The 55,307-nt window shown below is 65.0% G+C and carries 56 protein-coding genes (2 of these 56 running past the window's edge); 24 read left to right on the top strand and 32 right to left on the bottom strand.

The genetic code is table 11. The features are described 5' to 3' along the window. Together JI664_RS15400 and JI664_RS15395 are read right to left on the bottom strand one after the other, a co-directional pair. Positions 1-564: the start of an NAD(P)/FAD-dependent oxidoreductase gene (locus tag JI664_RS15400; RefSeq protein WP_207014651.1), read on the bottom strand. 738 nt of this gene lie to the left of the window's left edge; 564 of the gene's 1,302 nt are visible here — the first part of the coding sequence; the start codon lies at positions 562-564; its stop codon lies beyond the left edge, outside the window. 15 nt (positions 565-579) lie between these two features. After that, complete coding sequence (locus JI664_RS15395; protein WP_207014650.1) at positions 580-1,977, bottom strand: aspartate aminotransferase family protein; 1,398 nt, start codon at positions 1,975-1,977, stop codon at positions 580-582. 198 nt (positions 1,978-2,175) lie between these two features. Between JI664_RS15395 and JI664_RS15390 the strand changes: the two genes are divergently transcribed. Then, the gene (locus JI664_RS15390) at positions 2,176-2,880 is read left to right on the top strand and encodes a Crp/Fnr family transcriptional regulator (RefSeq protein ID WP_207014649.1); all 705 of its coding nucleotides are present in this window, start codon (positions 2,176-2,178) and stop codon (positions 2,878-2,880) included. 2 nt (positions 2,881-2,882) lie between these two features. Here JI664_RS15390 and JI664_RS15385 read toward each other — a convergent pair whose 3' ends face one another. Continuing rightward, positions 2,883-3,500, bottom strand: coding sequence for a LysE family translocator (locus JI664_RS15385; protein WP_207014648.1), 618 nt, complete (start codon positions 3,498-3,500; stop codon positions 2,883-2,885). Between the two features lie 183 nt (positions 3,501-3,683). Here JI664_RS15385 and JI664_RS15380 point away from each other — a divergent pair, with 183 nt between their 5' ends. Then, complete coding sequence (locus JI664_RS15380; protein WP_207014647.1) at positions 3,684-3,908, top strand: DUF4278 domain-containing protein; 225 nt, start codon at positions 3,684-3,686, stop codon at positions 3,906-3,908. Positions 3,909-3,935: 27 nt separating this feature from the next. Here the strand turns inward: JI664_RS15380 and JI664_RS15375 are convergent, their stop codons facing one another. Beyond that, a complete protein-coding gene (locus JI664_RS15375) occupies positions 3,936-4,613 on the bottom strand; it encodes a GntR family transcriptional regulator (protein ID WP_207014646.1) in 678 nt (225 codons plus the stop codon). A 114-nt stretch (positions 4,614-4,727) separates the two neighbouring features. Here JI664_RS15375 and JI664_RS15370 point away from each other — a divergent pair, with 114 nt between their 5' ends. After that, positions 4,728-5,741, top strand: a complete 1,014-nt coding sequence (locus JI664_RS15370; RefSeq protein WP_207014645.1) for a P1 family peptidase — start codon at positions 4,728-4,730, stop codon at positions 5,739-5,741. 3 nt (positions 5,742-5,744) lie between these two features. Here the strand turns inward: JI664_RS15370 and JI664_RS15365 are convergent, their stop codons facing one another. The 6 genes from JI664_RS15365 to JI664_RS15340 form a co-directional block, all read right to left on the bottom strand. Next, on the bottom strand, positions 5,745-5,951 hold the full coding sequence (locus tag JI664_RS15365) for a Trm112 family protein (RefSeq protein WP_207014644.1): 207 nt from the start codon (positions 5,949-5,951) through the stop codon (positions 5,745-5,747). Further along, positions 5,951-6,607, bottom strand: a complete 657-nt coding sequence (locus JI664_RS15360; RefSeq protein WP_207014643.1) for an LON peptidase substrate-binding domain-containing protein — start codon at positions 6,605-6,607, stop codon at positions 5,951-5,953. Before JI664_RS15360 ends, JI664_RS15365 begins: the two co-directional genes overlap by 1 nt. A gap of 48 nt (positions 6,608-6,655) precedes the next feature. Further along, positions 6,656-7,561 (bottom strand): thioredoxin, encoded by a 906-nt coding sequence (gene trxA, locus JI664_RS15355; RefSeq protein WP_207014642.1) that lies wholly within the window; start codon positions 7,559-7,561, stop codon positions 6,656-6,658. A gap of 143 nt (positions 7,562-7,704) precedes the next feature. Further along, on the bottom strand, positions 7,705-8,424 hold the full coding sequence (locus tag JI664_RS15350) for a class II aldolase/adducin family protein (RefSeq protein ID WP_207014641.1): 720 nt from the start codon (positions 8,422-8,424) through the stop codon (positions 7,705-7,707). After that, positions 8,421-9,551, bottom strand: a complete 1,131-nt coding sequence (locus JI664_RS15345) for a TauD/TfdA family dioxygenase (protein WP_286174120.1) — start codon at positions 9,549-9,551, stop codon at positions 8,421-8,423. The genes JI664_RS15350 and JI664_RS15345 overlap by 4 nt, the downstream gene beginning before the upstream one ends. Before the next feature lie 141 nt (positions 9,552-9,692). Continuing rightward, positions 9,693-10,079: a hypothetical protein gene (locus tag JI664_RS15340; RefSeq protein ID WP_207014639.1), complete on the bottom strand. Its 387-nt coding sequence runs from the start codon at positions 10,077-10,079 to the stop codon at positions 9,693-9,695. Positions 10,080-10,212: 133 nt separating this feature from the next. Between JI664_RS15340 and JI664_RS15335 the strand changes: the two genes are divergently transcribed. Continuing rightward, positions 10,213-11,109, top strand: a complete 897-nt coding sequence (locus JI664_RS15335; RefSeq protein ID WP_207014638.1) for a LysR substrate-binding domain-containing protein — start codon at positions 10,213-10,215, stop codon at positions 11,107-11,109. On the opposite strand, the gene JI664_RS15330 is transcribed toward JI664_RS15335, so the two are convergent. Next, entirely contained in the window at positions 11,106-11,669 is a 564-nt protein-coding gene (locus JI664_RS15330; protein ID WP_207014637.1) for a TetR/AcrR family transcriptional regulator, read from the bottom strand. The genes JI664_RS15335 and JI664_RS15330 overlap by 4 nt on opposite strands. Before the next feature lie 67 nt (positions 11,670-11,736). Here JI664_RS15330 and JI664_RS15325 point away from each other — a divergent pair, with 67 nt between their 5' ends. After that, positions 11,737-12,426 carry a DUF4336 domain-containing protein gene (locus JI664_RS15325; protein WP_207014636.1) on the top strand — a complete coding sequence of 230 codons (690 nt, stop codon included), beginning with the start codon at positions 11,737-11,739 and terminating at the stop codon, positions 12,424-12,426. Between the two features lie 6 nt (positions 12,427-12,432). On the opposite strand, the gene JI664_RS15320 is transcribed toward JI664_RS15325, so the two are convergent. Together JI664_RS15320 and JI664_RS15315 are read right to left on the bottom strand one after the other, a co-directional pair. Continuing rightward, positions 12,433-13,677 (bottom strand): Hsp70 family protein, encoded by a 1,245-nt coding sequence (locus tag JI664_RS15320; protein ID WP_207014741.1) that lies wholly within the window; start codon positions 13,675-13,677, stop codon positions 12,433-12,435. Between the two features lie 57 nt (positions 13,678-13,734). After that, complete coding sequence (locus JI664_RS15315; RefSeq protein ID WP_207014635.1) at positions 13,735-14,154, bottom strand: Fur family transcriptional regulator; 420 nt, start codon at positions 14,152-14,154, stop codon at positions 13,735-13,737. A gap of 198 nt (positions 14,155-14,352) precedes the next feature. Between JI664_RS15315 and JI664_RS15310 the strand changes: the two genes are divergently transcribed. From JI664_RS15310 to JI664_RS15295, 4 genes are read left to right on the top strand one after another with little or no spacing between them, the layout of a single operon-like run. Beyond that, the gene (locus JI664_RS15310) at positions 14,353-15,249 is read left to right on the top strand and encodes a metal ABC transporter substrate-binding protein (protein ID WP_207014634.1); all 897 of its coding nucleotides are present in this window, start codon (positions 14,353-14,355) and stop codon (positions 15,247-15,249) included. A 6-nt stretch (positions 15,250-15,255) separates the two neighbouring features. Then, positions 15,256-16,134, top strand: a complete 879-nt coding sequence (locus JI664_RS15305; RefSeq protein ID WP_207014633.1) for a manganese/iron ABC transporter ATP-binding protein — start codon at positions 15,256-15,258, stop codon at positions 16,132-16,134. After that, the gene (locus tag JI664_RS15300) at positions 16,134-16,997 is read left to right on the top strand and encodes a metal ABC transporter permease (RefSeq protein WP_207014632.1); all 864 of its coding nucleotides are present in this window, start codon (positions 16,134-16,136) and stop codon (positions 16,995-16,997) included. The genes JI664_RS15305 and JI664_RS15300 overlap by 1 nt, the downstream gene beginning before the upstream one ends. Beyond that, positions 16,994-17,827, top strand: coding sequence for a metal ABC transporter permease (locus JI664_RS15295; RefSeq protein ID WP_207014631.1), 834 nt, complete (start codon positions 16,994-16,996; stop codon positions 17,825-17,827). The genes JI664_RS15300 and JI664_RS15295 overlap by 4 nt, the downstream gene beginning before the upstream one ends. On the opposite strand, the gene JI664_RS15290 is transcribed toward JI664_RS15295, so the two are convergent. The 4 genes from JI664_RS15290 to JI664_RS15275 all read right to left on the bottom strand — a co-directional run bounded on the left by JI664_RS15290 (position 17,818) and on the right by JI664_RS15275 (position 23,296). Next, positions 17,818-18,789 carry an ABC transporter ATP-binding protein gene (locus tag JI664_RS15290; protein ID WP_207014630.1) on the bottom strand — a complete coding sequence of 324 codons (972 nt, stop codon included), beginning with the start codon at positions 18,787-18,789 and terminating at the stop codon, positions 17,818-17,820. The two genes, JI664_RS15295 and JI664_RS15290, sit on opposite strands and share 10 nt — an antisense overlap. Then, positions 18,786-20,651, bottom strand: coding sequence for a dipeptide/oligopeptide/nickel ABC transporter permease/ATP-binding protein (locus JI664_RS15285; protein ID WP_207014629.1), 1,866 nt, complete (start codon positions 20,649-20,651; stop codon positions 18,786-18,788). Before JI664_RS15285 ends, JI664_RS15290 begins: the two co-directional genes overlap by 4 nt. Next, entirely contained in the window at positions 20,648-21,595 is a 948-nt protein-coding gene (locus tag JI664_RS15280; RefSeq protein ID WP_207014740.1) for an ABC transporter permease, read from the bottom strand. The genes JI664_RS15285 and JI664_RS15280 overlap by 4 nt, the downstream gene beginning before the upstream one ends. Before the next feature lie 123 nt (positions 21,596-21,718). Further along, positions 21,719-23,296 (bottom strand): ABC transporter substrate-binding protein, encoded by a 1,578-nt coding sequence (locus tag JI664_RS15275; RefSeq protein ID WP_207014628.1) that lies wholly within the window; start codon positions 23,294-23,296, stop codon positions 21,719-21,721. Between the two features lie 102 nt (positions 23,297-23,398). On the opposite strand from JI664_RS15275, the gene JI664_RS15270 reads away from it, so the two are divergent. Then, positions 23,399-24,103, top strand: coding sequence for a DUF1028 domain-containing protein (locus JI664_RS15270; protein WP_207014627.1), 705 nt, complete (start codon positions 23,399-23,401; stop codon positions 24,101-24,103). Here JI664_RS15270 and JI664_RS15265 read toward each other — a convergent pair. After that, positions 24,090-24,878 carry a FadR/GntR family transcriptional regulator gene (locus JI664_RS15265; RefSeq protein WP_207014626.1) on the bottom strand — a complete coding sequence of 263 codons (789 nt, stop codon included), beginning with the start codon at positions 24,876-24,878 and terminating at the stop codon, positions 24,090-24,092. The two genes, JI664_RS15270 and JI664_RS15265, sit on opposite strands and share 14 nt — an antisense overlap. Positions 24,879-25,201: 323 nt before the next feature. Here JI664_RS15265 and JI664_RS15260 point away from each other — a divergent pair, with 323 nt between their 5' ends. The 3 genes from JI664_RS15260 to JI664_RS15250 all read left to right on the top strand — a co-directional run bounded on the left by JI664_RS15260 (position 25,202) and on the right by JI664_RS15250 (position 30,017). After that, positions 25,202-25,735, top strand: coding sequence for a PAS domain-containing protein (locus tag JI664_RS15260; RefSeq protein WP_207014625.1), 534 nt, complete (start codon positions 25,202-25,204; stop codon positions 25,733-25,735). Beyond that, positions 25,732-26,472, top strand: coding sequence for a Crp/Fnr family transcriptional regulator (locus tag JI664_RS15255; protein ID WP_207014624.1), 741 nt, complete (start codon positions 25,732-25,734; stop codon positions 26,470-26,472). The genes JI664_RS15260 and JI664_RS15255 overlap by 4 nt, the downstream gene beginning before the upstream one ends. Before the next feature lie 98 nt (positions 26,473-26,570). Continuing rightward, positions 26,571-30,017 (top strand): CheR family methyltransferase, encoded by a 3,447-nt coding sequence (locus tag JI664_RS15250; protein WP_286174119.1) that lies wholly within the window; start codon positions 26,571-26,573, stop codon positions 30,015-30,017. Between the two features lie 40 nt (positions 30,018-30,057). On the opposite strand, the gene JI664_RS15245 is transcribed toward JI664_RS15250, so the two are convergent. From JI664_RS15245 to JI664_RS15215, 7 genes are all read right to left on the bottom strand, one after another. Beyond that, on the bottom strand, positions 30,058-31,437 hold the full coding sequence (locus tag JI664_RS15245) for an NAD-dependent succinate-semialdehyde dehydrogenase (RefSeq protein WP_207014622.1): 1,380 nt from the start codon (positions 31,435-31,437) through the stop codon (positions 30,058-30,060). An 85-nt stretch (positions 31,438-31,522) separates the two neighbouring features. Then, positions 31,523-32,821 carry a branched-chain amino acid ABC transporter permease gene (locus JI664_RS15240; RefSeq protein WP_207014621.1) on the bottom strand — a complete coding sequence of 433 codons (1,299 nt, stop codon included), beginning with the start codon at positions 32,819-32,821 and terminating at the stop codon, positions 31,523-31,525. Further along, complete coding sequence (locus JI664_RS15235) at positions 32,818-33,828, bottom strand: branched-chain amino acid ABC transporter permease (RefSeq protein WP_207014620.1); 1,011 nt, start codon at positions 33,826-33,828, stop codon at positions 32,818-32,820. The genes JI664_RS15240 and JI664_RS15235 overlap by 4 nt, the downstream gene beginning before the upstream one ends. A 64-nt stretch (positions 33,829-33,892) precedes the next feature. Then, on the bottom strand, positions 33,893-34,261 hold the full coding sequence (locus tag JI664_RS15230; RefSeq protein WP_207014619.1) for a hypothetical protein: 369 nt from the start codon (positions 34,259-34,261) through the stop codon (positions 33,893-33,895). 3 nt (positions 34,262-34,264) lie between these two features. Continuing rightward, positions 34,265-34,999 carry an ABC transporter ATP-binding protein gene (locus JI664_RS15225; RefSeq protein WP_207014618.1) on the bottom strand — a complete coding sequence of 245 codons (735 nt, stop codon included), beginning with the start codon at positions 34,997-34,999 and terminating at the stop codon, positions 34,265-34,267. Beyond that, entirely contained in the window at positions 34,992-35,783 is a 792-nt protein-coding gene (locus tag JI664_RS15220) for an ABC transporter ATP-binding protein (RefSeq protein WP_207014617.1), read from the bottom strand. The genes JI664_RS15225 and JI664_RS15220 overlap by 8 nt, the downstream gene beginning before the upstream one ends. Positions 35,784-35,849: 66 nt before the next feature. Beyond that, positions 35,850-37,031: an ABC transporter substrate-binding protein gene (locus JI664_RS15215; RefSeq protein ID WP_207014616.1), complete on the bottom strand. Its 1,182-nt coding sequence runs from the start codon at positions 37,029-37,031 to the stop codon at positions 35,850-35,852. 375 nt (positions 37,032-37,406) lie between these two features. Between JI664_RS15215 and JI664_RS15210 the strand changes: the two genes are divergently transcribed. The 6 genes from JI664_RS15210 (at position 37,407) to JI664_RS15185 (ending at position 43,967) form a co-directional block, all read left to right on the top strand. After that, positions 37,407-38,132 carry a metallophosphoesterase family protein gene (locus JI664_RS15210; protein ID WP_207014615.1) on the top strand — a complete coding sequence of 242 codons (726 nt, stop codon included), beginning with the start codon at positions 37,407-37,409 and terminating at the stop codon, positions 38,130-38,132. A gap of 57 nt (positions 38,133-38,189) precedes the next feature. Continuing rightward, a complete protein-coding gene (locus tag JI664_RS15205) occupies positions 38,190-38,987 on the top strand; it encodes a flagellar motor protein MotB (RefSeq protein ID WP_207014614.1) in 798 nt (265 codons plus the stop codon). Between the two features lie 112 nt (positions 38,988-39,099). Next, positions 39,100-40,410 (top strand): flagellar hook protein FlgE, encoded by a 1,311-nt coding sequence (locus JI664_RS15200; RefSeq protein WP_207014613.1) that lies wholly within the window; start codon positions 39,100-39,102, stop codon positions 40,408-40,410. 18 nt (positions 40,411-40,428) lie between these two features. Further along, on the top strand, positions 40,429-41,856 hold the full coding sequence (gene flgK, locus JI664_RS15195; protein WP_207014612.1) for a flagellar hook-associated protein FlgK: 1,428 nt from the start codon (positions 40,429-40,431) through the stop codon (positions 41,854-41,856). 3 nt (positions 41,857-41,859) lie between these two features. After that, complete coding sequence (locus JI664_RS15190) at positions 41,860-42,867, top strand: flagellin (protein ID WP_207014611.1); 1,008 nt, start codon at positions 41,860-41,862, stop codon at positions 42,865-42,867. A 38-nt stretch (positions 42,868-42,905) separates the two neighbouring features. Further along, the gene (locus tag JI664_RS15185) at positions 42,906-43,967 is read left to right on the top strand and encodes a flagellar basal body P-ring protein FlgI (protein ID WP_286174128.1); all 1,062 of its coding nucleotides are present in this window, start codon (positions 42,906-42,908) and stop codon (positions 43,965-43,967) included. A 236-nt stretch (positions 43,968-44,203) separates the two neighbouring features. On the opposite strand, the gene JI664_RS15180 is transcribed toward JI664_RS15185, so the two are convergent. Genes JI664_RS15180 through JI664_RS15165 form a run of 4 tightly spaced genes read right to left on the bottom strand, consistent with a single transcriptional unit; the run spans position 44,204 to position 48,105 of the window. Beyond that, a complete protein-coding gene (locus tag JI664_RS15180) occupies positions 44,204-45,238 on the bottom strand; it encodes an extracellular solute-binding protein (RefSeq protein WP_207014609.1) in 1,035 nt (344 codons plus the stop codon). A gap of 36 nt (positions 45,239-45,274) precedes the next feature. After that, a complete protein-coding gene (locus tag JI664_RS15175; protein ID WP_207014608.1) occupies positions 45,275-46,078 on the bottom strand; it encodes an ABC transporter permease in 804 nt (267 codons plus the stop codon). Further along, positions 46,071-46,994: an ABC transporter permease gene (locus JI664_RS15170; protein WP_207014607.1), complete on the bottom strand. Its 924-nt coding sequence runs from the start codon at positions 46,992-46,994 to the stop codon at positions 46,071-46,073. The genes JI664_RS15175 and JI664_RS15170 overlap by 8 nt, the downstream gene beginning before the upstream one ends. Next, positions 46,984-48,105, bottom strand: a complete 1,122-nt coding sequence (locus JI664_RS15165; RefSeq protein ID WP_286174118.1) for an ABC transporter ATP-binding protein — start codon at positions 48,103-48,105, stop codon at positions 46,984-46,986. Before JI664_RS15165 ends, JI664_RS15170 begins: the two co-directional genes overlap by 11 nt. Positions 48,106-48,153: 48 nt before the next feature. Here JI664_RS15165 and JI664_RS15160 point away from each other — a divergent pair, with 48 nt between their 5' ends. From JI664_RS15160 to JI664_RS15145, 4 genes are all read left to right on the top strand, one after another. Then, complete coding sequence (locus tag JI664_RS15160; RefSeq protein WP_207014606.1) at positions 48,154-48,840, top strand: TetR/AcrR family transcriptional regulator; 687 nt, start codon at positions 48,154-48,156, stop codon at positions 48,838-48,840. After that, a complete protein-coding gene (locus JI664_RS15155; protein ID WP_207014605.1) occupies positions 48,830-50,479 on the top strand; it encodes an amidohydrolase in 1,650 nt (549 codons plus the stop codon). The genes JI664_RS15160 and JI664_RS15155 overlap by 11 nt, the downstream gene beginning before the upstream one ends. Further along, positions 50,469-50,948, top strand: coding sequence for a DUF3237 family protein (locus tag JI664_RS15150; RefSeq protein WP_207014604.1), 480 nt, complete (start codon positions 50,469-50,471; stop codon positions 50,946-50,948). Before JI664_RS15155 ends, JI664_RS15150 begins: the two co-directional genes overlap by 11 nt. Positions 50,949-51,144: 196 nt before the next feature. Then, entirely contained in the window at positions 51,145-52,011 is an 867-nt protein-coding gene (locus JI664_RS15145) for an IclR family transcriptional regulator (RefSeq protein ID WP_207014603.1), read from the top strand. Here the strand turns inward: JI664_RS15145 and ribB are convergent. Genes ribB through gtdA form a run of 3 tightly spaced genes read right to left on the bottom strand, consistent with a single transcriptional unit; the run spans position 52,004 to position 54,971 of the window. Continuing rightward, the gene (gene ribB, locus JI664_RS15140; RefSeq protein WP_286174117.1) at positions 52,004-53,071 is read right to left on the bottom strand and encodes a 3,4-dihydroxy-2-butanone-4-phosphate synthase; all 1,068 of its coding nucleotides are present in this window, start codon (positions 53,069-53,071) and stop codon (positions 52,004-52,006) included. The genes JI664_RS15145 and ribB overlap by 8 nt on opposite strands. Beyond that, positions 53,068-53,919: a fumarylacetoacetate hydrolase family protein gene (locus JI664_RS15135; protein WP_207014601.1), complete on the bottom strand. Its 852-nt coding sequence runs from the start codon at positions 53,917-53,919 to the stop codon at positions 53,068-53,070. The genes ribB and JI664_RS15135 overlap by 4 nt, the downstream gene beginning before the upstream one ends. A 14-nt stretch (positions 53,920-53,933) precedes the next feature. Further along, the gene (gene gtdA, locus JI664_RS15130) at positions 53,934-54,971 is read right to left on the bottom strand and encodes a gentisate 1,2-dioxygenase (protein WP_207014600.1); all 1,038 of its coding nucleotides are present in this window, start codon (positions 54,969-54,971) and stop codon (positions 53,934-53,936) included. A gap of 215 nt (positions 54,972-55,186) precedes the next feature. Between gtdA and JI664_RS15125 the strand changes: the two genes are divergently transcribed. Continuing rightward, positions 55,187-55,307, top strand: the start of a protein-coding gene (locus tag JI664_RS15125) for a GntR family transcriptional regulator (RefSeq protein WP_207014599.1). It continues 542 nt past the right edge of the window; only the first 121 of its 663 coding nucleotides appear in the window; its start codon is at positions 55,187-55,189; its stop codon lies off the right edge, out of view.

Below are 55,307 nucleotides of genomic sequence, written 5' to 3'. Positions count from 1 at the left end.
GCCGCCCATATCGATATCCCCGCCGTGATAGCGCGGCGAGCCGACCATCTCGCGCATCTCGCGACGGTCCAGCGTGCGGATCTGGTCATAGCCGTATTCGCGCGCGATCTTCTCGGCGTAGCGGTGGAATTCGGCGACGTAACGCTCTTTGTGGGCCGCGTGGATGATGCCCGGCGCATAGCCTGCATCGGGGGCATGTGCCTCGGCCAGCGAACGCGTCAGTTCCACCGATTCCAGCGACAGGTCCCAAAGCGCGCGCGCCGCCGGCTTGCCGACCATGCCTTCCAGCGCTTCCTGATCCAGACGCTGGCCGGTGCCGACCTGACCACCATTGCGCCCCGAGGCCCCGAACCCCAGACGCTGCGCTTCCAGAAGAATCACGTCATAGCCGCGTTCGGCAAGATGCAGCGCAGCCGACAGCCCGGTGAAGCCGCCGCCAATGACGCAGACATCGCAGCTCAGCTCGCCCTCGGCCGCCGGGAAGGGCAGCAGCGGGTCGGTGCTGGCGGCATACCAGCTTGCCGGGTATTCCCCCAGCGTGTCATTGGCGGTCAGCAGGTCCATGGTGCTGTCTCCTGATCAGGAGGCCTTTTTCAGCAGCCCCTCGGCCTTGAGTTGGGCATAGGCTTCATCCAGCGCCACTGTAGCCCGATCGATCAGGATGTCGATCTCGTCCGTGGTCATCACCAGCGGCGGCGAGATGATCATGCGGTCATAGACGTGCCGCATGATGACATTGTTGGCGAAGCAACGCTCGCGGGTGATGTAGCCGGCGGTGCCCGCATCGGCGGCGAACCGGGCGCGGCTGCCCTTTTCCGGCGTCAGCGCCAGCGACCCCATCATGCCGATCAGCTTCGTCTCGCCCACCAGCGGGTGATCGCCCAGCGCGTGCCAGCGTTCGGCCAGATGCGGATGGGCCACGTCGCGCACATGCTCGACCACGCCCTCTTCTTCCATGATGCGCAGGTTTTCCAGCGCGATAGCCGCGGCGACCGGGTGGCCGGAATAGGTGTAGCCGTGGTTGAACTCGTCCGAGCCGATCACCGCCGCGACCTCGTCGCAGACGACCGAGCCGCCGATCGGCGCATAGCCCGAGGACAGACCCTTGGCGATGGTCATGATATGCGGCTTGATGTTGAGCGTTTCGCAGCCGAACCAGTTGCCAGTGCGGCCAAAGCCGGTGATGACCTCGTCCGCGATCAGCAGGATGCCGTATTTGTCGACGATGCGCTGGATTTCGGGCCAGTAACTGTCGGGCGCGATGATCACGCCGCCGGCGCCCTGAACCGGCTCGGCGATAAAGGCCCCGACCTTGTCCGCACCGATTTCGAGGATCTTTTCCTCAAGCTCGCGCGCGCGCATCAGGCCGAATTCTTCGGGCGTCATGTCGCCGCCCTCGGCGTACCAGTGCGGCTGGCCGATATGCACGATGCCGGGGATCGGCAGATTGCCCTGTTCGTGCATCGACACCATGCCCCCGAGGCTGGCGCTACCCATGCCCGAGCCATGATAGCCGTTCATGCGCGAGATGATCACGCTGCGTTCGGGCTGCCCCTTGAGCGCCCAGTAATGGCGGACCAGACGGATATTGGTTTCGTTCGCTTCCGAGCCCGACGAGGCGAAGAACACGTGGTTCAGATCGCCCGGCGCCAGTTCGGCGATGCGCGCGGCCAGCGCGATAGCGGGCACATGCGAGGTCTGGAAGAAGGTGTTGTAATAGGGCAATTCGCGGATCTGGCGCGCGGCGGTATCGGCAATCGAGTCGCGGCCATAGCCCACATTGACGCACCAAAGCCCGGCCATGCCGTCGATGATCTCATGCCCCTCGCTGTCGGTCAGGAACACACCCTTGGCGCGGGTGATGATCCGCGCGCCTTTCTTCTCCAATTGGGAATCGGTGGTGAAAGGGTGCATGTGGTGCGCGGCATCAAGAGCCTGCAACTCGGCCGTGGGCATGTGGTTGGTGATCGTGCGCATGGCGGAAACTCCTTTTGCCCCGCGATGGCGGGGGATTCGCTGCACGATACGCATCCGCGCGAACCGCTGCAACAGAATTTGATCAAATTATTTCGGGCTGCCCGCTTTCAGCGCGGCACGCGCGCAAGGGGCCCGCAACGCTTGCGCTACAAAGCGAAGCGGTGTGCAATCCACGTATCGCCCGACACTGGGAATCCCATGCGCGAAGACATCATCGACGCGATCCGCAACTGCTATCTGTTTGCCGGGGCGGATGCGCACAGCATCCGGACGCTGGCCGATGGCAGCCACGTCAAACGCATCCCCGCCGGCGCGCCCCTGTTCTTCAAGGGCGACGACGAAGACGGGCTGCATGTCGTGCTGTCGGGGCTGGTGCGGATCTGGCTGGCAGACCCCGAGGGGCGCGAACTGACCCTGACCCTGCGCGAGCCGGGCGAACCGTTCGGCGAGATCGCCCTGCTCGACGGCCTGCCCCGCAGCGCGAATGCCTCGGCACTGGAAGACAGCGAATGCCTTGTCACGCCGCGCCGGGCACTCGATGCGGTGCTAAAGCACGATATCGGACTGGCCCGGCACCTGATCCAGCTTCTGTGCGAATTGCTTAGGCGCGATACCGATACGCTGGGCGGCTTTGCCTTTGTCAGCCTCGACCGTCGGCTCGCGCGGAAACTGCACGATCTGGCGCTCTCGCATGCCACGCTGAACGGGGATGGCGCGGTCTTCTTGCGGAAATTCTCGCAAACCGATCTGGCGCAGATGCTGGGGGTCACGCGCGAGGCGGTGAACAAACGGCTGGCGGCGATGGCGCAGGACCGCGTCGTGACGCAGGAAAACGGCCTGTTCGTGATCCCCGATCTGGCCGCCCTCGCCGCGCGTGCAGCGGGCGCGGTGGACGGTCGTTAGCGTTACAGCACGCCCAACGCCATGGCCGACAGACCCACCACCAGAAGTGCCGCGCCCGAGGCATAGCCCAGAAGCCGTGCCAGACCGAACCGGACAAGCGCGTTCGACACCACCAGATAGGGCATCAGCCCCGCCGCCGCCGAGGCCACGACCGCCGAGCCGTAAAACAGCACAAGGTCGCTCAGCACCACGGTCTCGGCGCCGGCAGCAACGAAGCCGGGAAAGAGGGACAGAAAGAAGACCAGCGCCATCGGATTCGCCGCGCCGATCCAGACGCCATTGGCGACAATGCGAATGGCTGAGCAGGGTCCATCAGCCGCATGCCGTGCCTCTGCCGGAACTGCGCGCAGAACCTTCAGCCCCGACACAATCAGAACCGAGCCGCTCGCCAGTTGCAGCGCCAGCATCAGCGCCGGATCGACGCCCCGCGCGCCGAGCGCCATGAACAACGCAAGGATCGACCAGCTCAGTTCGGCCAACAGGATACCGAGAACCGCCAGCAACCCGCCCGCGCTTCCGGCCCGCGCCGTCGACGCGCCGACCAGCGCCACGTTCTGACCGGGCGCGACCGAGGCCACGAAATTCGCCATCGCCAGAGTGATCCAGGTTTCCGGTGTCATATGAGCCTCCCGCTTTCGTTGCGGGAGGTCTCTCATGGTCTGGAAAGGAACGCTGTGAACGCGGTCACAGGCCAAAGCCCGGACCCTGTGATCGTGTTCACAGCGCGGAACGGCGATTGGCGGCAGGGTGGTCTCGTCGCTGCAAACCCGCAGCTACTCACATCAACGCAAAGGACCAGACCCATGACCACGCTCATCTATCGCGGCATCGAACATGACGGCCAGAAGCCCCAAACCCCGACGTCCCCGACGCCGATGATCTATCGCGGCATCCGCTTCCTGTCGCAGCGCCAGACGCTGAAAGCGGCCGCGCCCCAGACCATGATGTGCTATCGTGGTGTGTCCCATTCGGCGGGTGCCGCCCTGTCGCAGGCCGCGATGCCCGTTCTGGGTGCCCTGCCCGCGTGATGCCGCCCAGACGCGGCCTGCGCCGCGTCAGTCGGACAGTGCCTGCAGATCGCTGCGCACGCGGTCGATCCCCTGCCGAATATCGGCGTCGATCGCCGCGGCCAGCGCCCCGGCATCGCCCGCGCGCATCGCGGCGATGGCGTCCTTGTGGCGATCCGGGCCGATCTCGTTCTCCGAGGTCATCACCACCCGCAGCGAGGGCGCGAAGCGCAGCCACAGCGACCGGGTGAGCGAAGTCAGGATCGGCGCCTCGGCCGCGTCATAGAGCATGAAATGAAAGCGGTAATTCCCCGCCAGATAGCCCCGGACATCATCGGTGGCGATGGCCGCGTCGATCTCGGCATCGACGGCTTCGAGCCCGTCGATCTGATCGCGGCTCAGCCTGGCGAGCGCCAGCTCGGCCAGTCGCGGTTCCAGCGCCAGCCGGGCAAAGGCCAGCTCATCGGCCTGCGACGGCGTCAGCCGGGGCACCGATACGCGACGGTTTTCGTGCAGCACCAGCGCGCCCTCGGCGGTCAGGCGACGGATCGCCTCGCGCACCGGGGTCATACCCGCCCCAAGCTGCGCGGTGATGCCCTGAAGCGTCACCTTCTGCCCCGGCACCAGCTCGCCAAAGATCGCCATGTCGCGCAGACGGCGGTAGGTGGCCTCGTGTTCGGGCAGCTTTCCGGGCAATCCCGGGGCGACGGTGTCGTTCGAGGTCATGAGATCCGCGATAATCTGATCAAAATCGGACGCTATCGCAGATAACCGAACCTGCCTAGACGTTTACGCTGCGGCAATGCGCGCATAGCGTGGCTGCACAAACAGGAGGCCCGGATGACCGCCCAACGCCCACAGGACAGCAGTGCCTATCGCCCCGGCGCGCGCAATCTGATCACTGACGTTCCCGGCCTGAGCGTCGGCAATGCCCGCGACGACGCGATCAAGACCGGGGTCACGGTGCTGTTGGGCGACGCGCCGATGGTGGCGGGGGTGCATGTCATGGGCGGCGCCCCGGGCACGCGCGAGACCGATCTTCTGGCCCCCGACAAGATGGTGCAGGCGGTGGATGCGCTGGTGTTGTCGGGTGGCTCGGCCTTCGGGCTGGCCGCAGCGCAGGGGGTGATGGATGCGCTGGCCGCGCAGGGGCGCGGCTTTGCCGTCGGTCCCGCGCGCGTGCCGATCGTGCCCGGTGCGATCCTGTTTGACCTGATCAATGGCGGCGACAAGGGCTGGGCCGAAAACCCCTATCCCCGGCTCGGGCGCGGGGCGCTGGCCGCCTGCGGCGCGGATTTCGCGCTGGGATCCGAGGGCGCTGGCACCGGCGCGCTGGTCGCGGGGCTGAAAGGCGGGCTGGGGTCGGCCTCGCAGGTACTGCCCTCGGGCATCACGGTGGGGGCGCTGGTTGCGGTCAATGCCTTGGGCAGCGTCACGGTCGGAGACGGCGCGCGCTTCTGGGCGGCGCCTTTCGAGATCGGCGCCGAATTCGGTGGGCTGGGCATCGAATCCGCGCCTGCGGCCATGGTCCCGCCGCCGATCAAGCGGCTGGGCGAGGCCACGACCATCGCCATCGTCGCCACCGACGCCGTGCTGACCAAGCCACAGGCGACGCGGCTGGCCACATCCGCGCATGACGGGCTGGCGCGCGCGATCGTGCCGGCGCATACGCCGCATGACGGGGATCTGGTATTCGCGGTATCCACCGGGCAGCGCGAGCTGCCCGAAGGCGCGGCGCTGGAGCTAGGCCATGCTACGGCGCTCACGCTGAGCCGGGCCATCGCCCGCGCGATCCACGCGGCGCGCCCGATGCCGGGCGATGTCCTGCCCACATGGCGCGAACGGTTCGACTGAAAGTCAGTCCAGCTCGCGCGCCTCAGAGGCCAGCATGATGGGAATACCGTTGCGGATCGGAAAGGCCAGATGCGCGGTGGTCGAGATCAGTTCCTGCGCGTTGGCATCGTATCTAAGCTGGCCCTGCGTCACCGGACAAACCAGCGATTCAAGCATGTGCCGTTCGGCCCGGGGGCCCTTGTCCTGCGCCGCGCCGCCAAGTTCGCCCATCACTGCATCCTGTCGTTGCTTTCGGCGCCGCGCCCGCCGCGCATCGCGAATTCCATCAAGGTCACCAGCGTCTCGCGCCGGGTGGTCAGCGACGGCGCTTCCAGCAGCGCCTGCCGCTCTTCGGGCGGGAAAGGGCAGAGCATCGCCAGCGCGTTGATCAACAGCTCGTCCTCGGCCTCTTTCAGGCTGTCCCATTCGGTGGACAGCGACATCGCCTCGAAATAGCGGTTGAGCAGCGCCATGAAGCCATCGCGATCAAGCGCCGGATCGCGCTCGGCATGGCCCAGATCGGACGCGAAATCCGACCAGTCCACCCGCGCCTGCCGATAGGGCATCGCGGTATCGGTCTGCTCGGCCAGGATACGGAAGCGGCTGACCCCGGTCAGGGTGATCATGTAACGCCCGTCTTCGGTTTCCGACATCGCCGTCAGCCGCCCGGCGCAACCGATGACATGCAACCGCTCACCACCGCCCGAGGGCGTGGGTCGCGGCTGGATCATGCCGATCAGCCGGTGCTGCGTGGCCATGCAATCCTCGATCATCTGCAGATAGCGCGGCTCGAAGATATGCAGGGGCAGCTTGGCGCGCGGCAAAAGCAGCGCGCCCGGCAAAGGGAACAGAGCGAGCGTGTCGGGGAGGTCGGTCGCGGTCAGCATTCCCCTGACATAGTGCGCGCCGGGCATCCGGCAAAGGGTCCGGCGCGGTTATGCGAAGATCATCGACGACAGGCGGCGACGGCCCTTCGCGGCCAGCGGATCGTTCGGCTTCAGCGCTTCGAAAATCGTGAAGAGCTGGCTCTTTGCCGCGCCATCGTTCCACTCGCGGTCACGGCGGAAAAGTTCGAGCAATTCGTCGATCGCCTCGGCCACGTCGCCCTTGGCATGCAGCGCCTGCGCCAGATCGAAGCGCGCCTGATGGTTGTCGGGCGCGTCGGCCAGAACGGCGCGAAGCTCGTCCACCGGGCCCGCATTCTCGGCCTGCCGCGCCAGCGCCAGCTGCGCGCGCGCCGCTTCGACTTCTTGCGCCGTGGCGATGGCGGCGGGGGCGTTGTTGATCAGCGCCTCGGCCTGATCGAGCGAGCCGGCAGCGATCTGCGCCCGCGCCAGACCGCCCAGCGCGCGGGGATTCTCGGGCTCTTCGGCCAGAACGGCGGCGAAGACTTCGCTGGCATCGGCAAGCGCGCCTTCGGACAGCATCGTCTCGGCCTCGTCCAGCGCCGCGCCAAGGCCATCATCCTCGCCGCCCATCGCGGCAAGCTTGTCGACGAAGGTTTTCAGCTCGGACGGCGGCAGCGCGCCCTGGAACGCATCGACCGGCTGGCCTTGGAAGAAGGCATAGACCGTGGGGATCGACTGAATGCGCAGCTGGGCGGCGATGTTCTGGTTCTCGTCGACATTGACCTTGACCATCTTCACCTTGCCCTTGGCGGCGGTGACGGCGGCTTCCAGCGCCGGGCCAAGCTGCTTGCAGGGGCCGCACCACGGCGCCCAGAAATCGACGATGACCGGAACCTCCTGGCTGGCCTCGACCACGTCGGCCAGGAAGGTGGCTTCGCTTGTGTCCTTGATCCAGTCGCCCGCTTGCGGCGCGGCATCCAAATTGCCCAGCATGGCATCCTCTCAGCGTTGTGTTGCCCCCTATATGCGGTCGCGGGCCGCGTGATCCAAGAGGCAAATGTTGCTGCGCTCAAATGGCAAGGACCGCCGCCCTTGCGGGCAGCGGTCTGTTCATCGCGCGCCCCGAAGCGGCGGCGTCAGAGCGGGACCTGAGATTTCAGCCAGTCGAAATGACGCTCGGCCATGCCCGCATAGGCCCGCCACCCGTCTGCCGTGTGTTGTGCGACCGCGTCCGACAGAACCGCCAGCGGCTGCCCGGTCGAGCGGGTCAGGATCATCGTCTGCGCGGCCTTTTCGAAGAAATACAGATCCTCGAACGCGGCGGCAACGGTGGGGGCGATGAAGGTCACGCCGTGATTGCCCATCAGCAGAACATCCTTGTCCCCCAGCGAGGCCGCGATGCGCGCGCCTTCCTCTTCGGCATCGGCGATGCCGCCGAAATCGAGGTCATAGGCCATGCGCCCGAAGAAACGGCAGGTATTGTTGTCGAGGGGCAGCATCGTCGGATCGGCAAGACAAGCCAGCGCCGTGGCATAGGGCGAATGGACATGCAGGATCACGCGCGCGCGCGGCAGGGCCCGGTGGATCGCCCCGTGAATGCACCACGCCGAAGCATCGGGCGCGTCGGGTCGGTCCAGCACGCCGGTATCGTCGGAATGCAGGTCCAGCAGGTCGTCGGGGCCGATCGTGGCGAAATGCTGCCAGCGCGGGTTTAGGAGGAACCGCTTGCCGTCCTCGGACAGGGCCGCACTGAAATGGTTGCCGACGCTTTCGCTCCAGCCCAGCCTGTGGGTGATGCGAAACGCAGCCGCGAGGTCTTCGCGCAGAGTGGCTTCGGAATCGATCAGATCTCTCATGCCTTGAACCGCCCCTCGCTGACCAGCGCGCGGTAGGTCGAGCGCATCTCGGCCCGGTCGGCATAGGTGCCGCGCAGGAACCGCTCGCCCGAGGTCGCCACATATCCCGCGCGACCATGCACGATGCGGTGATTGTCGAACACCATGCACTCGCCCGCCTTCATCATGAAGCGCATCACGTATTTCTCTTCCTGCAGCATTTTGCCGAAACGGCAGAAGGCGGGATAATACTCGTCCAGAAGATGCTGATCGAGGTCCAGCAGGTCCAGCATATGCTGGCTGATCGTCAGGCCCGACACCTCGCCGTAGCGGTCCAGCTCGATTACCGTCTGGCGAGAACGCATGTCGTAGCTGTCATGCTCGCAGAAGAACGGCACGTCGACGGTCGACAGCAGCTCGAACCCGCGCGGATCGCGCTTGCGGAAATCGTTCGCCACGGCAACGCCATCGGCATACAGGCTCTCGCCCCCTTGAACCGAGTTGCGGCGGCAGTGCAGAAACTGGATGCCGGGCGCGAATTCCTCGGCCGGGGTGTCGGTGTGCAGTTCCAGCGGGCCAGCGGTATAGGCCGTGTTGGTGGGGTTGATATGGGTGTAGACGTCGAAATAATCGCCGAAAAACGTCGGCCGAACCGCGCCCATCAGGTTGGCGGTCTGCGTCAGCGCCTCATTCGTGTCGGGCATGTCGGTGACGATGGCCAGCCCGTCGACGATCAGCGCCTCGATCCATGCCGCGCGCTGGCCCGGCTCGGTCATCAGCGCATCAAAGCTGAAACGCGGGATCGCGGGGTAATGGTCGGCATACCACGCTTTGCGCGGCAGATCGGCGGGATCGGGGCGGCGCGCACCATTCCTGAAGCTCTCGAGCCATGACAACGGCATCCGGGTGACGTGATCCTCGCTCGCCCAGCGCAGGATCAGGGCATCGCCGTCGATCTCGGCGCTGTCGACCACCGGGGCCGCGTCGAGATGGAAAATGTCGAAACTGCGCTCGCGCGTCATCGGGCTGAACGAGGTCGGATCGTTGTCGCGCAGCCAATAGGCGTTGAAATAGTGCATTGCCCCGTCGCTCAGACGGACATCGACCCCGTGGTCTTTCAGCTCGACGGCGGCCGGGGGGGCGGTCATGATATTCATCGCGGATCTCGTTCGCTGAGGGTTGCAGGCGCTTGGCGACAGGCCCGAAAACACGGGCCGATTGCGCGCAGCATCTCATGCGGATCAGGGACGAAACAGGCGGGATCGGCTGAAGATAAGTTAAGTCCCGGCTTAACCTTTGAGCCCATCGGGGCCCGATACCGGCGGCGCGTCGCAGCGCTGGCGGATCGTCTCGACCCCGCCCATCAGGATCAGCAGCCGGTCGCCGCCGAAGCTTAGCCGCGCCAGCAGGACGCGCGACGCCCACGTCTCGCCTTCGCCCGAACAGGCGGCGTCATAGAGCATGGCGTCCGGCATGTCGCGAATAGCGGTCGGGTTCGACAGCGTGCAGTGGGTTTCCCAGAACGCGAGCGCGGTTTCCGACACGGTCACGCGCCCGTCGGACATCGCCCGCTGGCATTGCGCCCCCGAGCCATCCCAGACGCCATCGAAAGGCCCGGCCCATGCAGGAGCCGCGAAGAAACCGAGGGTGACGGTCGTCCAGAATATCTTGCGCATGTTTCCTCCCGCGATGTCCCTACCCTGCCCGCCTTGGCGTCAGCCGTCCAGTCTTGGGAGTGACAGCGCACTTGTCCCTTTCACCCGCCGCGATTTCGCGACAGGCTGGTCCCGCCACCAGCCGGATACAGCCATGGAACGCCTGCCCCCGCTTCGTCTGCTTGTCACTTTCGAGGCCGTCTCGCGGCTGGGCTCGATGCGCGAGGCGGCGGCGGTGCTGAATGTCAGCCAGCCCGCCGTCAGTCAGGCCCTGCAGATGCTGGAAGACGATGTCGGCACCAAGCTGCTGAACCGGGGGACGCGCCCGGCCAGCCTGACCGATGCGGGGCACCTTCTGGCGCGCGCGGTGCGCGGCGGGCTGGGCCAGATCGCGGCGGCGATCGAGGATATCCGCGCGCTCAGTGGCCGCGAGGACCGGCATGTCACCGTCAGCTGCACGCTGGGCATGGCGACCTATTGGCTGATGCCCCGACTGTCGGATTTCTACGCCCGCTTCCCCGATATCGCCGTCAACGTACAGGCCCCGCCCAGCGATCTGCCGACGCTGGCGCCCGGCATCGACATTGCCGTGCGCTATGGCACCGGCGGCTGGCGCGAAGGCGTGACGCGGTTGCTGTTCCACGAAGAAATCTGTCCCGTGGGCACCGTGAAGCTTGTCGACGACCTGCTGGCTGCCGGGACCGGGCTGGACCACGCGCCGCTGATCCATGTGCGCAGCCCCAACAACCAGCATTGGGCCGGGTGGGAGGATTACCTGCTGACGCGCGGCATCGCCCGCCAGAGGCTGGGCGGTCAGAGCTTCAACAATTACGTGCAGGGCGCGCAGGCGGCGCTGGACGGGCGCGGGCTGATGCTGGGCTGGCGCTCGATCACCGCGCGGCTGGTGAGCGACGGCGCGCTGAAGGAATGGCCGGGCGGCGCGATCGACATGGGCACCGCCTATTACGTCACCGCCGCGGAACGGCTCTCGCATGGGGCGCAGGCCTTTCTGGACTGGCTGACCGAGATCACCGGGCGCGACGGCAGCTAGGCGCCGATCCCCTCGACCAGCACCCGCAGAATACGCCGGATCTGCCCCGGATCGAATGCGGCGCCCGCCAGAACCGAGGTCATGTGCTGTGCGTAGATCCCTAGCAGCATGAGCGCCAGAAACCCCGCATCCTCATCGCGCCGTATCTGTCCCTGCGCCTGCCCCGCGGCGATGGTATCGCGGATGATGCGCTGAAAGGAGGGCCCGTCTGCCGGGGGCTCGGCGGCGGGACGGATCCGGGGCGACAACGCGAAGGCGGCAAGTTCGGGGGATTGCAGGCACCACCCGGCGCTGTCGGTCAGCATCTCGGCCAGCAGCGCCAGCGCGTCTTCGCCCGCCGCGATCCGGTGGCGATAGAGCGGCTCCGAGGCTGCCTCGGCCCGCTGGACCAGATGCTCGGCGATGTACTCTTTCGAGGCGAAAGCATTGTAGAGCGTCTTGCGCACCACGCCCGCGCGCCGGGCGATGTCCTCCATCGCGGTCGCGCCATAGCCGTGGTCGCGGAACGCCTGCTCGGCGGCATCGAGAATCGCGATCCGGGTTTGGGCACGGCGGGTCATAGGCTCAATTTACACACTTGTGTAATCGGTGCCAGTCCTTATCCTGCGGGGATGAAAGGACCGCGTCATGCTCACCGCTTTCGGCCCGCAGATCTGGCTTTCCGACGGCCCCGTGGTCACCGCCGCGCTGGGGTTTCGCTATCCGACGCGGATGGCGGTTATCCGGCTTGGAAGCGGCGATCTGGTTGTCTGGTCGCCCGTCGCACTGACCGACACCCTGCGCGCAGATCTGGCCGGGCTGGGCCGTATTGCGCATGTGATCGCGCCCAACAGCCTGCACGACACGTTCCTTGGTGACTGGGCAGTGGCTTGGCCCGCGGCCACCCTGCACCCCGCCCCCGGCATCGCCCGGGCGCATCCCGATCTGGCCTTTGCCGAAACGCTGTGCGACACGGCGCCGCCGGTCTGGGCGCGGGACATGGATCAGGTCGTTCTGCGCAGCGCGATCACCGATGAGGTGGTGTTCTTTCACCGGCCCAGCGGCACCGTCCTGCTGACCGATTTCATCCAGCAATTCCCGGCAGGATGGCATCGCGGCTGGCGCGGACTGATCGCCCGGCTGGACCTGATGACCGAAGTCCGGCCCACCATGCCGCGCAAGTTCCGGCTGGCGCTGAGGGACCGCGCAACGGCGCGCTATGCCGCGGACAAGATCCTGTCGTGGCCCGCCCAGCGGGTGGTGATGGCGCATGGAACGCCCGTGACCAAAGGGGCGGATATGGTCCTTGAGCAGGCTTTCGGCTGGCTGAGGGACTAACGCCCCTCAAGCATCGCCCGTCGCCAGTGCCAGCCCGTCCACCACGGCGGTGAAGGCCTCGCTCGTGCGGATCTCGGCGCCGGGGCAGAGCGCGCGCATCTCGTCAGTGACAAGCTGCATCAGGGACGAGCCGCCAACAAGGATCACACTATCCAGCGTCTCGGGCGCGCAATCGGCCATGACCAGCGTTTCGGCAGCGGCGGCGCGCAGATCGTCGCGGTAGCCCCTGAGCGCGGCGTCGAGGCTGGAATGCGTCACCAGCGCCGTGAGCCCGCGCTCGATCTCGCCCATGTCGATCCGGCCCTGCCCGTCACGGCCATTGGCGGCGATCTTGCCGCGCTCGACCGCGAAAGCCAGATCGTGACCCAGTTCCTCGTTCAGCACGGTCTGGAACCGCTGCATGGGCTTCGGCTCAACCGCCATCTTGACCATATCGGCCACCATGCGCCGCGTGTCGGGCGCATACAGGAACGGGATCTTCGCCCAGGTCGACAGGTCGAGATAGGGCGCGCGCGGCACCGGTAGCCGTCCCTCGCCCATCTCGCGGCGCAGTTCGCCACCCAGCCCCAGAAGCGGCATCGCATGGGCCATCGACACGGCATGGTCGAAATCGGTGCCGCCCAGCCGGATCCCGTGGCTGGCCAGAATGCGCGGGCGTCCGCCGTCATTGCGAAACACCGTGAAATCCGACGTACCGCCGCCGATATCGACGATCAGCCCGAGGCCCGTCTCGCCGCTCAGCCCGTGGCTGGCCAGCGCGGCGGCTTCGGGTTCGGGCAGGAAATCCACCTGCGTGAAACCGGCAGCATGGTAGCAGGCGCGCAGATCGGCCTCGGCCTGTGCGTCGCGGGTGGCGTCGTTGGTATGGAAATGCACCGGACGGCCCGACAGCGCGCGGGTCAGCGTCTGGCCGGTGGCGGCTTCGGCCCGCTGGCGCAGAGCGGACAGGAACTCGGTGACGATATCCGACAGCGTCCGCCGCTTGCCGCCGATCAACCGCGATTCGTGCAACAGCGCGGTGCCCAGCACGCTTTTCAGCGCCCGCATATAGCGGCCCTCTTCCCCGGCGATCAGTGCCTCGCCCGCCGCCGCGCCGATCATCATCGCGCCCCGGTCGGCGGGGAAGAACACAGCGGTAGGCAGGGTATCCGATCCCTGCTCGACCGGCAGGCGCCGGATCTTGCCGTCTTCCAACAGGGCAACCGCCGAATTCGACGTGCCGAAATCAATCGCCAACGTGGTCATGTACATCATCCCGAAATCGCAAGGCGCGCTGCCTATGACGCAAGGCGCGCGGGTGCAACCCGTTCAGCGCTTGCGGCGGACGAAAATATCCAGCCGGTGACTGACGATCTCGAAACCATGCGCGCGGGCGATGTCCTGTTGCAGGCGCTCGATCTCGTCCGAGCGGAATTCGACCACCTGCCCGGTTTCGACATCGATGAAGTGGTCGTGATGCTCTTCGGGCACGGCCTCGTACCGGGTGCGGCCATCGTCGAAGCGCTGGCGCTCGATCAGCCCGTGCTCGGCCAGCGCGTTCATGGTGCGGTAAACGGTGGCGATGGAAATCCCCGGCTCGATCGCTTGCGCGCGGCGGTGCAGTTCCTCGACATCGGGGTGATCGTCGGCGCTGTCGAGCACCTGCAGGATCACCCGGCGCGGCGCCGTCAGCCGCAGGCCCGCCTGCTTGATGCGAAGGGCAAGAGAGGACGGGGCGGTTTGGGTCATGAAGTCGCGCTCGCTGGTCGTCAGAGGCACCGGAGCGCCGCAGGGGTCACCTTAACATGGCCCCGGGAGGGCGTCACGAAGGGCGGGAATTTCTTTAATGCGACTAATTCGCAGTTGTAACCGTCAAGCGACCTGTTAGGGTTCGTGTCGAATCATCGTTTTTGCGACCTTCTCGCAACTGAGCCTTCAGGAGACACCATGCCGGGACGTATCGTCCGCCTCTTCGCCACCACCGCCCTGATCGGCCTCGGCGCCACGGGGGCCAGTGCCGAGCCGATGAAGGTGGTCACCACCTTCACCATTCTCGCCGACATGGCCCGCAACGTCGCGGGTGATGCAGCCGAGGTCGTGTCGGTCACGGTACCCGGCGCCGAGATTCACGGCTACCAGCCCACGCCGCGCGATCTGGTGCGCGCGCATGGGGCGGACCTCATCCTGTGGAACGGGCTGAACCTTGAACTGTGGTTCTCTCAATTCCTCGACAATCTGGGCGACGTACCCTCGGTCACGCTGACGGACGGCATCGCGCCGATCTCGATTTCGGGCGGCGATTACGACGGGCTGGCGAACCCGCACGCGTGGATGGGACTGGCGAACGCGCAGATCTATGTCGACAACATCGCCCGCGCCTTTGCCGAACACGACCCCGACAATGCCGAGATCTATCTGGCCAATGCCGAAGCCTACAAGGCCGAGCTGCGCGCGACGCTCGAACCCATCGCAGCCCAGCTTGACGATCTGCCCGAACAGCAGCGCTGGCTGGTGACATGTGAAGGCGCGTTTTCCTATCTCGCCCGCGATCTGGGCCTGCAAGAGCTGTATCTGTGGCCGATGAACAGCGACCAGATGGGCACGCCCCGGCAGGTGCGCAGCGTGATCGACGGGGTCCGCGACAACGACATCCCGGTCGTGTTCTGCGAAAGCACGGTGAATACCGCCCCCGCCGAACAGGTCGCCCGCGAAACCGGCGCGCGCTTCGGCGGTGTGCTCTATGTCGACAGCCTGTCCGAAGCGGGCGGCCCGGTGCCCACCTATCTGGATCTTCTGCGCGTGACCGCCGAGACCGTGGTCACCGGCCTGACGGGAACCGAGTAAGCACATATGGCTCAGCCCGATACCTCTTCGACGGACGCAGGCGGCGGCATCACCGCGCGGGACGTCACCGTCACCTATCGCAACGGCATGACCGCGCTCAGACATGCCAGCTTCGAGATCCCGCGCGGCACGGTCACGGCGCTGGTGGGCGTGAACGGCGCGGGGAAATCCACGCTGTTCAAGGCGATCATGGGCTTTGTCCCCGCCGCGGCCGGTGAAATCCGGCTGCTCGGCATGAGCGTGCGCGAGGCTCTGAAGCAAAACCTCGTGGCCTATGTCCCGCAGGCGGAAGAGGTCGACTGGTCCTTTCCGGTTCTGGTCGAAGACGTGGTGATGATGGGCCGCTACGGGCATATGGGGTTCCTGCGCCGCCCGAAAACGGACGACCACGCCGCCGTCGAGGCCGCGCTCGCGCGCGTCAACATGAGCGAATTCCGTCATCGCCAGATCGGCGAACTGTCTGGGGGCCAGAAGAAGCGCGTCTTCCTTGCCCGCGCACTGGCGCAGGACGGGCAGGTCATCTTGCTGGACGAGCCTTTTACCGGAGTCGACGTGAAGACCGAGGAACAGATCATCGCCCTGTTGCGCGAATTGCGCGACGAGGGGCGGGTGATGCTGGTTTCGACGCACAATCTGGGTTCGGTGCCGGAATTCTGCGACCGGGTGGTGCTGGTCAAGGGCACCGTGCTGAATTACGGGCCGACCGAGACGACCTTTACCCGCGAGAACCTCGAGCGCGCCTTTGGCGGCGTGCTGCGGCATTTCACACTGGGCGGCGAGCATCTGCACGATGACGACGACCCGCGCCATATCAGCATCCTCACCGATGACGAACGGCCCTTCGTGCAATACGGCGACCAGACCCGCACCCGCGAGGATCGCTGATGGACGTGCTGCTTGAACCCTTCGGCTATCATTACATGACCAATGCGATGTGGGTCTCGGCTCTGGTGGGCGGGGTCTGCGCTTTCCTGTCGGCCTATCTGATGCTGAAAGGCTGGTCGCTGATCGGCGACGCGCTGTCCCACTCGGTCGTGCCGGGCGTGGCGGGCGCCTATATGCTGGGCCTGCCCTTTGCTTTGGGGGCCTTTTTGTCCGGGGGGCTGGCCGCCGCCGCGATGCTGTTCCTGTCCGACCGCTCGGGGCTGAAGGTCGATGTGGTCATCGGCCTCATCTTCACCGGCTTTTTCGGGCTGGGACTGTTCATGGTGTCGATGAACCCGATGGCGGTGTCGATCCAGACCATCACCATGGGCAACATTCTGGCCATCACGCCCGAGGATACGCTGCAACTGGTGCTGATCGCCGCCGTTTCGCTGGCGGTGTTGTTGTTGAAATGGAAAGACCTGATGGTCGTTTTCTTCGACGAGAACCACGCCCGTTCGATCGGGCTGCGGCCCGGCCTGCTGAAAGGCGTGTTCTTCATGCTGCTGTCGGCCAGCGTGGTGGCAGCGATGCAGACCGTGGGCGCGTTTCTGGTCATCGCCATGGTGGTGACGCCCGGCGCGACCGCCTATCTGCTGTGCGACCGCTTCCCGCGCCTGATCGCCCTGTCGGTCGCCATCGGCACCGCGACCAGCTTCGTGGGCGCGTATCTGAGCTATTTCCTGGATGGCGCGACGGGCGGGGTGATCGTCTGCCTGCAGACCCTGATCTTTCTTGCCGTCTTCGTCTTCGCCCCGAAACATGGGCTGCTGGCGGCGCGCGCCAAAGCCCGCGCGGCGCTGACGGAAGAGGTGCAGCCATGATCGAGACGCTGCTCTTTCCGTTCGAATTCAATTTCATGCGCGACGCCTTCCTGATCGCGGCCATCGTCGCGGTGCCAACCGCACTGCTGTCGTGCTTTCTGGTCCTCAAGGGCTGGGCGCTGATGGGCGACGCGGTCAGCCACGCGATCCTGCCGGGCGTGGTGCTGGCCTATGTCCTTGGCATCCCGCTGATCATCGGCGCCTTCGCCGCCGGCATGGTGACGACGCTGGCCACGGGCTATCTGTCGGCCAACAGCCGGATCAAGCAGGACACGGTGATGGGCGTGGTGTTCTCGGGCATGTTCGGGCTGGGCATCGTGCTTTACACCTCGATCCGCTCGGACGCGCATCTGGACCACATCCTGTTTGGCAACATGCTGGGCATCGACGCGCAGGATCTCTGGACGGCGGGTCTTATTTCCGCGCTGGTCTCGGGCTTGCTGCTGCTCAAATGGAAGGACCTGATGCTGCACGCCTTCGACCCCGCGCAGGCGCAGGCGTCGGGGCTGCCGGTCCGGGTGCTGCATTACGGGCTGCTGACGGTCCTGTCGCTGACCATCGTCGCGACGATGTCGGCCACCGGCCTGATCCTTGCCGTGGGCCTGCTGATCGCGCCCGGTGCCATCGCCTTTCTGGTCACACGCCGCTTCGGGCGGATGCTGGCCGTCGCGGTGGTCGTCTGCCTGCTGTCGATGATGGCCGGGGTTTATGCCAGCTTCTTTCTCGACAGCGCGCCCGCGCCGACGATCATCCTGATCCTGACCACGCTGTTCATTCTGGCCTTCCTGCGCCGCGTCTGGATCGTCCGCCGCACCAGCGCTCAGATCTGAGCCGCATCGAGCGGGTGGTAGCAGGCCGCCAGATGCCCGCTGCCCTTGTCATCCAGAGGCGGCGGCGCGGTGCCGCAGATCTCGGTCGCGAAGGGACAACGCGCCCGGAACGCGCAGCCTTGGGGCGGGTCGAGCGGATCGGGCAGCTCGGTTTCGCGTCCTTCGGGGGCGGTCAGGGCGCGGCCCACCACCGGCGCCGAATTCGCCAGCAGCCGGGTATAGGGATGGCGGGGCGCGCGAAACACGTCCTCGGCGCGGCCAAGCTCGACCACCGAGCCGAAATACAACACCGCGATACGGTCCGAGACGGCTTCGACCACGGCCAGATCATGGCTGATGAAGAGATAGGTGAGGCCGAGCTGCGCCTTCAGATCGGCCAGCAGGTTCAGCACCTGCGCCTGCACCGAGACATCCAGCGCCGAGACCGGCTCATCCAGGATCAGGATCCGCGCCTGCGCCGCCAGCGCCCGCGCGATGCCGATCCGCTGCGCCTGCCCGCCCGAGAATTCATGCGGATAACGGTCGAGGAATTCCTCGCGCAGGCTGACAGTGTCGAAAATCTCGGAAATCCGCTTGGTCCGCTCGGCCCGGTTCATCCCGTGCAGGCGCTTCAGCGGCGCGTCCATGATCTGACGGATCGTCTTGCGTGGGTTCAGCGACGAGATCGGGTCCTGAAACACATACTGGATGCGCTTGCCGAACACGGCCGGATCGGCATTGTCGAGCGCCTCGCCCTCGATCTCGATGGCGCCGGTCGTGGGTTCGAGCAACCCCACCAGCATGCGCGCCAGCGTGGATTTTCCACAGCCAGATTCGCCGACGATGCCCAGCGTTTCGCCCTGCGGCACATCCAGCGTCACCGGATGAACCGCGCGCACGCCCTGCCCCGTGGGGCGGAACATCTTGCGCCCCAGCGGGAAGGTCTTGGACAGGTCGGTCAGGCGCAGAGCGGGGGCATTCATGCCGGGGCCTCCTGATAGGTTACCGGGTGCAGGCAGCGCACGCCGTTCTCAAGCGGGATCTCGCCCTTCCGGCAATCGCCCCGCACGCGAGTGCAGCGTTCGGCAAAGGCGCATCCCTCGGGCAGATCGCTGACGACGGGCGGCAGGCCGGGGATTGCCTCGAGCCGCCGTTTGCCACCGCCCAGTTCGGGCACGCAGGCCATCAGACGCGCGGTATAGGGATGCCGTGGCGCGTCGAGGATCGCGCGGGTCGCGCCCTCTTCGACGATCCGGCCCGCATACATGACCGCCACCCGGTCGCAAAGCTGCGCAACCACGCCGAAATCATGGGTGATGAACACGATGGCCAGCCCGCGTTCGCGCCGCAGATCGTCGAGCAGCGACAGAACCTGCGCCTGCACCGTGACGTCGAGCGCAGTGGTCGGCTCGTCGGCGATGATGACCTCGGGGTCATTGGCCAGCGCCATGGCGATGCCGATCCGCTGGCGCATCCCGCCCGACATTTCGTGCGGGTAATCGTCGACGCGCGCCGACGCGTTGGGAATGCGCACGGCTTCCAGCAACTCGATCGCCTTGCGCCGGCCGTCGGCCCGGCCGATGGGACGGTGGCATTTGATCGCCTCGATCAGCTGGTCGCCGACGCGGTAGAGCGGGTGCAGCGTCGCCAGCGGGTCTTGGAAGATATAGGCGACCTCGCGCCCGCGCAGGCTGCGCAGCGTGCCATAGGGCGCGCCGATCAGCTCCTGATCCTGATACCGCACCGACCCGCCCGCGATCACGCCCGGGGGCGAGGCCACAAGCCCCATCACCGACAAAGCCGTCACCGATTTTCCCGAACCGGATTCGCCAATAATGCCAAGGCATTCGCCCGGTTTGACCGACAGCGACACGCCGCCCACCGCGCGGTAGACCTTGTTCTTGACGTGGAACTGCGTCTGCAGGTCCGACAGGGTCAGGATGCCCTCGGCCTGCGCCGGGGCGGGCTGGTGGTCACGGGCGACCATCGTGGCAGGCAGGGGCCGATTCAGCGCGCCGGATTTCAGGCGCGGATCCAGCGCGTCGCGCACGCCGTCGCCCAAAAGGTTGATCGCCATGACGATGATCAGGATCATCACCCCCGGCACGACCGAGGTATGCGGATTGGTTATCAGCGCCGAGCGCGCTTCGCCCAGCATCGAGCCCAGATCGGCCACCGGCGGCTGCGAGCCGAGGCCCAGAAACGACAGACCCGCCGTTTCAAGGATCATCCAGCCCACGGTGGTGGACATGGCGATGACGATCACGGGGATCACGTTTGGCAGAATCTCGGACAGGATAATCCGGGTGTTGGACATCCCCGACAGCCGCGCGGCATCGACGAATTCCTTATGCGCAATGCCCACGGTAATGCCGCGGATATTACGCGCGAAGAACGGGATATTGACGGCAGCCACGGCAATCAGCGCGTTCAGCAGGCCGGGACCCAGCGCCGCGACGATGGCGAGCGCCAGCAGGATATAGGGGAACGCCATCAGCATATCGACGCCGCGCATGATGATGTTGTCGGTGCGCCCGCCGTAATAGCCGGCGACGATCCCGATGGCTGCGCCCAGTGTCGCGGCGACGAGAGCTGCGGCAAAGCCCACGGCAAGGCTCAGCCGCGTGCCCCACATCAGGCGGCTCAGCAGGTCGCGGCCCAGATGATCCGTCCCCAGAAGCGCGCCGTCCGAGAAGATCGGCTGGAACCGGTTCGATGTGTCGGTGACATTGGGCGGCTTCAGCGGCAGCCACGGGGTCAGCAGCGCCAGAAGCACGACCAGCCCGATCACGATCAGCCCGGCCAGCGCCAGACGGTTGCGGGCCAGAAGGGACAGGAAGCTCATGTCTTGATCCTCGGGTCCAGATAGGACTGCGCGACATCGACGACGATGTTGAAGAAGACGTAGCAGGCCGCGACGAACACCACTCCGCCCTGCACCAGCAGGATGTCGCGGCGCAGGATCGCATCGACCAGCATCCGGCCCAGACCGGGCCACTGGAACACCACCTCGATATAGACCGCACCCGACAGAACGAAGCCCGCCTGCACGCCCAGAACCGGGATGATCGACACCATCGCGGCGCGCAGGGCGTGGCGCCAGACCACGCCGCGTTCATGCACCCCCTTGGCGCGCGCGGTGCGGATGAAGTCCTGCCGCAGCACCTCCAGCATGGCCGAGCGCGACAGCCGCGCGATGACGCCCGTCGCGACGACCGACAGCGCCAGCGCGGGCATGGCAAGGTGGTCGATCAGCGCCCAGATATCGCGTGATCCGTAGATCGGCCACATCCCCGAGGCCGGAAACCAGCGCAGGTTTACCGCGAAGGTCAGGATCATCATCATGCCCAGAAAGAAGGACGGGATCGAAATGCCCAGCAGCACCACGAAGGTGATCGCCTTGTCCGCCCAGCCATATTGATTGGCGGCCGAGACGACCCCCGCGATGATCCCGAGGATCGAGCACAGAACGAAGCTGGTCCCGGCAAGGATCAGGGTGGCGTTGAAGCGCTCCAGAACCTCGTCCAGAACCGGACGGTTGAGCGCGAAAGAGCGCCCAAAATCGCCCTGCAGCATGTTGCCGAGCCAGATGAAGTACTGCTGGACCAACGGCTTATCCAGCCCGAGATCCTCGTTCAGGGCTGCGACGTTTTCGGGCGTCGCATAGCTGCCCAGAATCGCCGTGGCCGGGTCGCCGGGGATCAGCGCCATGATCGCGAAGACGATCACCGAGATGCCCAGCAGAACCGGCACCGCCGAGACAAGGCGTTTCAGGATATAGGGGTTCAGGATGAAGCGAAGCATCGCGTCCCTTTCACGGAGAGGACGGACGGGACATCGCGCGCCCCGGCAACCTGCGTGATTGAAAACCGCAACGGCGGGGGCGGGCAAGCGCCCCCGCCGGTATTCCGGTCAGTTCTTCACGACATCGTCGAGAAGCAGGAAGAACGACGGCTCAAGCGAGAAATTCTCGACCCGGTCCGAGGTCACGGCGTTCTGGACCCAGTTCGCAACGAAGACCCATGGCGCGTCTTCCTGCACGATCGCCTGCATCTCGCGATACAGCTCGGCGCGGCGATCCTGAGAGGTCGCGGTGCGGGCCTCTTCAAGCAGCGCATCGACTTCGGGGTTCGAGTAATAGCCCGAGTTGAAACCGCCCGCATCGGGGAAGGCATCTGTCCTGAGCGCCAGATAGGGCAGCGTGTCGGGATCGTTGGTCATCCACGCCATCTCGGCCATGTCGGCCTCGCCCTCGAGCCCCGGATTCACGCGGCCAAGGAAGGTGTTCCACTCATAGGTTTCGATGGTGACGTCGAAACCCACCGCTTCCAGATCGGCCTGAATCGCGGTGCCCATGGCGACCGGGTCCAGCATCCCCGAACCGCCCTCGGTCACATAGAAGGTGATAGACGGGTTCTCGACACCCGCCTCGGCCAGCAATTCGCGGGCGCGGTCGGGGTCGTAGGGATAGGGTTCGAGCTCTTCATTATAGGCCCAGGCGAAGGCGGGTGGCGTCGGGCCGGCAGCCACGGCGGCAGTGCCTTCGAGCACCTCTTCGACCAAAGCGGTCTTGTTGATCGCGTAATTCGCGGCCTGACGGACAAGCTGATCGGTAAACGGCCCTTCGCGCATGTTCAGGATCAGGAACCAGACGTGCGGCCCGGCCTGTTCGACGATGTTGAACGCATCGCCCTGAAATTCGCTCAGCGCGACGGGCGGCACTTCGACCATCATGTCGATCCCGCCCGACAGCATCTCGGCCACGCGGGTATTGGCGTCGGTGATCGGGCGGAACACGACCGCCTCAAGCTCGGGCGCGCCGTCCCAGTAATCGGGATTGGCCTCGATCACCACGGCCTCGTTCGAGCGCCATTCGACAAAGCGGAAAGGCCCAGTACCGGACGGATTACGCCCGAATTCGGCGCCCTGATCCATCACCGCCTGCGGCGAAACGATCAGGCCGGTCGGATAGGCGAGGTTCGACAGGAAAGGCGCATAGGGCGCGTTCAGGGTGAACCGCACCGTCATGTCATCGACCGCCTCGACGCTTTCGACCGCCGAGAAGAAGAAGGCCAGCGGGAAGGGGCCTGTGTCGTGATAGGGGTGGTCGTCGTTGAGCATCCGCTCGAAATTGAACACCACGGCCTCGGCATCGAAGGGCGATCCGTCGTGGAAGGTGACGCCCTCGCGCAGGGTGAAGGTATAGACGGTCCCGTCGTCCGAGATGTCCCAGTCCGTGGCCAGCGCCGGTTCGACCTCGAGCGTGCCCGAGGCATAGCGCACCAGCCCGTCATAGACGTTCATCAGGATGCGGAAATCGTTGACCGCCGTGACCGCCGCCGGGTCCAGCGCCTGCGGTTCGGCAACCTGTCCCACGATCAGCACGCCCGGCGGCGTCTGCGCCGCGGCCGGACTCAGCGCCGACACGCTCAGCGCAAGGGCGGTGCCCCCGGCCATCAAGGCGCGCCGTGTCAGGGTCAGAATGTTCATGGGTCTCACCTCTTCTGTCGGGACATGCGTATTTTTCATTATGAATTGCATGACCGCAAATTATCATGAAAAATGCAAGCGTCTTGCTGCGGAGGTTTGCGCGTGACGATCTCGATCCTTGCTTTTGATGAAAAATCGGGCCGCCTTGGTGGCGCCGCCGCGACCGGGAGCCTGTGCGTCGGGGGCTGGGTGCTGCGGGGCGACGCCGAATCGGGCCTGTCCGCAAGCCAGGGATCGGCCCCTTCGACCCTGTGGGGCGACGGCGTTCTGGCGCGCATGAAGGAAGGCGCCTCGGCGCAGGACGCGGTGCGCGCGGTGACCGATCCCGATACCGGGCGGGCCGAACGACAATTGTCGGCGCTGGATCTGAACCGGGGCACGGCGCATTTCACCGGCGATAACAGCGTCCCCCATGCCAGCGCGGTGACGGCGCCGGGCGTCGTGGTGGCGGGCAACATGCTGACCGGCCCCTCGGTTCTGCAAGCCGCGCTCGACGCTTTCCTGTCCTCGCCCCTGCCCTTCTCGGAACGGCTGATGGCCGCGCTCGCGGCATCGGCGAAAGAGGGGGGCGATGTGCGCGGTTACCAATCGGCGGCGCTGCTGGTCGTCGGGCGCGACATGCCTCCCTTTACGCTGCGCATCGACCATTCCGCCGATCCGCTGGCTGCGCTGGCCGATCTTCATGCCCGGGCGACGGCGGACCCCTACCACGGCTGGTTGCGGGTCGTGCCGGTGCTCGACGATCCGTGGCGTGCGCCCAGCGACGCGGACAAGCGCAGCTTCGACAGCGCGTCTATTCCGCGATGAACCGGCGCAGGACCTTGGCTTCCTGCAACTGCATCAGCGCCTCGGCGGTCTCCATATGCGCCCGCATGATCGCGCGGGCCTCTTCGCCGCGGCCCTCTTTCAACGCCGCGATCAGATCCTTCTGATAGGCGGTACCCTTTTCGTAAAGCTCGCGGTTGGGGGGATCATAAAGCTGACGATACACCGTCAGATCGGTCAGGATCCGGGCCATGAAACTGACCACGAAAGCCAGCAGCGGATTGTTCGAGAAATTCGCCAACCGCCGGTGAAAGACCAGCGAGGCGATATGCTGTTCGCGCTCTTCCTCGGCGTCCTGTGCGGGCTCGGGATATTGCGCGACCACCGCTTCCAGCTCGGCGATCTGGGCCTCGTCCAGCTTGCCGGCAAGCGATGCGACCAGTTCCGGCTCCAGCGCCTTGCGCAGCTGATAGATATCCGCGACCGACAATTCGGTGAAATAAAAATAATTCGCCAGCAAGGCCTTGGCCCGGTCCGCCGTCACCTCGCCGATGAAACTGCCGCCCCCCGGTCCGGTTCGGGTCTCGATCAGTCCCTGCGCCTCCAGAATGCGCATCGCTTCCCGGATCGTCCCCTTGGCCATGCCGAACTGCGCAATCAGCTCGGGCTCGCTGGGCAGGCGGTCGCCCTTTTTCAGATTGCGGTCGACCACCCAGTCCTTGATCTCTTCGGCCACGCGGACAGGCCGCGAGCGACGCGGAGCCGTGCGGGACGCACGCGACGACGCTGCGGCTCGTTTCGGGGACGGCTTGGTCATGGACGCAAAATCTCGGGGCGCTGGGTCATGCGGCGCTGGGTCATGGGGCGCGGGACGGGTCGGTCCGTTTTGGGGGATATGTCGGTATCGTGCGGATTGCCCGGCACATTGCAATAGGAAAGCAAAAGACGACAAGAGCCCGCCGCGCGTTCCGACAGGCGGAAGCCTGACGCAGCGATGGATTCATCTTTTTTCGATAGCCGATGGAACAGAGTCGTTTTACGCTAGTTTCTAAATGAAATCGCAATCTTTTTCTGCGTTTGCGATGGCGCATTAACCTAAGTTAGTGCAGATTGGCTCTGCCGAAAGCCGAACATATAACAATGACTGCATCTGTCCCAGCCCCCTTGCTATCGTTCCTGAAGCAGAGCGGCGTCGCGCTGACTCTTGCCGACGCAACGGCCGAGGATTTTCCTCTGGTCTTCGTCAACGATGCGTTTTGCAAGCTGACAGGCTACGGGCCAGAAGATGTGATCGGCCAGAATTGCCGGTTCCTGCAGCCACCGGACGGCGCCGGGCCCGTGAGAGAGCGCATGCGTGCTTTCCTTGCGAACGACGACGACACGACCGAACGCTTTCTTCTTTCCAACCGCCGCAAGGACGGCACACCCTTCGTCAACGTGCTGTACATGACGAAGATTTTCCACGGAAAGACCTGTCTCTTCGTTCTGGGCTCGCAATTCGACGCGGCGCGGATCGACGGGCGCAACGACACGCTCTACGATTCCGCCCTGAGAGACGATATCCGTCAAGTGTCCATCATTGCGGGCGATACGGGGTATCTGATGTATGGAAGCATCGAATCCCTCGCGACCAGCACTGCCCTGATCGCCCAGTCCCGAGGAGCGAACCATTGACTTCGACGCCGTATCCGATGTCGCACCGCTTCCTGCTGGGCCGTGCCAGGCACCGGTTGGACGACGAAGACCAGCGCACGATCGAAGACATGATCACCGATGTCGAGCGCTTCACCTCGGCGCATTCGGTTCTGGAACGCGGCGACGTGGTCAGCCGCAGCACGCTGCTGATCGAAGGCTTCGTCGCGCGCGTCATCAAGCAGGAAGGCCGCCGCCATATCCTTGCGTTGCATGTTCCGGGCGATTTCGTCGATTTGCACGCTTTCGCGCTTAAGCGGCTGGATCATTCGATCGTGTCGATCGGGCCGGTTCTGGTCGGCTACACCCCGCATACGAAGCTGGAAGAGATCCTTGAAACCCGGCCCCGTCTGGCGCGGATGCTGTGGTTCTCGACCCTGCTGGACGCGGCGATGCACCGCGAGTGGATTCTCAAGCTCGAACATCTCAGCGCCGATGGCCGGCTGGCGCATCTGATCGCCGAGATCTGGCAGCGGCTGGATTTCGTGGGGCTTGCCGATTCAAGCGGGTTCTCTTTCCCGCTGACGCAGCAGGAACTGGCCGATTCCTGCGGCACCACGGCGATCCACATGAATCGCGTGGTGCGCAAACTGCGCGAAAGCGGTATCGCCGACATTTCGCGCGGCCGCGTCACGATCATGGACAAGGACGCGCTGATCGAACTGGGGGGCTTCGATCCGTCGTACCTGTATGGCAAGGGCGACCTGATGCTCGATTGATCGGGCACGGGCAAAACATCGTTAACTTCTGGACAAGGAAATTAATGCGGTGTTAGTATTCACTACCGCATCTGTTCCGGATTTGCCTCCTCTCTGCCATGAACGACCAACGACCTGATTTTCCGATCGTCGGCATCGGGGCCTCCGCAGGCGGCCTCGAAGCTTTGCGCGATATGCTCGAGGGGTTTTCCGGCGATGCCGCGATGGCTCTCATCGTGATTCAGCATCTCGACCCCAACCACGAATCAATGATGGCGCAGCTCATCGACCGTTACACGTCGATGCCCGTGACGCAGATCAGCGGTGGCGAGCAGGTCGAGCCCGGTCACGTCTATGTGATCCCGCCGGGGCGCAATCTGAGCATCCGCGATGGCGTGCTGGAACTGCACGATTTCGACGCGCCGCGCGGTATGCGGCGACCGATCGACGATTTCTTCGAGATCCTCGGTGTCGAGCACGCACAACGCTCGGCGGGTGTGATCCTGTCGGGCACCGGCGCCGATGGCAGCCGGGGCATCCGCGCGATTAAAGAGCATGGCGGCCTTGCCGTCGCACAGGAACCCACCGAAGCGCGCTATGACGGGATGCCGCTGGCGGCGGAAAGCACCGGGCTGGTCGATTTCGTCCGCCCCGCGCGCGAGATCCTGCCGGTGCTGAGCGACTTCTTCCGCCGCGATGCCAGGAACCCGGTGGCCGATCCGACCGCGCAAGTGGCCGATTACATCGACGATCTGTGCACCGCGCTGAATGACGCGACCGGCCATGACTTCTCCGGCTACAAGCGGCGCACCCTGTCGCGCCGCATCCAGCGCCGGATGCAGGTTCTGGGGATTGCCGAGGGCGCCGATTACGTCACCCGCGTGCGCAGCGATCCGGGCGAGTGCCAGACGCTGTTCCGCGACCTGCTGATCAACGTCACGCGCTTCTTTCGCGACACCGAATCCTTTACCACGCTGGCCGAGCGCGCCATCGACCCGCTGGTACGCGATGCCAGCGATTCCGACGAGTTGCGGATCTGGGTCGCGGGCTGTTCCAGCGGCGAGGAAGCCTATTCCATCGCCATGCTGTTTCGCGACGCGATGACACGTCACAAGCGCTATCCGGTGGTCAACATCTTCGCCAGCGACATCGACGAGCGGATGCTCGAGATCGCGCGCGAAGGCAGCTATCCGCTGGCCGCTTTGGCCGATGTGCCCGAGCCGTTCCGCACCCGTTTCACCACCGCCTCGGGCGATCATTTCAACATCGTGCCGCAGATCCGCGACATGGTCCGGTTCAGCGCGCATAGCCTTATCAAGGACCCGCCGTTTTCGCGCATCGACCTTGTGTCGTGCCGCAACCTGCTGATTTACCTTGACGAAAATCTTCAGCGTTCGGTCATGCCGCTGATGCATTACGCGCTGCGGCCTGACGGATACCTGTTCCTCGGCTCGTCAGAAACCATAGGGCGCTTCGACGATCTGTTCGACGAGGTCAATCATCGCCACCGGCTGTTCCGTCGCCGCTCGGTGCGGCTGAGCTATCCGCTGAACCTGCCTGCAGCCAGCGGCGGCGGTCGGCGCACCAAGCCGACCGGCCCGCAAAATCCCGGCGACAGCAACGGGAATGGCGGCGCTCAGGATTGGCTTGAAAGCGAAGCGCTGCAGCAGATGACGCAGCGCTACGCGCCGCCGACGCTGCTGGTCGACAGCGCGGGCGGGATCATCAACACATGGGGCCCGGTCGGACGCTATTTCGACTTCCCCTCGGAACGGGAGCGCCGCCAATACGCGCCCTCGCTGGCGAAACCGGGCCTGCGCGACGTGCTGGGGCCCCTGGTGCGCCAGACATCGGGCGACCGACGCGCGCATATCGTCAAGGACGTGACCGTGCGGGCCGATTTCGGCACGCAGGACGTTCGGGTGATCTGCGAACCGGTGCGCGACAACGCCTTGTTGATTGTCATCCGTGAAACCGGCGGCTTCCAGTCGAACGGCGAAGAAGATTACGTCGAGCTGCGCGACGGCGACAGTCAGGTTCACCTGATGGAGAATGAGCTGCGGGTGATGCGTCACCGCCTGCGCTCGACCGTCGAAGAGCTGGAGACCGCGAACGAGGAGCTCAAAAGCTCGAACGAAGAAATGATGTCGATGAACGAAGAGCTTCAATCGACAAACGAAGAGCTGACAACCGTCAATGACGAGCTGAAATCCAAGGTCGATCAGCTAACGGCGGCGAATGCGGATCTGAAGAACTTCTTCGACTCGACCCAGCTTGCGGTGATCGTGGTGGACCGGCACATGCAGATCCGCAGCTTCACCGACGCGGCAATGAGCCTGTTCCCGTTCCAGCCGGGCGACCGGGGCCGGTCGCTGGCCGATGTGACCTCGCCCCTCGGGACGACGCGCTATCTCGACCATGCGCGCAAGGTGGCCGAAACCGGCGAAACCATCGAGGACCGGATGCGCGACGAACAACGCGGCCACGACTTCGCGGTCCGGGTGATGCCTTACCGCCTGCTCGACGGCACGCAGGACGGCGCGACGCTGATCTTTACCGACATCACCGCCTCGCTGTCGCTGGAGCGCGCGCTGAAGGACGAACGCGCGCGCCTCGCGCTGGCGATCGAGGTCGCGAAGGTGGGGATCTGGTCGTACAACCCGATCACCGGCAATACCGAACTGGATGAGACCGAACGCGAGTTCTTCAACCTGAACGCTGAAGAACCCAGCGATCTGTCGAAGCTGATGGACCGCGTCTACGAGGATGACCGCGACGCGGTCACCCGCTCCCTGACCGATGCCGCCGCGAACAAGCGCAATTTCGACGAAAGCTTCCGGGTCTCGGGGCAGAACGGCGAAACGAAATGGCTGCGCGGTCTGGGACGATTCGTGCTGCGCGACGGCGATCCGCGGGTGATGGGCGTGACCTTCGACATCAGCGCCGAACACCGGATGCTGGAAGAGCGCGAACTGCACTTGGCCGAGATGAATCACCGCATCAAGAACCTGTTCGCGGTGGTGTCGGCGATGATTTCCAGCGTCGAGCGCGAAAGCGAGACAACCCGGCAATTCTCGCAGAACCTCCGCGGGCGGATCTCGGCTCTGGACCGGGCGCATGCGCTGATGCTGCGCGACAACATGCGGGCTCCGATCTCGTTGCCGCAGCTTCTGGAACGGGTTCTGGAACCCGCGCGCGGCGGGCAGGAAATCCGCATCGACGGCCCCGACACGCTGGTCCCGGTGCGCGAACTGACGCCTTTGGTGCTGATCTTGCACGAATGGAGCACCAACTCGGCCAAGTACGGCGCGCTGTCCGATCCCAAAGGCACGCTGGCGATCCGCTGGACGAATGGCGACGAGCGCTTCCAGATAACCTGGGAGGAAAGCGTCGACTCCTTCGAGGACAGCGGCACCGGGTCGGGCTTTGGCTCGCGTCTGGTGCAGGCCTCGGTCATGCAATTGGGGGCCGAGCTTGAACGCGACGTGGCCGACGGCATGCTGCGGCTGGGGCTGAGCATGCCCGCCTTCGTGCCGCCCGAAGAAGAACCCGCCGACGAGGAATGACCCGCACGCCGGACGCGCGGGTCATTCGGAAAGCGACGGATCACACGCCGGTCAGGAAGACGGATTTCGCATTGACGAATTCCTTCATGCCGAAACCGCCATGCTCGCGGCCATAGCCTGAATCCTTGACCCCACCGAAGGGCATGTTGGGCTTGGCGACGTTGTAGCCGTTGACCGAAACCATGCCGGTATCGAAATGCTCGCAGGCCAGCTTGCGCGCGCGGGCCACGTCTTTCGAAAAGATCCCGCCGCCAAGGCCATAGCGGCTGTCATTGGCGATGCGCATCGCGTCCTCGTCATCGCGCGCGCGAATGATCGACGCGACAGGGCCGAACAATTCGTCGTCATAGGCCGGCTGCCCCGGCGCCACGTCCACCAGCACGGTCGCCGGATACCACGCACCCGCGCGATCCGGCACCTTGGCCCCGCACAGCGCCCGCGCGCCTTTGGTAAGGCTTTCTTCGACCTGTTTGTGCAGATCGTCGCGCAGTCCCGTATCCGACATCGGGCCCAGCTTGGTCGCCTTGTCCGTGGGATCGCCCGGTTCGATCTGTTGCATTGCTTTGGTGTAGGCCTCGACGAAGGCGTCGTAATTGGCCTCGGTCACGATGAAGCGCTTGGCGTTCACGCAGGTCTGGCCGTTGTTATAGATCCGGCCCGCCACGCAGGTCTTCACCGCAAGTTCGAGATCAGCATCGTCGAGCACCACATAGGCGTCGTTCGATCCCAGTTCGAGCACGGTCTTCTTCAGCGCCGCACCAGCCTTTTCCGCCACGACCTTGCCCGCCTTGTCCGAGCCCGTCAGCGTCACGCCCCGCACATGCGGATTGGCGATGATCGCGTCAGACGTATCGTGGTCGATCAGCAGCACGGTGAACAGGTTCTTGGGCAGGCCCGCGCGTTCGAAGATATCGCGCAGCATCAGGCCAGAACCCGTGCAGCTGGACGCGTGTTTTAGCAGCACACCGTTCCCGGCCATCAGGTTGGCGATGGCATACCGCATTGCCTGATACGCGGGGAAATTCCACGGCTGAATGCCATATATAACCCCGACCGGGGCATAGGTTATGACGCCGGTGCCGTTGTCGATCTTGCGTTCTTCATCGGCCAGAACCTTTGGCCCGTTTTCGGCGGTGAAATCGCAGATCGCGGCGCAGAGGTCGATTTCCTGACGGCTGTCCTTCAACAGCTTGCCGACCTCGTCGGTCATTAGTGTCGCCAGATCGTCCTTCACATCGCGCAGCTCCTTGCCGATGGCGCGGATGACCTCGGCGCGTTCTTTCAGCGGGCGGTGGCGCCAGTCCAGAAAGGCCTTGTGACAGGCTTCGACCGCGTCGGCGGCCTCGGCGGCAGTCATCCGGGTATAACTTTGCAGCGTCTCGCCGGTGGCCGGATTCACGGTGGTGATTGTGTCGGACATGATATCTTCCCTTATTCGGACTCAGGGAAGACAACGCGCGGCGCGCGCCGAAAGGTCCGGCGCGCGCCCTCAAGCCTGCGCGAGGTTACTTCTCGGGTATCAGCCCGCGTGGCGCGAATCGAAGCACCAGCAGCAGGATCAGACCCATCGTCAGCAGCCGCATATGCGCCGCGCCGTCGATCAGATGAAGCCTGATGGCCGAATCCTCGGGCATGGTCGCGGTCAGGTTGGTGATCAGCCACAGGCCGATCGGTTCGACCTCGATCCACAGGAACCAGACAAGGAAACCGCCCAGAACCGCGCCCCAGTTGTTGCCCGACCCGCCGACGATCACCATCACCCAGATCAGGAAGGTAAAGCGCAGCGGCTGATAGGTGCCGGGCGTGAGCAGCCCGTCCAGCGTGGTCAGCATCGCGCCGGCGATCCCGCAGACGGCCGAGCCCAGAATGAACACCTGAAGATGGCGCTTGGTGACGTTCTTGCCCATCGCGCGCGCGGCGGTCTCGTTATCGCGGATGGCGCGCATCATCCGTCCCCAGGGCGAATTCCACGCCCGTTCGGACAGCCACATGATCAGCGCCAGCACGACGATGAAGATCACCGCATAGCACGCTTTCACGAAGAGCGACGACGCTTCGACGGGATCAAGCCCCAGCCGGTCGGCCCAGATCAGGAACTCGGCGCTTTGCTGCAGGTCCACCTCGTAGGGGACCGGGCGCGGCAGGCCGTTCACGTTCTTCACGCCGCGCGACAGCCAGTCCTCGTTCTTCAGGATGGCGATGATGGTCTCGGCGATACCCAGCGTGGCGATGGCAAGATAGTCCGACCGCAGGCCAAGGCTGATCTTGCCGATCACCCAGGCCGCGCCAGCGGCAAGCAGACCGCCCACCGCCCAGCTGAGCACGATGGGCAGGCCCATGCCGCCCAGATAGCCCTCGGCTGCGGTGTTGACGCCTTCGATCGCATCGACCGCCGGGTCCAGCACGGCGCGGTAAACGAAGAAGCCCACGACGATGGTGATCGTCAGCGCCACCGCCCGGCCGATGCCCTTGGCCATCGTGCGGTAGACCAGCACCGACGCCAGGATCACCACCGCGCCCAGCGCCAGAGCGGCCAGCACGCGCAGGCCCCCCGCCGACCACGCGGCGGGAACAGGCGGCATCGAGGTCAGCACGGCGGCCAGCCCGCCCAGAGCGACGAAGCCCATCGTGCCGACAGAGAACAACCCGGCATAGCCCCACTGGATATTCACGCCCAGCGCCATGATCGCCGAGATCAGGCACATATTGAACAGGCCCATGGCCACCGACCAGCTTTGCAGCCAGCCGACCCCCACAAGCAGAACAGCCATGATCGCGAAATAGGATGCGTGTCTCAGGCTCATATCGATTGCCCCCTGAACAGGCCCGTCGGGCGGAACAGCAGCACCAGAACCAGCAGCACGAAGGACACGGCGAATTTGTAGTCGGTGGACAGAAGCTGCGCGAGCCCCGAGGGTTCAAGGTTTTCCGGCAGCAGGTATTGCAGGAACTTGCGGAACGCATAGGTCACGCCGACTTCACTGAGCGCGATGACATAGGCGCCGGCGACCGCACCAAGCGGGTTCCCCAGCCCCCCGAGGATCGCCGAGGCGAACATCGGCAGCAGAAGCTGGAAATAGGTGAACGGCTTGAAGCTCTTGTCCAGACCGTAAAGCGTGCCCGCGACGGTCACCAGCACCGCCACGATCAGCCATGTCACGGTGACCACGCGCTCGGGATTGATCCCCGACAACAGCGCGAGATCCTCGTTATCCGAAAAGGCGCGCATCGACTTGCCGCTGCGGGTGCGGTTGAGGAACCAGAACAGCGCGGCAACCACGACCAGCGTCACGACGATGGTGATCAGCTGCGACACGCGAAGGCCGATGCCCTCGTCGAGGCCCGTGAACTCCCGGAACTCGCGCACCGTGAACAGGAAACGCGCGCCGTCGGCGAAATGCTGATCGTCGGGGCCGATGATCAGGCGGACAAGGCCATTGAGCACGAACATCACGCCCAGCGACGCCATCACCACCACGATCGGCGCGGCGCGAACCTTTCGGTAGAATCGATAGACCGCGCGGTCGGTGCCCAGAAGCAGTAGCGCGGTGATCGCGATCCCGAAGGGCAGCGCCAGCAGCGCGGTGGGCAACGGGTCGATGGAAACGCCCATCCCCTGCAGCCACCATGTGACAAGAATCACGGCCATCGTGGCGAAAGCCATCACATCGCCATGGGCGAAATGCGAGAATCGCAGGATGCCGTAGATCAGCGTGATGCCCAGCGCGCCCAGCGCAAGCTGGCTGCCATAGGACACGGCCGGCAGCAGCACGAAGTTGGACAACAGGACAATGGCGTTCAGCGCATCCATGTCGGGACCTTTCGGATCTGCGCGTCGCGTGCGAAGCGGTAGCGTGTTTCGATCATCGCGATACTCATTGCGGCGAGCAGTGCAGCCATTCCAGCCGCGCTTGGGTGAAATCTCCGGTTTCGGGCGTGACGGTCAGCACGCCGCCACCGTCGCCGGTGATCCGCATCTGATAGATCATGCTCTCGTGGCGCCACGCGGTGCTGCGCAGATCGCCGTCGTAAACCGGCGCATAGAGATGCCCGTCCATCATCACCTCGATCCCGCCGCCGAGAAAGGCCAGCCCGAAATCGGTGCCTCCCTCGGTGCAGGCGGTGCCGGGCGCGCAGCTTTGCATCGTGCTGCAATCGAAAGCGTCGCGCTGGCCTTCGGCAAGAGCGGGCGCGGCGATCAGAGCGGACATGGCAGCCAGAAGAAGCGGCAAAAGAATACGCATCCCTCAGCCCCCCAGGAACGAACGCCGGACCTCGGGGTCGGCCAGAAGGGCCTGCCCGGTGTCGGTGTAGCGGTTCGCGCCCTGCACAAGCACATAGCCCTTATGGGCAATCGCCAGCGCCTGCCGGGCATTCTGTTCGACCATCAGGATAGAAATCCCCGTGCGGGCGATCTCGATGATGCGGTCGAAGAGCTCGTCCATGACGATGGGCGACACCCCGGCGGTCGGCTCGTCGAGCATCAGCACCGAGGGTTTCGTCATCAGCGCGCGGCCCACGGCCACCTGCTGACGCTGACCGCCCGACAATTCGCCCGCCGCCTGACGGCGCTTTTCCTTCAGGATCGGAAACAGATGATAGACCTGCTCCATCGTCGTGCGGATATCGTCGTGGCGGATAAAGGCCCCCATTTCGAGGTTCTCCTCGACGCTCATCGACGGGAAGATGTTGCGCGTCTGCGGCACGAAGCCCATGCCCATGCCGACGCGCGCCTGCGGTGTCAGCCCGGTGATGTCCTTGCCGTCCAGCCGCACCTGCCCTTCGCGCAGGTTCAGCATGCCGAACACGGCTTTCATCGCGGTGGATTTGCCCGCGCCGTTGGGGCCGACGATCACTGCGATCTCGCCCTTGTTCACGGCGATGGTGCAATTGTGCAGGATGTCGGCGCCGCCATAGCCGCCGGTCATGCCCTCGCCGATCAGAACGGCGTCGGGATTGGGGGTCACGGGATGTTCAGACATGGCCGCCCTCCGCCGTCACCTTGTTCTTCAGGCCGGTGCCCAGATAGGCCTCGATCACCTGCTCGTTGGCCTTGATCTCGTCCAGACTGCCTTGCGCCAGAACCTTGCCCTCGGCCATGCAGATAACCGGGTCGCAGATGCGACCGATGAAATCCATGTCGTGCTCGATCACCACGAAGGTATAGCCGCGCTCCTTGTTCAGGCGCACGATGGCGTCGGCGATCGTGTTCAGAAGCGTGCGGTTCACGCCTGCGCCGACCTCGTCGAGAAACACGATCCGGGCGTCGGTCATCATCGTGCGGCCCAGCTCGAGAAGCTTTTTCTGCCCGCCCGAGATCTGCCCGGCCTTTTCATCGGCGATATGGTCGATAGTAAGGAATTCCAGCACCTCGTTGGCGCGGCGGCGGATTTCCTCGTCCTCGTGCCGGACCCGGGCGCGCTGGAACCACGCCGACATCAGGCCCTCGCCCGCTTGGCGCGGCGGAACCATCATCAGGTTTTCACGCACCGTCATCGAGTGGAATTCATGCGCGATCTGGAAGGTCCGCAGAAGACCCTTGTGAAACAGCTCGTGCGGCTCAAGGCCGGTAATGTCCTCGCCCGCCATGAAGACATGGCCCGAGGTGGGTTTGAGAACCCCGGCGATGACGTTGAACAGCGTGGTCTTGCCCGCGCCGTTGGGACCGATCAGGCCGGTGATCGACCCTTCGGAAATATTCAGGCTGGCACCGTCGACGGCATGGAAGCCCCCGAAGTGCTTGTGCAGGTTCTCAACGCGGATCATGCGATACCCTGTGCGAATGGGCAGCCCGGAATGGCCGGGCTGCCCGAAAAAGTCGCCAGGTGGCGATCAGCGATACTGCGTCGTTTCGAGAGCACCGCCCTCGACGACCACTTCCCGATACGAACCGGCGCTTTCGCCCGGGCCGATCAGCGTGACGGCGGTCGCGCCGACGTAATCGACCTCACCGCCCTCGGCGATGATTTCAAGCGCACGGCCCAGCTGACCCGGATAGATCTCTTCGCCCGGCTCGTTGGCCACCGACATGATGTGCTCGGCGTAATCGGCCGGTGCGGTCGATCCGGCCGCAGCCATCGCAAGGATCATCAGCGCGGCGGCGTCATACGACTCGCCGGCATAGGCCGAGGTCGCATCGAAATCGGCAGCGGCAGCCAGATCGGCGAATTGCGACGCACCCGGGCTGTCGGTGCCCGGCAGCGCACCATACGAGCCGTCGATTTCGTCGCCGAAGGTTTCGGTCAGCGAGTCGCCGATCATGCCGTCGGGCAGATAGAAGGTCTCGAACGCACCGAGATCCAGCGCCGAACGGATGATGCCCGCACCGCCGCCATCGACATAACCCACGACGACCAGCACCTCACCACCGGCAGACGACAGCGCGCCGACTTCGGCGGTGTAGTCACCCTTGTCTTCCTCGTGCGAGGCGACCAGCGTCACGGTGCCGCCCTGCTCTTCGAACGCGGCGCGGATGCTTTCGGCCAGACCGGCGCCGTAATCGTTGTTGGTATAGGTGATGGCGACCGTCTCGACACCGTGGTCGCGCAGGACTTCGGCGGCGATTTCACCACCGCGCGCATCCGAGGGCGAGGTGCGGAAGAACAGGCCGTCATCCTCGGCGGTCGACAGCGCCGGCGAGGTGGCCGAGGGCGAGATCATCGCCATGCCGTTCGGGCGGGCGACGTTCTGCAGGATAGCGCCCGTGACGCCCGAGCAATCGGCACCGATGATGCCCGCCACGCCGTCCGAGGTCACCAGACGTTCGGCACCGGCAACAGCCGCGCCCGAATCGATGCAGGTCGAGTCCGCGCGCACCGGCATCAGCGTGCCCAGAGCGAAGTTGCCCGACTCGTTGGCTTCGGCCAGCGCCAGTTCGGCGGCGTCGGCCATCGCCGGGGTGATGGTTTCGAGCGGACCGGTGAAGCCCAGAACGATGCCGATCGGCACGTCTTCGGCCTGCGCGGCGCCAGCGGCGAAACCGGCGAGAGCCGTGGTCAGAAGAAGCTTTTTCATTGGATATCCTTCCCTGTGGATCTTGATATGCGGGCGGCTTCGGAGCCCCTGAGATGCAATCGGCCACGCCGTCCCGTTCCGCCCTGCCGCGTCTTTCGCGCGGTCGGCGCAAGGGTTTCGTGTCGTGCGAACCGATCTTTTCTGTCCCAAGGCCCTCCCGTGCCTAGCCAAACCCGGTCATGTGGCGCGTTGCCATGCCTGACTTTACCCACCGCGACGCGATCAGCAACAGCATTCGCTTCGGGCATGCCGAAAACACCAGCGCTGCCCGTCGCTTGCCGCAACGGAAGCCCCGGCGTTGAACTTGCAACCCGGCCATGCGTTGAAACCCGGCCCGTTTCGGCCCAAAAGACGCCAAACGCTATCGGAGCCCCCATGACCCCGCGCTGTTACGCCATCGGCGACATTCACGGCCAGCTCGACAAGCTGCACGCCGCCCATGCCCGCATCATGGCCGACCGCGCCCGCACCGGAGATGCCGAAGCGCCGGTGATCCATCTGGGCGATCTGGTCGACCGGGGCCCGGATTCGCGCGGCGTGATCGACCACCTGCTCAAGGGCCAGTTTGCCGGTCAGCCCTGGGTGGTGCTGAAGGGCAATCATGACCGGATGTTCGGCTACCACCTCGAAGGACAGCGTGACCCGGCGCTGCGGGCGGGGCTGACCTATCTCGATCCGCGCATCGGCGGGCGCAAGACGCTGGAAAGCTACGATATTGACCCCGAGCTTCCCGCGCCCCGCATCGCCGCCGCCGTACCCGAGGCCCATCGCGACTTCATCGCCTCGCTGCCTTGCTATCACCAGACGGGCGAGCTGCTCTTCGTCCATGCCGGCATCCGGCCCGGTGTCGCGCTCGACGATCAGACCGAAAACGACCTCGTCTGGATCCGCGCGCCGTTCCTCGATTTCACCGGCGCGCATCCATGGCTGGTGATCCACGGCCACACCACCTGCAAGACGCCCGAACACCACGGCAACCGCGTCGATATCGACACCGGCGCGGGCTATGACGGCCCACTTACGGCGATTGTCGTCGAAGGCCGCGAGATCTTCGTGCTGACCGACGAGGGCCGTGTTCCCCTGCGGCCCGACGCGGGTTAACCCCGGCTTCACTTCTGCGCGGTATCCCGGAGACGGGTGAAAGCAAGAGGTGGTGGTATGAGCCGGCAGAACGATGCCGCGCCCATCATTATCAAACGGAAGAAAGTGATCGCCGGCGGCGGTCATCACGGGGGCGCCTGGAAGGTGGCCTATGCCGACTTCGTGACTGCGATGATGGCATTCTTTCTGATGATGTGGCTGTTGGGCGCAACAACGGAATCGCAACGGCGCGGCCTTGCGGATTACTTCAACCCGTCGGTTCCGGTGCACCGCATCGCCTCGGGCGGGGAAGGCATGTTCGGCGGCACAGATATCGAAACATCGGATCAAAGCGCACCGGCCACGCCCGATGACAGCGAAACCGAAACCGGGATCGACACGCAGGCCGAAACCGAAAGCCTTGAGGATCTGCAACAGCGCCTGACCGGGATGGGCGGCGAAAGCGCCATTCTGAGCGAAGCGCTGCGCCATGTCGTGACCCGGTTGACCGATGAAGGGCTGGTGATCGAGATCTTCGATCTGCCCGACGCGCCGCTCTTCGTGCCCGAAACCGACCAACCGACGCCGGTGACCCGGCGCATCATCGAGATCATCGCGCAAATGTTCCCGATGGTGATCAACCCCCTCGCGATCGAAGCGCATACCCGCGCGTACCCGATAGTCCAGGCCAACGATCCCGGCTGGACCCTGTCGGGCGCGCGCGCCGACCGCGTGCGCCGGATGCTCGACGAGGCAGGCTACGACCCCGCGCGGATTTCGCGGGTGACCGGCCATGCCGACCGCCGGCCCGCCGATCCGAACCCGATGGCGGTGCGCAACAACCGGCTGGAGCTGATCCTGCTGCGGCGCCAGTAAGTCCTTGGCAGCACGTCCTTGGCGATGATCTTTCGGGCGTTAGGCGGGCATTAACGCGACTCGGGCAGTGTCTGTGGCAATCGCTTCGCACCAGCACGAAAGGTCTGCCCTGATGTCCACGCTCTATTCCTCGTTCAATGCCAGTATCGCTGGCTTGAACTCGAACGCGACGCGGCTTGCCGCGATCTCGGACAACATCGCGAATACCGGTACTCTCGGATACAAGCGTGTCATTGCCTCGTTCCAGTCGATGGTGATGGGCGAAGGGTCGAATTACGGCCCCTATATCGCCGGCGGCGTGCGGGCCTCGACGATGCGGCTGATCGACGAACGCGGCGCGCTCGTCGCCAGTTCGAACGCCACCGATCTGGCCGTCAGCGGCCGCGGCTTTCTGCCGGTGACCAATGCCTCGGCGCTGGAACGCTCGGGTGCCCTGCCGCTGCTGCTGACGACGACGGGCTCGTTCCGCGCCGATCAGGACGGGCTGCTGCGCAATCCCGCGGGGCTGATCCTGCTGGGCTGGCCGGCGGATCCCGACGGCTCGATCCCCGCCTTCCCGCGCGACACGATCGGCGGTCTGGAACCGATCCGCATCAATTCGAACCAGTTCGCCTCGGACCCGACCACCCGGATCGAGGTCCGCGCGAACCTGCCCGCCACCGGCACGCGCTCGGATTCCGACGGCTCGTCGCATGACATCGCGCTGGAATATTACAGCCCGCTCGGCACCACCGACACGCTGACCATGACCTTCACGCCGACCGTCCCCGCCACCGGCCAGTCGAACGAATGGACGGCAACCGTCACCGACCCGACCACCGGCTCGCTGATTGGCGAATACACGGTTGTCTTCGATGATGTGCCCCCCAATGGTGGCCGGATCCTCAGCGTCACGCCCGGCGCTGCGGGCGGCCCCTACGACCCGCTGACCGGCGAATTCACCGTCACCACCGATAGCGGGCAGGACATCGCGCTCAATATCGGCATGCCGGGCAGCGAAGATTCGATCACCCAGATGGCCGACAGTTTCATCCCGGTTTCGTCGGATCGCGACGGCTCGCCTGTTCAGTCGCTCGTCGGCGTGCAGGTGGATGAACTCGGCATGGTCAAGGCGTATTACGATTCCGGCCTGATCCGCACCATCGGGCAGATCCCGCTGGTCGATGTGCCCAATCCCAACGGCCTCGCATCGCATGACAACCAGACCTACAGCGTCTCGCCCAATTCGGGTGCGATGTTCCTGTGGAACGCGGGCGACGGCCCGACCGGAGAGATTCTGGGCTTCTCGCAGGAACAATCCTCGACCGATGTCGCCGCCGAGCTGACCAACATGATCCAGACGCAGCGCGCCTATTCGTCCAACGCCAAGGTCATCCAGACCGTGGACGAGATGCTGCAGGAAACCACCAACATCAAACGCTGACCCTGACAGGAGGCCGACATGAGCATCGCAAGCTCGCTGCATAACGCCACGACGGGCCTGACCGCTTCGGCCCGCGCGGTTCAGGTCGCGTCGGCCAATGTCGCCAACGTGCTCACGCCGGGCTATGCCGCCCGGCGGCTCGATCTCGCGTCCTCCTCTCTGGGGGGCGCGGGGTCGGGGGTGCGCATCGCCGGCATCACGCGCATGGTCGACCCGGTCACACTGGGCCTGCACCGCGATGCCGGCGCCTCGACCGCGGCCAGCACCTATGCGCAGAAATTCTGGCAAAGCGTCGAAACCGCGATGGGGCTTCCCGACAAGGGCGTCTCCGCTGCGCTTTCGGCCTTTGAAAGCGCGCTGATCTCGGCCTCGGAACGGCCGGATCTGGACAACCGCCTCTCGCGCATCGTCGAAACCGGCACCGCGCTCGCCAAAACTCTGGCGACCGTCGAAGATCGTGTGCAGACGCTGCGCATGGACGCCGATGCGCAGATCGCGCGCGATGTCGACACCGTCAATAATGGCCTTATCGAAATCGACAAGCTCAACGAACAGATCGTCAAGATGCGTCTGAGCGGCCAATCCACGCTGGGTCTCGAAGACGAACGTCAGGAACTGATCGGTCGCCTGTCCGAGATCGTACCGATCAAGGAATATCCGCGCGACCACGGCCGGGTTATGATCTATTCTGCCTCCGGCCGCCTGTTGCTCGACACGCAACCCGCGACGCTCGGTTTCTCGCCGACCGTAGCGATCGACGCCTCGATGAGCGTCGGCGTGGAATTGTCGGGCCTCACCATCAACGGACAGGCCGTCTCGACCGCTGAAACCGGACCGCTGGGCGGCGGGCGTCTCGCCGCTGCCTTCACCGCCCGCGATATCAACGCGGTCTCGGCACAATCGCAGATCGACAGCTATGCCAGCGACCTGATCGCGCGCTTCGCCGATCCGGCGACGGATGCCACGCTGGCAGGTGGGGTCGGTTTCTTTACCGATGAAGACGGCCCCGATACCGGCCTGCCCGGCCTTGCCGGACGGCTGAGCGTGAACACCCTCGTCGATCCGGCGAATGGCGGCGCGCTCTGGCGATTGCGCGACGGGATCGGCGCGGCGGCGGCGGGACCCGTCGGCGACGCGACCCAGATCAACGCCATGCTCGGCGCGCTCGAGCGGACCATTTCGTCCGGCCCCGGGGCCCCCCTACAGGATTCCGCCACCACGCTGGGGGCGATTCTGGCCGATATCTCGACCGAACGCCAATGGGCCGAAGACGGCGCCACCACGGCAAGGACGCGGCTCGACACGCTGACCGAAGCGATGCTGGAACAGGGCGTCGATACCGATGCCGAAATGCAGAAACTGCTGCTGATCGAAGAGGCCTACGCCGCCAATGCGCGCGTGATCCAGACCGCCGATGCCATGATCCGCACCCTGTTGGAGATCTGACCGATGACCTGGAATTCCCTCGGAAGTCTCGCGCTGCCCTTTCAACTTAACCGGAACGCCGTCACCCTTCGCGATCATGTCTCGCGCCTCGGGCTCGAACTGACCTCAGGGCAGGTTGCCAGACCCGAGAAGGTGCTGAAGGGCGATCTGGCACCGTTCAGCGCGCTTGAATCGCGCCTGACCCGGATCGACGCCTTTCTCGAAGCCAACAAGCTTGCAACCAGCGCCGCCGACATAACCCAGACCGCGCTGCAACGGGTCTCGGATACGGCGGCGGATGCCGCAACGCGGATGCTGGCTGTGTCATCAGACGGAACCGCGATGCCCACGCTGCGCTCAGCCGCGATCGCGGCGCAAGGCGCGTTGAACGACCTGTCCGCATCGCTGGGTCAACGCGTCGCAGGGCGCGCGGTCTTTTCCGGAATCGCAAGCGACACACCCCCTTTGCCCGATGCGGACACGATTATCGCCGCGATCCTGCCGTCGGTCACCGCGCTGTCCAATACCGACGACATCATCGCCGCGGTGACGTCGGAGTTCATGGATCCGGGCGGAACGTTCGAGACAAGCCTCTATCAGGGCGGAGCCGCCGCCACGGGCGCGGCCATCGATACCGGCCTGACCGCCAACGCGCTGCCCACTGCGGCCGATCCCGCCTTGCGACAGGTGATGACGGGACTGGTGATCTCTGCGCTTGCGGGCTCGGACAGCTTGAGCCTGTCGGATGGCCAGCGCCGGGCTTTGGCCCGCGCAGGGTCAGAGACCCTGATGGCCAGTTCAGCCAGCATTGCCGTCCTGCAGGGCAGCCTCGGCGACACCCAAGCGCAGCTCGACGATGTCTCGGCACGGCTGACCGGCGAACGCGATACGCTGCGCCTTGCCCGCCAGAATCTCGTCGGGGCCGATCCTTATGAGGTAGCCGGCCAGCTCGAAGTGGTGCAGGCGCGGCTGGAAACGCTTTATGTCTTCACCGCAAGGACAGCGCGCCTGTCGCTGACGGAGTATCTGTGATGCGGGCCACGTTTTGCGCCCTGATCCTGCTTGCGCTGATGTGTCAGGCCGCCGCCGCGCAGATCCGGCTGAAGGATCTCGTCGAATTCGACGGAGTTCGCGGCAACGATCTGATCGGCTACGGCCTCGTCGTGGGGCTGGACGGAACCGGGGACGGTTTGCGCAACGCGCCCTTCACCGAAGACATCATGACCAATATCCTTGAGCGGCTGGGCGTCAATGTGACGGGCGAGCAGTTTCGCCCGCGCAATGTCGCTGCGGTGCTGGTAACCGCGACGCTTCCGCCCTTCGCGCGCACGGGATCGCGGGTCGATGTGACCGTTTCGGCAATCGGCGACGCAAACTCGCTGTTCGGCGGAACGCTGGTCATGACACCGTTGAACGGGGCGGACGGGCAGATCTATGCCGTTGCCCAGGGCGCGGTCATCGCCGGTGGCGTCGCCGCGCGCGGCGAGGCCGCACAGGTGGTCGAGGGCGTTCCCACCTCGGGCACGATACCCGGCGGGGCACGGGTCGAACGCGAGGTCGACTTTCAGCTGGCGTCGCTGTCGCGCGTCCGGCTTGCGCTTCGTCAGGCCGATTTCACCACGGCGCTGCATATCGAGCGGGCGATCAATACCCATTTCGGACGCGCCGTCGCGGCCATGCAGGATTCGGGCACCGTGGTACTCGACATCGCCGCGACGCGTGCGCCGACGGCGGCCCATGCGCTCAGCCGGATCGAAAACCTTCCCATCTCGCCCGGAACGCGGGCGCGCGTGGTCATCGATCAGCGCTCGGGCACGATTGTCATGGGCGAAGACGTGCGCATCAGCCGGGTCGCCGTCGCGCAAGGGGGTCTGACGCTGAGAGTGGAAGAAATGCCGCAAGCGATCCAGCCCAACCCGTTTTCCCCCGGCGAGACGGTCGTTGTGCCGCGCACGAATGCCGAGATCATGCCACAACCGGGAACCGGGCTGGCGGAATTGCAGGGGGGCACGTCGCTGGCAGAAGTGGTCGCCGGGCTGAATGCGCTGGGTGTCGGTCCGCGTGACATGATCGACATCCTCAACACGATCAATGCCGCAGGCGCGTTGCATGCCGATCTGGTGGTTCATTGACCCTGGAAGCAGGAGATTGACCCGCCAAGACATTCTGAAAACAAGGCAGAAATGGTGTGTCGGATACCGGCGCTTCCCGTAAAGCGCCGAGCTTGACCGAGGGTGCAACAGACTTCACCACCGTGATCTCCAACTGCGACGATTCCCTGACGGGAAGGGCAGGGCCCGATCAAAGCTCAGGTCCCTACCCCACCGGATGAAAACCCGGCTCGGTTCTTCCCGAACGACGCCTCCGATCAGCGCGTAAGCTCGGTCCAGATCCGGGTGTAGAGTTCCTGAACCGCCGGCGCGCAGAGTTGCTGGTCGATCGCAGCGCCTTCGAGCGCCTCGGGCACCTGCAATTCGGGCGAATCCAGAAGCCCCGCATCCATGAAAGCCTCGGACCCGGTGATGCCGTTGCCATAGCGCGTATAGTTCGAGATCATCGCGGCGTTTTCCGGCGCCATGATAAAGTTCAGGAACAGGCGCGCGTTCTCGACGTTGGTGGCATCGGCCAGGATCGCCATGTTGTCCATCCATTGGATATAGCCGGTCTCGGGCCAGCCATAAGCGAAATCGGGATTGGCATCGCGAATACGCCCGGCCGCACCGCTCCAGAACACCGACGCATTGAGATCTTCGTTCACAAATTTCTCGAACGAGGCGTAATCGATCGACGCCCAATGCTCGCTTGCCGAGGTGAGAAGATCGCGCGCTGCGCTCAGAGCCTCGCGGTCGCTGGTGCAGGGTTCGGCGCCGATATAGCGCAGCGTCATGTCGATCACATCGTTCATCGACGGGACGAGATTGATCGTGCCGCTAAGTTCCTCGGGAGGGTCGAGAAAGATGGCGGCTGTATTGATGTCGCCATCGTAGAGCCCGGTATTCACCATCACGCCGGTCGTGCCCCAGACCCACGGCGCGGTATAAGCGCGCTCGGGATCATTGGTGATCGACGCCCATTCCGGCGCGACGTTGGAGAAATTCTCCATCTCGTTCGGGTGGCTTTCCATCAAAAGGCCCTGATCGAGATAGGCGGGGATGAAATACCCGCTGACCAGCACGACATCCAGCCCGTGGCCGCCTGCCTGAATCCGCGCGATGGCTTCCTCATTCGCCGCGAACTCGGTCAGCGAGACTTCGACATCGTAGGTTTCGGAAAACCGCTCGAGCAGCTCGGGCGGCGTATAGAGCCCGAAATTGTAGATGTTGAGCCGCCCCTCGGCCAGAGCGCCCTGCGCCAGCAGGGCCGCAGCGGCGGCACTTCCCAGAAAACAGGCTTTCCGTTTCATGTGTTCTTCTCCGTTGTTGGGCGATTTTTGGGTTGGTTATGGTTTGCGTCTTGTGATGAGCCACGACGCCGCGACGACCGTCACGCTGGCGAACAGAAGGAGGGCGGAGATCGCGTAGATTTCTGAGCTGAGATTGCGCCGCAGCTCGCCCATCAGGTAGGTGGGCAGCGTTTCCTGCCCGGGCGATTTCACGAAGCTGCTGACCACGACATTGTCGAGCGACACGACGAAGGCCAGCATGAACCCGGCAAGGATTCCGGGCGCAAGAAGCGGAAGCGTGACGCGCCGGAAGGTGTAGAAACGTCCCGCATAGAGATCCATCGCCGCGGTTTCCAACGTCAGATCCATGCCCTCGAGCCGCGCGCGGATCGGCATGAACGCGAAAGGGATGCAGAAGGTGGAATGCGCGACGATCATGTAGGCAAGACCGTGATAGCCCGTCGCCTGCTTGATCTGGGCCAGCACGATCATCAGTGCGATGGCGAGGACAATCTCAGGCACCAGAAGCGGCTGGTTCAGCACCACGAAGATGCCGCCTTCACCCTTGAGCCGCCGCCCGCGCGTAATGGCCAGCGCGGCCATCACGGCCAGAAGGGTCGAGAACAGCGCGGCCAGCATCGCGACGATCAGCGAGTTGAGGGCGGCATTGCGAAAGGCCTCGTTCTGCATGGCCGAGGCGAACCAGCGCAGAGAAAAGCCCTCCCACCGGCCGATGACTGGGCCCGCGTTGAAGGCATTCGCGATCAGGATGACGATCGGGGCATAAAGCGCGATGAAGGTCACGATCGCGATCGGCGCGGCGCCGGGGACATGCCTGACAGAGAATTTTCGTTCAGCCATCCGCCCGCCCCCCGCCGGCAAAGCGCCGCACACTCAGCACAAGCGCGATCATCACCAGCAACGTCAGCGACACCGACAGCGCGGCGCCCAGCGGCCAGTTGCGGCCCTGCCCGAATTGCAGGTCGATCAGGTTACCCCACATCATCGCCCGGCCTCCGCCCATCAGCCGCGGCGTGACATAGGCGCCGAGCGCGGGAATGAAGACAAGGATCGAACCCGCGATGACCCCGGGCCGGATCAGCGGAAAGATGACGCGGCGCAGGCAATAGAAGCGCGAGGCATGCAGGTCATAGGCCGCCTCGGCGAGCCGGAAATCGAACTTTTCGATGGCCGCGTAGACGGGCAGAACCATGAGCGGCAGATAGACATAGGTCATGCCCAGCAGCACCGCGCCATTGGTGAACATCATCTGGATCGGCGCGTCGATCACGCCCAGCCCCAGCAGCAACCGGTTGATCGTGCCGTCGGCGCGGATGACCTCTTGGATGGCGATGGTGCGCACCAGAAGGTTGGTCCAGAAGGGCACGGTAATGAGGAACATCCAATAGGCGCGCGACGCCACGGGCCGGGTCGCAATGAACCATGCCGTCGGCAGTCCGAACACCATGGTCAGAGCCGTGGTCGCGAGGGCGAGTAGCGCCGAACGCCCCAGGATCGACAGATGCGCATCAGCAAGGCCGAGCGTGTCGTCGAACAGATCCCGCTCGAAGATGACCGAGAACCAGCCATCGAGCGAAAATTGCCATTCGACATTGCCGTAGGTGCCGGGCGTAAGGAACGAATAGACGACCATCACCGCCAACGGCAGGATCGAGAACAGCGAGATCACGATCAGGGCGGGCATCGCCAGCGACCAGCGCCGACGCGTCTCGGCGCGCCGCAGCAGGGCTTCGCCCGATGCGGCCTCAGACAGCATGCGCGGCCTCGTCGGGCAGGATGCGCAACGCCTCGTATGGCAGGGACAGCGGCACGGTCTGACCCTCGGTCAGATGGGTGCCGGAATGCAGGCTGTTCTGCGTGCGGGCGGTAAGGCTGCCGCCGCCCGGCAGCGAGAGCTTCACATGCGTGTCGGTGCCGAAGAAAATCAGTTCATCGACGCGCCCGCTGGTATGCACCGCATTCGCCGCTTCCTGACCGACGACGACATGTTCGGGGCGGATCATCACCGTGACCGCGCCGCTCTCTGCCCCGGCTTCCGCAATCGGCGCCGGGGCCAGTCCGGCCAGCCGGAGCTGACCGTTCCCGGCCTCGCCCGGCAGCAGGTTCGTCTCGCCGATGAAACCCGCGACAAAGCGGTTCGCCGGGTGGTCGTAAAGATCGCGCGGCGCGGCCACCTGCTGAAGGCGCCCGCCTTCCATCACCGCGATCCGGTCCGACATGGTCAGCGCCTCGTCCTGATCGTGGGTGACGAAGATGAAGGTCAGGCCCATTTCCCGCTGGAGACGTTTCAGTTCCGCCTGCATCTCTTTGCGCAGCTTCAGGTCCAGCGCCGAAAGCGGCTCGTCCAGCAGCAGGATCCGGGGACGCGGTGCCAGAGCGCGCGCCAGTGCCACGCGCTGTTGCTGACCACCGGACAGGGCCGCGCTCTTGCGGTCGCGCAGATGGTCCATCTGCACCAGTTGCAGCACCTCTTCGACCCGCGCAGCCACGTCGCGGGCGGGCGTACCGCGCGCTTCAAGGCCGAATGCCACGTTCTGCGCCACCGTCATGTGCGGAAACAACGCATAGCTCTGGAAGACGGTGTTCACCGGTCGACGGCTGGGCGGGATGGCCGCGATATCCTGCCCGTCGAGAACCAGCTGACCGCCGGTCGGTTGCTCGAACCCGGCGATGAGACGCAGCAGGGTCGTCTTGCCGCAACCCGACGGGCCGAGCAGCGTGAAGAACTCGCCATCCTCGACAGTGACATCGACGCTTCGAAGGGCGTGATAGGCAGCAACACCCGCCCCGAAGGTCTTGGAAAGGGACTTTATCTCCAGCATCGCGGTCCATTCGTCTGGTGTTTCGGCAACGCTATTGACAATCATTATTTAGTCAATACAAATTTTTTAGTGCGATAAAAAATGATGGAATGAATGTCCGCTGCCATTGCCACCGAGAGCCTGCGAGACCGCAAAAAGGCGCAACGCCGCGACGCACTGATCGCCGCCGCGACCACGCTCTTCGGCGAGAAAGGGGTCGATGCCACGACCCTCGCCGATATCGCGGAAGCCTGTGACGTGTCGGTGCCGACAGTGTTCAACTATTTCGGCTCGAAGGACGGGCTGTTGATGGCGATCATCGACGAAGGCGCGCGCAAAGGACGGGACGAGGAAACCCGCCTGCCCCGGCCCGAAGGTGTGTCACTGGCCAGCGTCATTCAGGCGCTTTTCTCGCGGATTTCGTCGCAGACGCTGGCGATCGCCCCGAAACGCGTGTGGCGCTATGCCGAAGCTTCGGTCATCCGCCATCCCGATACCGAATTGTCCAACAAGTACCGCCGGATCGAAACCCTTCTGGTCGACTCTATCGCCGCCTTGCTCGATGCCTATGCGCTGAAGACGCGCAGTGGCGCGCCGCTCGATCCCCATGATCTGGCGACGATGCTGCACGACCTGTGGATGCCCTGTTTCATCTGCCTGATCACCGATGCCGAGATGACGATTGCCCAGCATGATGCGCTGGTTGCGCGGCGGGTGCTGCCGATGCTCGCGCTTATCTTCGACGACGAAAGCCTGACCTCTCCCCGTCTTCGCAACGCCGGAACCCCTGATGAACGCTGACCTGATCCTGACCAATGCCCGCGTCCTGACCATGGACCCGGACAATCCGCGCGTCAGCGCCGTCGCGATTGCGGGCGACCGGATCCTTGCCGTGGGCGATGATGAGGCGATGCGCGCCCTTGCAGGCCCCGCCACCCGGGTCATCGACGCCGGTGGCGCGACGCTTCTGCCCGGTTTCGTCGAATCGCACCTGCACCTGTTTTCGGGCGCCTATGGTGAAACGCTTCTGCAACTGGCCGGGGTGAAGGGGTTCGACGCCCTCAAGCGGGCTGTCGAAGGCTTCGCGGCGGCCAATCCCGACGCGGCCCTGCTGTTCGCACAGGGGGCGGATTACGCGCTGCTGGGCCCGGGCCGGACGCTGGACCGCCACGCGCTCGACTCGATCTGCCCGGACCGCCCGCTGATCGTCATGGCCTATGATTTCCATTCGGCCTTTGCCAACACCGCCGCGCTGAAAGCCGCAGGTCTTCTTCAAGGCCGCGCCCTGCCGCATGGCAACGCCGTGGTGATGGGCGAGGACGGGCTCGCCACCGGCGAGTTGCACGAGAAACACGCCTTCCTGCCGGTTCTGGACCTGCGTACGACCGGCGGGCGCGAGATACTTGGCATGTCCGGGATCGAGCCGCCGGTTCCCCCCACGCCGAAAGAGCGCGCGGATGATCGCGCCTTTCTCAAACTGGGTCTGCGCCATGCCGCCCGTCACGGCATCACCTCAATGCATAACATGGACGGCAATCGCTACATGCTCGACGTCCTGCGCGAGATCGAGGCCGCGGGCGATCTGTTCGCGCGGGTCCGGGTGCCCTTTCACCTGACGCCCGAAATGGAGCTGTCGGAACTCGACCGCGCCAGCGCGATGACCCGCGACTTCACCGGCCCCAAGCTTGGCTCGGGATACGTGAAGATGTTCCTCGACGGCGTGATCGAAAGCGGCACCGCCGCGATGCTTGCGCCCTATGCCAACCGCCCCGGCCATCGCGGAGACACCCTTTTCACCCGCGAAGCCTTTCTCGCCGCGGCGACCGAGGCCGACCGCCGGGGCCTGCAGATCGCGGTTCATGCCATCGGCGACGCGGCGGTCCGGCTGGCGCTGGATGGCTACGAGGCAGCGGCGAAAGCAAACGGTCCGCGCGACCGCCGAAACCGGATCGAGCATATCGAACTGATCGCGCCCGAGGATGTGCCCCGGCTGGCCGAACTGGGCGTCGTGGCCTCGATGCAGCCGCCCCACGCCCCGCAGGGAGAAAGCGGAACGACCGAGGGTATCGGACCCGACCGGGCGCGATACGCCTATGCCTGGCGTGATCTTTTCGACACGGGCGCGGTCGTGGCCTTTTCCTCGGACTGGCCCATTGTGCCGATCTCGCCGCTTGCGGGGATTCAGGCGGCGATGCTGCGCGAGAACTGGATCGACGGGCTGCCCGACCAGCGGCTGGATCTGCTGGATGTGCTGGCGGCCTATACGCGCAACGGGGCGTATGTCGGCTTCATGGAAACCGAGACCGGATCGCTGCGAGCAGGGATGAAGGCCGATCTGGCCCTGCTTTCGGGGAACATCGAAGCGACGCCGCCGGACGAGATCGCACAGATGCATGTCGCCCTGACGATCTGCGACGGTGCCGTGACCCATGAAGGATAAAGGCCCGGACGTCACTGCCCTCGGCGCCCCCTTTTCGCCGGGCATCCCGCGCCTGACACGGGTCTGCGCGATCCGGGCGGATATCGCGGCGCCGACGGAATTCGACACCACGCGCGGCCACGGGCGCGCCCTGTTCCCAATCACCGGCGGCGAGGCCATCGGACCGGGCTGGACGGCCAGATTGCTGCCGGGCGGCGCGGATTGCGCCCGACGCCTGCCTGACGGCACTTACGAAGTCGACGCGCGCTACGTGATGGCATTCGATGACGGAACGATGGCGATGGTCCACAATGCAGGCCGCATGACGCCGCAGCCCGACGGCAGCTATCACGGACGCACCAAGGCCGAACTGGACATCACCACCGGACCGCATGCTACGCTTGGGGACATGGTTCTGTTCGGCACCGCCTTCGCGCCAGCCGACGATCCCGACCACGTCTTTATCGAATTGTGGCACGCGGAACTCTGAAGGCCCGGGCAGGATACCCCCGCGCGACCGGAAAACAGCCCGACGGCCCCTGCCCGCCTAGTCGCAGGTATTGTCCCGTTGCGTCATCCGCCTCGTCACGGCGCTGGCGCCCTCTGACACCGTCATTCCGAGATTGAACCCGCCCCGGCGCACCCGTTATCCTGTGAACGACGCTGCGCATGATAACGAGGATACGATGAAGAAAGCCGACAGGGACGACGACTGGTCACAACGCCGGATCCAATCCATCGAGGTGGGCTTTCAGGTCATCCGCGCGATGGAGGCCGCCGACGGCCCTCTGCCGCTGCGCGACGTCGCCGCAACCGCCGGGATGCCGCCCAGCAAGGTGCACCTGTATCTGGTCAGCTTCATCCGCGAGGGACTGGTGCGGCAAGATCCGCATACCGGCCATTACGGTCTGGGCAGTTTTGCCATCCAGCTGGGCCATTCGGCGATCCGGCAGCTCGATATCGTCGGCCTGTCGCGCGACGAGCTGGTTTCGCTGCAAGAGGCCACGGGCTTTGCCACCTATCTGTCGGTCTGGGGCAATCGCGGGCCGGGTATCGTGTCCAAGGTCGATGGCCAGCGGCAAGGGTCGCTGACGGTACGGCTGGGCTATGTGTTGCCGCTTTATGCCTCTGCCACGGGGCGGATCTTTCTGGCCTATCTGAACCGGTCCGAAACCGAACAGCTGCTGACCGAGGAACTGAACGCGATCCGCGCCGGGGACGAGACCTGGCCGGGCGCGGCCGACCTGCCCGAAGACCCCGAGGCGATCGACGAGCAGATGCAGGCGATCCGCGAGCAGGGCTATGCGATCTCGCGCAACAACATCAACGCCAATTTCGCCGCGATGGCCGCGCCGGTCTTCGATCATACCGGGAGGATCGTCGCGTCGATCACCGTTCTGGGCTCGGAAAAGGCGCTGAGCGGCGCCCGCGCGAAATCGATTTCCAAGCTGTTGCTGGAATCGACCGGGCGGCTGTCCGAGCGCATGGGCAACAGCCCGCGCGAAGGCCAGAAGGGCGACGGGCAGAAAGGCGACAAGCGTCCGGTCAGCTGATCTGCGTGCACGACCGGATCGACAGGTCGTAGCCTTCCAGCGCCACGGGCCGGACGATCCGGTTCTTGGTCAGCAGGTCGATCTCGTGGATGCCCAGCGCGGTCAGGATCTGCGCGCCGACACCGTAATCGCGCAGCACATAGGGTGCTGTGCCGTCGCTGCGGTCAATCGCCTTGCGGGTATCGCGCAAGAGCACCATCACCCCGCGACCGCGTTCGGCGATGATCTGCATCGCGCGTTCGGCAAGGTTGAACGGGACCGAGCGGATGCCCAGCACGTCTTCGGCGGAATCGAGGACATGCATCCGCACCGTCACCGGGTCCCCGTCCGACACGGCGCCCATCGACAGCACGATATGCTCGGCGCCCTCGACCGTGTCGCGGAAAACCCGCATCACCCAGTCGCCGCCAAAGGCCGAGGTGACCGGCTTTTCTTCAATCTGCGCAACCAGATTGTCGTTGCGGCGGCGATACGCGATCAAATCGGAGATCGTGCCGATCTTCAGCCCGTGTTCCTGCGCAAAGGCGATCAGGTCGGGCAGACGGGCCATGCTGCCATCTTCGCGCATGATTTCGCAGATCACCCCGCTGGGATCCAACCCCGCCAGCCGCGCGATATCGACCGCCGCCTCGGTATGGCCCGCCCGCACCAGCACCCCGCCTTCACGCGCGCGCAGCGGAAAGACATGCCCCGGCGTCGCCAGATCGGCCGGGCCCTTGGACGGGTCGATGGCGGCGGCGATGGTCACGGCCCGGTCGCGCGCGGAAATGCCGGTTGTCACGCCCTCGCGCGCTTCGATCGAGACGGTAAACGCGGTTTCATGGCGCGAGGCGTTGTTGGCGGTCATCAGCGGCAGGCCCAGCGCGTCGATCCGCTCTGCGGTCAGCGACAGGCAGATCAGGCCGCGCCCGTAGCGGGCCATGAAATTGACCGCCTCCGCGCTGGCCATCTGCGCGGGGATGACCAGATCACCCTCGTTTTCGCGATCCTCATGATCGACGAGGATGAACATCCGACCATTGCGCGCATCCTCGATGATATCGGCAATCGGCGAGATCATGCGACCCGCACCGTCATCTCTCCGACCCGGTCGATCCATGCGTGCATCACGTCCCCCGCCTTCACTGGCGCCACGCCCTCGGGCGTGCCGGTCATGATGACGTCGCCGGGATACAGCGTGTAGGCCTTCGAAGCATAGGCGATCAGCTGAGCCACGTTGAGGATCAGCAATTCGGTATTCGATTTCTGCCGTGTCTCGCCATTGACCTTGATTTCGAAATCCAGCGCACCGGGATCGCCGAGTTCATCGGCGGTCACGATATGCGGGCCCAGCACGGTGAAGGTATCCAGCGACTTGCGATAGGACCGGTCCTCGGTTCCGCGGATCGTCATGTCGAGGCCGATCATATACCCCGCCACATGATCCAGCGCGTCGTCCTCGGCGATGCGGAAGCCTTGTTTGCCGATCACCAGCGCCAGTTCGATCTCGTGATCTGTGCGCCGGTCGTCCCAGTCCACCACCACCGCGTCACCGGCACCGATCATGGACGAGGGCGCTTTCAGGAACACGCCGTATTCGTGGATGGTCTTCACCGCCGTGCCGAAATTGATCTGCGTATCGGCGCGGGATTCGTCGAGATGTAGCGCGTAGTTCACCGGCGCGGCGACGATCTTGCCGGGATTGGCCACCGGCGAAAGCAAACGCACGCGGTCCACCGGCACACCCGGCGCGCTTGCGGCAGCGGCCTCCATCTTTGGGCGCAAGCTATGGAAATGGTTGAAGAAGTGATCGCCGTGCGGCAGCGGCCATGACACCGGCGGCAGGCCGTCCAGAACCTCGGTCACATCATGGACATGGCCGTCCTTCACCACACCAAGGCGGTTGTCGTCAAATCTGCAGAAACGCATCGTCTTTCCCTTCGTCAGGCCGCGCCACGCTCTTCGCGCCAGAGGCCGAGTTTCTCGTGCACCACCCGGTCCGAGAAACAGAACAGGAAGCTGTCCGTCTCGGCCCGGAAGCGGCGCCATGTCCAGCCCGGCGCAACGGCGACATCGCGTTCCTCCAGGGCAAAGCTCTGCTCGCCGATCCCCGCTGTCAGCCGCCCTTCGGCCAGACACATCACCAGCGCATCGGTCGAGCGGATCGGAGCCGTCTCGAACCCGGCGGGCAGATGCATCATCCAGGCCGACATCGTCGGCATCGCCCAGCCGCCATCAAGCGGGTTGGCATAGCGCAGCGACACCGCCTCGTGCGGATCGGGGGCAGCCCCGGCAGCGGCGGCCACCAGCGCGGCACGGGTCTGCGTGTAGGGATAATTGAAGATCGGCGTGGTCAGGCCATAGGGGCTTTGCGGACGCATCGGCACCATATTGGCGCCGTAACGGGCCATCGAATCCCCCTCGGGCCGGGTGATCGCCTGATTCTTGTCATTGTAATGTTCGTTGAACCCGGCTTCCAGAAACTGCACCAGCGGCAGGTCCAACCCGTCCAGCCAGGCGCAGGGATCGCTGCCCTCGGCGCCATGGTCATGCCAGGCCCAGGACGGGGTGATGACGAAATCCCCGCGCCGCATTGTGGTGCGCTCACCCCCGACCGCCGTGATCGCACCCTCGCCTTCCAGCATGAACCGCAGGGCCGAGGGGGAATGGCGATGGGCTGGCGCCGTTTCGCCGGGCAGGATCAGCTGAATTCCGGCATACATCGTCGCCGTGGCGCGCGACAGGCCCTTCAGCGCCGGGTTTTCCAGCACCAGAACGCGGCGCTCGGCTTCCTCGGCGGTCAGCAGGTCGCCGGATTCCAGCAACAGCGGACGAACATCGCCGTAGCGCCAGTGATGAGGCGCCGCTTTCGACCGGGGTTCCGAGGGCAGAAGCCCCTTCAACACCGCCCAGAGCGGCGCCATATCCTGCGCCCCCAGTCGGTCGTAGAAATCCTGCCGTTCGGCATCGGTCGAGGTCATGGCATGGCTCCTGCCGTGTCGGGAAAGGGGATCGCTCTGCGGGCTTGCGGGGCCGGTATCTTGAAGGGCAAGCCCGCCCCACGCAAAGGTATACCGTTGCGGCCGCAACCCCGCTCAGAACAAGGGGGCTGGCGCCGCGGGCTTGTCTTGTCGTATGCAACCTGCCAGCTTTCACCGGCCCGGCGCGTGCTGGCCCCTTGGTTTAGGATAGTCCTGTGAGCGACCCGACGGACGGAAACGGCGCGGTGGAAACCGCCTATCGCCATGTCCGCCACGCCATCATCACCGGCGAATTGCAGCCCGGTGAAGAGCTGCGCGAGGCCCGGCTTGCCGAGC

Source organism: Rhodobacter sp. NTK016B (assembly GCF_017303295.1).
Lineage (GTDB): Bacteria > Pseudomonadota > Alphaproteobacteria > Rhodobacterales > Rhodobacteraceae > Pararhodobacter.
Note: the sequence above shows the minus strand (reverse complement) of the source record. Positions and strands in the feature narration are given on the sequence as shown.

Bases quoted from the DNA above. Each gene is read 5' to 3' on its own strand.
- JI664_RS15395 (WP_207014650.1), bottom strand. From the start codon at position 1,977: ATGCGCACGATCACCAACCACATGCCCACGGCCGAGTTGCAGGCTCTT.
- JI664_RS15390 (WP_207014649.1), top strand. From the start codon at position 2,176: ATGCGCGAAGACATCATCGACGCGATCCGCAACTGCTATCTGTTTGCC.
- JI664_RS15385 (WP_207014648.1), bottom strand. From the start codon at position 3,500: ATGACACCGGAAACCTGGATCACTCTGGCGATGGCGAATTTCGTGGCC.
- JI664_RS15380 (WP_207014647.1), top strand. From the start codon at position 3,684: ATGACCACGCTCATCTATCGCGGCATCGAACATGACGGCCAGAAGCCC.
- JI664_RS15375 (WP_207014646.1), bottom strand. From the start codon at position 4,613: ATGACCTCGAACGACACCGTCGCCCCGGGATTGCCCGGAAAGCTGCCC.
- JI664_RS15370 (WP_207014645.1), top strand. From the start codon at position 4,728: ATGACCGCCCAACGCCCACAGGACAGCAGTGCCTATCGCCCCGGCGCG.
- JI664_RS15365 (WP_207014644.1), bottom strand. From the start codon at position 5,951: ATGGGCGAACTTGGCGGCGCGGCGCAGGACAAGGGCCCCCGGGCCGAA.
- JI664_RS15360 (WP_207014643.1), bottom strand. From the start codon at position 6,607: ATGCTGACCGCGACCGACCTCCCCGACACGCTCGCTCTGTTCCCTTTG.
- trxA (WP_207014642.1), bottom strand. From the start codon at position 7,561: ATGCTGGGCAATTTGGATGCCGCGCCGCAAGCGGGCGACTGGATCAAG.
- JI664_RS15350 (WP_207014641.1), bottom strand. From the start codon at position 8,424: ATGAGAGATCTGATCGATTCCGAAGCCACTCTGCGCGAAGACCTCGCG.
- JI664_RS15345 (WP_286174120.1), bottom strand. From the start codon at position 9,551: ATGACCGCCCCCCCGGCCGCCGTCGAGCTGAAAGACCACGGGGTCGAT.
- JI664_RS15340 (WP_207014639.1), bottom strand. From the start codon at position 10,079: ATGCGCAAGATATTCTGGACGACCGTCACCCTCGGTTTCTTCGCGGCT.
- JI664_RS15335 (WP_207014638.1), top strand. From the start codon at position 10,213: ATGGAACGCCTGCCCCCGCTTCGTCTGCTTGTCACTTTCGAGGCCGTC.
- JI664_RS15330 (WP_207014637.1), bottom strand. From the start codon at position 11,669: ATGACCCGCCGTGCCCAAACCCGGATCGCGATTCTCGATGCCGCCGAG.
- JI664_RS15325 (WP_207014636.1), top strand. From the start codon at position 11,737: ATGCTCACCGCTTTCGGCCCGCAGATCTGGCTTTCCGACGGCCCCGTG.
- JI664_RS15320 (WP_207014741.1), bottom strand. From the start codon at position 13,677: ATGTACATGACCACGTTGGCGATTGATTTCGGCACGTCGAATTCGGCG.
- JI664_RS15315 (WP_207014635.1), bottom strand. From the start codon at position 14,154: ATGACCCAAACCGCCCCGTCCTCTCTTGCCCTTCGCATCAAGCAGGCG.
- JI664_RS15310 (WP_207014634.1), top strand. From the start codon at position 14,353: ATGCCGGGACGTATCGTCCGCCTCTTCGCCACCACCGCCCTGATCGGC.
- JI664_RS15305 (WP_207014633.1), top strand. From the start codon at position 15,256: ATGGCTCAGCCCGATACCTCTTCGACGGACGCAGGCGGCGGCATCACC.
- JI664_RS15300 (WP_207014632.1), top strand. From the start codon at position 16,134: ATGGACGTGCTGCTTGAACCCTTCGGCTATCATTACATGACCAATGCG.
- JI664_RS15295 (WP_207014631.1), top strand. From the start codon at position 16,994: ATGATCGAGACGCTGCTCTTTCCGTTCGAATTCAATTTCATGCGCGAC.
- JI664_RS15290 (WP_207014630.1), bottom strand. From the start codon at position 18,789: ATGAATGCCCCCGCTCTGCGCCTGACCGACCTGTCCAAGACCTTCCCG.
- JI664_RS15285 (WP_207014629.1), bottom strand. From the start codon at position 20,651: ATGAGCTTCCTGTCCCTTCTGGCCCGCAACCGTCTGGCGCTGGCCGGG.
- JI664_RS15275 (WP_207014628.1), bottom strand. From the start codon at position 23,296: ATGAACATTCTGACCCTGACACGGCGCGCCTTGATGGCCGGGGGCACC.
- JI664_RS15265 (WP_207014626.1), bottom strand. From the start codon at position 24,878: ATGACCAAGCCGTCCCCGAAACGAGCCGCAGCGTCGTCGCGTGCGTCC.
- JI664_RS15260 (WP_207014625.1), top strand. From the start codon at position 25,202: ATGACTGCATCTGTCCCAGCCCCCTTGCTATCGTTCCTGAAGCAGAGC.
- JI664_RS15250 (WP_286174119.1), top strand. From the start codon at position 26,571: ATGAACGACCAACGACCTGATTTTCCGATCGTCGGCATCGGGGCCTCC.
- JI664_RS15245 (WP_207014622.1), bottom strand. From the start codon at position 31,437: ATGTCCGACACAATCACCACCGTGAATCCGGCCACCGGCGAGACGCTG.
- JI664_RS15240 (WP_207014621.1), bottom strand. From the start codon at position 32,821: ATGAGCCTGAGACACGCATCCTATTTCGCGATCATGGCTGTTCTGCTT.
- JI664_RS15235 (WP_207014620.1), bottom strand. From the start codon at position 33,828: ATGGATGCGCTGAACGCCATTGTCCTGTTGTCCAACTTCGTGCTGCTG.
- JI664_RS15230 (WP_207014619.1), bottom strand. From the start codon at position 34,261: ATGCGTATTCTTTTGCCGCTTCTTCTGGCTGCCATGTCCGCTCTGATC.
- JI664_RS15225 (WP_207014618.1), bottom strand. From the start codon at position 34,999: ATGTCTGAACATCCCGTGACCCCCAATCCCGACGCCGTTCTGATCGGC.
- JI664_RS15220 (WP_207014617.1), bottom strand. From the start codon at position 35,783: ATGATCCGCGTTGAGAACCTGCACAAGCACTTCGGGGGCTTCCATGCC.
- JI664_RS15215 (WP_207014616.1), bottom strand. From the start codon at position 37,031: ATGAAAAAGCTTCTTCTGACCACGGCTCTCGCCGGTTTCGCCGCTGGC.
- JI664_RS15210 (WP_207014615.1), top strand. From the start codon at position 37,407: ATGACCCCGCGCTGTTACGCCATCGGCGACATTCACGGCCAGCTCGAC.
- JI664_RS15205 (WP_207014614.1), top strand. From the start codon at position 38,190: ATGAGCCGGCAGAACGATGCCGCGCCCATCATTATCAAACGGAAGAAA.
- JI664_RS15200 (WP_207014613.1), top strand. From the start codon at position 39,100: ATGTCCACGCTCTATTCCTCGTTCAATGCCAGTATCGCTGGCTTGAAC.
- flgK (WP_207014612.1), top strand. From the start codon at position 40,429: ATGAGCATCGCAAGCTCGCTGCATAACGCCACGACGGGCCTGACCGCT.
- JI664_RS15190 (WP_207014611.1), top strand. From the start codon at position 41,860: ATGACCTGGAATTCCCTCGGAAGTCTCGCGCTGCCCTTTCAACTTAAC.
- JI664_RS15185 (WP_286174128.1), top strand. From the start codon at position 42,906: ATGTGTCAGGCCGCCGCCGCGCAGATCCGGCTGAAGGATCTCGTCGAA.
- JI664_RS15180 (WP_207014609.1), bottom strand. From the start codon at position 45,238: ATGAAACGGAAAGCCTGTTTTCTGGGAAGTGCCGCCGCTGCGGCCCTG.
- JI664_RS15175 (WP_207014608.1), bottom strand. From the start codon at position 46,078: ATGGCTGAACGAAAATTCTCTGTCAGGCATGTCCCCGGCGCCGCGCCG.
- JI664_RS15170 (WP_207014607.1), bottom strand. From the start codon at position 46,994: ATGCTGTCTGAGGCCGCATCGGGCGAAGCCCTGCTGCGGCGCGCCGAG.
- JI664_RS15165 (WP_286174118.1), bottom strand. From the start codon at position 48,105: ATGATTGTCAATAGCGTTGCCGAAACACCAGACGAATGGACCGCGATG.
- JI664_RS15160 (WP_207014606.1), top strand. From the start codon at position 48,154: ATGTCCGCTGCCATTGCCACCGAGAGCCTGCGAGACCGCAAAAAGGCG.
- JI664_RS15155 (WP_207014605.1), top strand. From the start codon at position 48,830: ATGAACGCTGACCTGATCCTGACCAATGCCCGCGTCCTGACCATGGAC.
- JI664_RS15150 (WP_207014604.1), top strand. From the start codon at position 50,469: ATGAAGGATAAAGGCCCGGACGTCACTGCCCTCGGCGCCCCCTTTTCG.
- JI664_RS15145 (WP_207014603.1), top strand. From the start codon at position 51,145: ATGAAGAAAGCCGACAGGGACGACGACTGGTCACAACGCCGGATCCAA.
- ribB (WP_286174117.1), bottom strand. From the start codon at position 53,071: ATGATCTCGCCGATTGCCGATATCATCGAGGATGCGCGCAATGGTCGG.
- JI664_RS15135 (WP_207014601.1), bottom strand. From the start codon at position 53,919: ATGCGTTTCTGCAGATTTGACGACAACCGCCTTGGTGTGGTGAAGGAC.
- gtdA (WP_207014600.1), bottom strand. From the start codon at position 54,971: ATGACCTCGACCGATGCCGAACGGCAGGATTTCTACGACCGACTGGGG.